This is a genomic window from Actinomadura litoris (assembly GCF_009733595.1).
Taxonomy (GTDB): domain Bacteria; phylum Actinomycetota; class Actinomycetes; order Streptosporangiales; family Streptosporangiaceae; genus Spirillospora; species Spirillospora litoris.
In genome coordinates this window covers 57,672-115,342 of sequence record NZ_WOFH01000003.1, presented here as the reverse complement: position 1 = coordinate 115,342, position 57,671 = coordinate 57,672, and the positions used below count along the sequence as shown (strand labels likewise).

The 57,671-nt window shown below is 72.1% G+C and carries 47 protein-coding genes (2 of these 47 cut by a window edge); 17 read left to right on the top strand and 30 right to left on the bottom strand.

The features are described from left to right. Together GNZ18_RS08590 and GNZ18_RS08585 are read right to left on the bottom strand one after the other, a co-directional pair. Nucleotides 1-1,534, bottom strand: the 5' end (the start) of a protein-coding gene (locus GNZ18_RS08590) for an NAD-glutamate dehydrogenase (RefSeq protein ID WP_156215739.1). It extends 3,350 nt beyond the left edge of the window; the window shows 1,534 of its 4,884 coding nt (coding positions 1-1,534); its start codon is at nt 1,532-1,534; the stop codon falls past the left edge of the window. Nucleotides 1,535-2,954: 1,420 nt separating this feature from the next. Then, nucleotides 2,955-4,481, bottom strand: a complete 1,527-nt coding sequence (locus tag GNZ18_RS08585; protein WP_156215738.1) for a serine/threonine-protein kinase — start codon at nt 4,479-4,481, stop codon at nt 2,955-2,957. Nucleotides 4,482-4,724: 243 nt separating this feature from the next. Between GNZ18_RS08585 and GNZ18_RS08580 the strand changes: the two genes are divergently transcribed. Then, nucleotides 4,725-5,318, top strand: a complete 594-nt coding sequence (locus GNZ18_RS08580; RefSeq protein ID WP_312874386.1) for a hypothetical protein — start codon at nt 4,725-4,727, stop codon at nt 5,316-5,318. Nucleotides 5,319-5,397: 79 nt separating this feature from the next. Here GNZ18_RS08580 and GNZ18_RS08575 read toward each other — a convergent pair whose 3' ends face one another. The 7 genes from GNZ18_RS08575 to GNZ18_RS08545 all read right to left on the bottom strand — a co-directional run bounded on the left by GNZ18_RS08575 (nt 5,398) and on the right by GNZ18_RS08545 (nt 15,162). Continuing rightward, nucleotides 5,398-7,359, bottom strand: coding sequence for an acetoacetate--CoA ligase (locus GNZ18_RS08575; protein WP_156215737.1), 1,962 nt, complete (start codon nt 7,357-7,359; stop codon nt 5,398-5,400). A gap of 415 nt (nt 7,360-7,774) precedes the next feature. Beyond that, nucleotides 7,775-8,485, bottom strand: a complete 711-nt coding sequence (locus GNZ18_RS08570; RefSeq protein WP_156215736.1) for an HAD family hydrolase — start codon at nt 8,483-8,485, stop codon at nt 7,775-7,777. A gap of 445 nt (nt 8,486-8,930) precedes the next feature. Then, nucleotides 8,931-10,562: an L-glutamate gamma-semialdehyde dehydrogenase gene (pruA, locus tag GNZ18_RS08565; protein WP_156215735.1), complete on the bottom strand. Its 1,632-nt coding sequence runs from the start codon at nt 10,560-10,562 to the stop codon at nt 8,931-8,933. A gap of 1,486 nt (nt 10,563-12,048) precedes the next feature. After that, a complete protein-coding gene (locus tag GNZ18_RS08560) occupies nt 12,049-12,540 on the bottom strand; it encodes a DUF6912 family protein (protein ID WP_156215734.1) in 492 nt (163 codons plus the stop codon). A gap of 17 nt (nt 12,541-12,557) precedes the next feature. Beyond that, the gene (locus GNZ18_RS08555; RefSeq protein ID WP_312874385.1) at nt 12,558-13,193 is read right to left on the bottom strand and encodes an HAD family hydrolase; all 636 of its coding nucleotides are present in this window, start codon (nt 13,191-13,193) and stop codon (nt 12,558-12,560) included. A gap of 113 nt (nt 13,194-13,306) precedes the next feature. After that, nucleotides 13,307-14,203: an N-acetylmuramic acid 6-phosphate etherase gene (locus GNZ18_RS08550; protein WP_214618426.1), complete on the bottom strand. Its 897-nt coding sequence runs from the start codon at nt 14,201-14,203 to the stop codon at nt 13,307-13,309. Beyond that, on the bottom strand, nt 14,200-15,162 hold the full coding sequence (locus GNZ18_RS08545) for a MurR/RpiR family transcriptional regulator (RefSeq protein WP_246249550.1): 963 nt from the start codon (nt 15,160-15,162) through the stop codon (nt 14,200-14,202). The genes GNZ18_RS08550 and GNZ18_RS08545 overlap by 4 nt, the downstream gene beginning before the upstream one ends. 61 nt (nt 15,163-15,223) lie before the next feature. Between GNZ18_RS08545 and GNZ18_RS08540 the strand changes: the two genes are divergently transcribed. The 3 genes from GNZ18_RS08540 to GNZ18_RS08530 all read left to right on the top strand — a co-directional run bounded on the left by GNZ18_RS08540 (nt 15,224) and on the right by GNZ18_RS08530 (nt 18,999). Next, nucleotides 15,224-16,444, top strand: a complete 1,221-nt coding sequence (locus GNZ18_RS08540; RefSeq protein WP_312874384.1) for an N-acetylglucosamine kinase — start codon at nt 15,224-15,226, stop codon at nt 16,442-16,444. 490 nt (nt 16,445-16,934) lie between these two features. Next, nucleotides 16,935-18,395, top strand: a complete 1,461-nt coding sequence (locus tag GNZ18_RS08535; protein WP_246249549.1) for a glycoside hydrolase family 3 protein — start codon at nt 16,935-16,937, stop codon at nt 18,393-18,395. Nucleotides 18,396-18,495: 100 nt separating this feature from the next. Further along, nucleotides 18,496-18,999: a hypothetical protein gene (locus GNZ18_RS08530; RefSeq protein ID WP_156215732.1), complete on the top strand. Its 504-nt coding sequence runs from the start codon at nt 18,496-18,498 to the stop codon at nt 18,997-18,999. On the opposite strand, the gene ptsP is transcribed toward GNZ18_RS08530, so the two are convergent. The 7 genes from ptsP to nagA form a co-directional block, all read right to left on the bottom strand. Next, nucleotides 18,987-20,657 carry a phosphoenolpyruvate--protein phosphotransferase gene (gene ptsP / locus GNZ18_RS08525; protein ID WP_312874383.1) on the bottom strand — a complete coding sequence of 557 codons (1,671 nt, stop codon included), beginning with the start codon at nt 20,655-20,657 and terminating at the stop codon, nt 18,987-18,989. The genes GNZ18_RS08530 and ptsP overlap by 13 nt on opposite strands. Further along, complete coding sequence (locus GNZ18_RS08520; RefSeq protein WP_214618422.1) at nt 20,650-20,922, bottom strand: HPr family phosphocarrier protein; 273 nt, start codon at nt 20,920-20,922, stop codon at nt 20,650-20,652. Before GNZ18_RS08520 ends, ptsP begins: the two co-directional genes overlap by 8 nt. A gap of 137 nt (nt 20,923-21,059) precedes the next feature. Further along, entirely contained in the window at nt 21,060-21,728 is a 669-nt protein-coding gene (locus GNZ18_RS08515) for an HAD family hydrolase (RefSeq protein WP_156215731.1), read from the bottom strand. Continuing rightward, nucleotides 21,719-22,168, bottom strand: a complete 450-nt coding sequence (locus GNZ18_RS08510; protein ID WP_156215730.1) for a PTS sugar transporter subunit IIA — start codon at nt 22,166-22,168, stop codon at nt 21,719-21,721. Before GNZ18_RS08510 ends, GNZ18_RS08515 begins: the two co-directional genes overlap by 10 nt. A 14-nt stretch (nt 22,169-22,182) precedes the next feature. Next, entirely contained in the window at nt 22,183-22,416 is a 234-nt protein-coding gene (locus tag GNZ18_RS08505; RefSeq protein WP_156215729.1) for a PTS sugar transporter subunit IIB, read from the bottom strand. 100 nt (nt 22,417-22,516) lie between these two features. Beyond that, nucleotides 22,517-23,557 (bottom strand): SIS domain-containing protein, encoded by a 1,041-nt coding sequence (locus GNZ18_RS08500; RefSeq protein WP_156215728.1) that lies wholly within the window; start codon nt 23,555-23,557, stop codon nt 22,517-22,519. Continuing rightward, a complete protein-coding gene (nagA, locus tag GNZ18_RS08495) occupies nt 23,554-24,615 on the bottom strand; it encodes an N-acetylglucosamine-6-phosphate deacetylase (protein ID WP_308166112.1) in 1,062 nt (353 codons plus the stop codon). Before nagA ends, GNZ18_RS08500 begins: the two co-directional genes overlap by 4 nt. Before the next feature lie 266 nt (nt 24,616-24,881). Here nagA and GNZ18_RS08490 point away from each other — a divergent pair, with 266 nt between their 5' ends. The 4 genes from GNZ18_RS08490 to GNZ18_RS43585 all read left to right on the top strand — a co-directional run bounded on the left by GNZ18_RS08490 (nt 24,882) and on the right by GNZ18_RS43585 (nt 29,929). After that, nucleotides 24,882-26,198, top strand: coding sequence for a PTS transporter subunit EIIC (locus tag GNZ18_RS08490; protein WP_156215726.1), 1,317 nt, complete (start codon nt 24,882-24,884; stop codon nt 26,196-26,198). 510 nt (nt 26,199-26,708) lie between these two features. Further along, nucleotides 26,709-27,449 (top strand): GntR family transcriptional regulator, encoded by a 741-nt coding sequence (locus GNZ18_RS08485; protein WP_214618420.1) that lies wholly within the window; start codon nt 26,709-26,711, stop codon nt 27,447-27,449. Nucleotides 27,450-27,470: 21 nt separating this feature from the next. Continuing rightward, nucleotides 27,471-28,844: a PTS transporter subunit EIIC gene (locus GNZ18_RS08480; RefSeq protein WP_156215725.1), complete on the top strand. Its 1,374-nt coding sequence runs from the start codon at nt 27,471-27,473 to the stop codon at nt 28,842-28,844. Between the two features lie 515 nt (nt 28,845-29,359). After that, a complete protein-coding gene (locus tag GNZ18_RS43585) occupies nt 29,360-29,929 on the top strand; it encodes an Rv3235 family protein (protein WP_156215724.1) in 570 nt (189 codons plus the stop codon). 68 nt (nt 29,930-29,997) lie between these two features. On the opposite strand, the gene secA is transcribed toward GNZ18_RS43585, so the two are convergent. Further along, nucleotides 29,998-32,913 (bottom strand): preprotein translocase subunit SecA, encoded by a 2,916-nt coding sequence (gene secA / locus GNZ18_RS08470; protein WP_312874382.1) that lies wholly within the window; start codon nt 32,911-32,913, stop codon nt 29,998-30,000. Nucleotides 32,914-33,095: 182 nt separating this feature from the next. Between secA and GNZ18_RS41935 the strand changes: the two genes are divergently transcribed. After that, on the top strand, nt 33,096-33,554 hold the full coding sequence (locus GNZ18_RS41935) for an HGxxPAAW family protein (RefSeq protein ID WP_246249547.1): 459 nt from the start codon (nt 33,096-33,098) through the stop codon (nt 33,552-33,554). Nucleotides 33,555-33,717: 163 nt separating this feature from the next. Here the strand turns inward: GNZ18_RS41935 and GNZ18_RS08460 are convergent, their stop codons facing one another. The 6 genes from GNZ18_RS08460 to GNZ18_RS08435 all read right to left on the bottom strand — a co-directional run bounded on the left by GNZ18_RS08460 (nt 33,718) and on the right by GNZ18_RS08435 (nt 39,971). Continuing rightward, nucleotides 33,718-34,914, bottom strand: coding sequence for a winged helix-turn-helix domain-containing protein (locus tag GNZ18_RS08460; protein WP_308166111.1), 1,197 nt, complete (start codon nt 34,912-34,914; stop codon nt 33,718-33,720). A 63-nt stretch (nt 34,915-34,977) separates the two neighbouring features. Then, on the bottom strand, nt 34,978-36,006 hold the full coding sequence (locus GNZ18_RS08455; RefSeq protein WP_156215723.1) for a maleylpyruvate isomerase family mycothiol-dependent enzyme: 1,029 nt from the start codon (nt 36,004-36,006) through the stop codon (nt 34,978-34,980). A gap of 267 nt (nt 36,007-36,273) precedes the next feature. After that, a complete protein-coding gene (locus GNZ18_RS08450; protein ID WP_443611957.1) occupies nt 36,274-37,041 on the bottom strand; it encodes a response regulator in 768 nt (255 codons plus the stop codon). 913 nt (nt 37,042-37,954) lie between these two features. Next, complete coding sequence (locus GNZ18_RS08445) at nt 37,955-38,452, bottom strand: nuclear transport factor 2 family protein (protein ID WP_156215722.1); 498 nt, start codon at nt 38,450-38,452, stop codon at nt 37,955-37,957. A gap of 187 nt (nt 38,453-38,639) precedes the next feature. Beyond that, nucleotides 38,640-39,254 (bottom strand): class I SAM-dependent methyltransferase, encoded by a 615-nt coding sequence (locus tag GNZ18_RS08440; protein ID WP_308166110.1) that lies wholly within the window; start codon nt 39,252-39,254, stop codon nt 38,640-38,642. A 156-nt stretch (nt 39,255-39,410) separates the two neighbouring features. Next, nucleotides 39,411-39,971, bottom strand: coding sequence for a TetR/AcrR family transcriptional regulator (locus GNZ18_RS08435; protein WP_216651207.1), 561 nt, complete (start codon nt 39,969-39,971; stop codon nt 39,411-39,413). 123 nt (nt 39,972-40,094) lie between these two features. Between GNZ18_RS08435 and GNZ18_RS08430 the strand changes: the two genes are divergently transcribed. Together GNZ18_RS08430 and GNZ18_RS08425 are read left to right on the top strand one after the other, a co-directional pair. Next, nucleotides 40,095-40,502 (top strand): nuclear transport factor 2 family protein, encoded by a 408-nt coding sequence (locus tag GNZ18_RS08430; protein ID WP_156215720.1) that lies wholly within the window; start codon nt 40,095-40,097, stop codon nt 40,500-40,502. A 236-nt stretch (nt 40,503-40,738) separates the two neighbouring features. After that, complete coding sequence (locus GNZ18_RS08425) at nt 40,739-41,335, top strand: hypothetical protein (protein WP_216651206.1); 597 nt, start codon at nt 40,739-40,741, stop codon at nt 41,333-41,335. A gap of 398 nt (nt 41,336-41,733) precedes the next feature. Here the strand turns inward: GNZ18_RS08425 and hpf are convergent, their stop codons facing one another. From hpf to mtrA, 5 genes are all read right to left on the bottom strand, one after another. Further along, on the bottom strand, nt 41,734-42,369 hold the full coding sequence (gene hpf, locus GNZ18_RS08420) for a ribosome hibernation-promoting factor, HPF/YfiA family (protein ID WP_312874381.1): 636 nt from the start codon (nt 42,367-42,369) through the stop codon (nt 41,734-41,736). 1,034 nt (nt 42,370-43,403) lie between these two features. Further along, the gene (locus tag GNZ18_RS08415; RefSeq protein WP_156215718.1) at nt 43,404-44,072 is read right to left on the bottom strand and encodes a ComF family protein; all 669 of its coding nucleotides are present in this window, start codon (nt 44,070-44,072) and stop codon (nt 43,404-43,406) included. Nucleotides 44,073-44,167: 95 nt separating this feature from the next. Beyond that, on the bottom strand, nt 44,168-45,940 hold the full coding sequence (locus GNZ18_RS08410) for an LpqB family beta-propeller domain-containing protein (protein WP_308166128.1): 1,773 nt from the start codon (nt 45,938-45,940) through the stop codon (nt 44,168-44,170). Between the two features lie 2 nt (nt 45,941-45,942). After that, a complete protein-coding gene (gene mtrB, locus GNZ18_RS08405) occupies nt 45,943-47,676 on the bottom strand; it encodes an MtrAB system histidine kinase MtrB (RefSeq protein ID WP_312874380.1) in 1,734 nt (577 codons plus the stop codon). Nucleotides 47,677-47,822: 146 nt separating this feature from the next. Continuing rightward, nucleotides 47,823-48,500, bottom strand: coding sequence for an MtrAB system response regulator MtrA (gene mtrA / locus GNZ18_RS08400; protein WP_021598338.1), 678 nt, complete (start codon nt 48,498-48,500; stop codon nt 47,823-47,825). A gap of 401 nt (nt 48,501-48,901) precedes the next feature. Here mtrA and GNZ18_RS08395 point away from each other — a divergent pair, with 401 nt between their 5' ends. The 5 genes from GNZ18_RS08395 to GNZ18_RS08375 all read left to right on the top strand — a co-directional run bounded on the left by GNZ18_RS08395 (nt 48,902) and on the right by GNZ18_RS08375 (nt 54,444). Continuing rightward, complete coding sequence (locus tag GNZ18_RS08395; protein ID WP_216651205.1) at nt 48,902-50,209, top strand: hypothetical protein; 1,308 nt, start codon at nt 48,902-48,904, stop codon at nt 50,207-50,209. Continuing rightward, the gene (locus GNZ18_RS08390; protein WP_214618408.1) at nt 50,206-50,898 is read left to right on the top strand and encodes a DUF4129 domain-containing protein; all 693 of its coding nucleotides are present in this window, start codon (nt 50,206-50,208) and stop codon (nt 50,896-50,898) included. Before GNZ18_RS08395 ends, GNZ18_RS08390 begins: the two co-directional genes overlap by 4 nt. Continuing rightward, a complete protein-coding gene (locus GNZ18_RS08385; RefSeq protein ID WP_156215717.1) occupies nt 50,892-52,079 on the top strand; it encodes a DUF4350 domain-containing protein in 1,188 nt (395 codons plus the stop codon). The genes GNZ18_RS08390 and GNZ18_RS08385 overlap by 7 nt, the downstream gene beginning before the upstream one ends. 104 nt (nt 52,080-52,183) lie before the next feature. Continuing rightward, the gene (locus GNZ18_RS08380) at nt 52,184-53,152 is read left to right on the top strand and encodes an AAA family ATPase (protein ID WP_156216184.1); all 969 of its coding nucleotides are present in this window, start codon (nt 52,184-52,186) and stop codon (nt 53,150-53,152) included. Continuing rightward, nucleotides 53,152-54,444, top strand: a complete 1,293-nt coding sequence (locus GNZ18_RS08375) for a DUF58 domain-containing protein (RefSeq protein ID WP_156215716.1) — start codon at nt 53,152-53,154, stop codon at nt 54,442-54,444. The genes GNZ18_RS08380 and GNZ18_RS08375 overlap by 1 nt, the downstream gene beginning before the upstream one ends. 8 nt (nt 54,445-54,452) lie before the next feature. Here GNZ18_RS08375 and GNZ18_RS08370 read toward each other — a convergent pair whose 3' ends face one another. Beyond that, entirely contained in the window at nt 54,453-55,448 is a 996-nt protein-coding gene (locus tag GNZ18_RS08370) for a stage II sporulation protein M (protein ID WP_214618406.1), read from the bottom strand. Between the two features lie 70 nt (nt 55,449-55,518). Between GNZ18_RS08370 and GNZ18_RS08365 the strand changes: the two genes are divergently transcribed. Next, on the top strand, nt 55,519-56,571 hold the full coding sequence (locus GNZ18_RS08365; RefSeq protein ID WP_156215715.1) for an RDD family protein: 1,053 nt from the start codon (nt 55,519-55,521) through the stop codon (nt 56,569-56,571). 316 nt (nt 56,572-56,887) lie between these two features. Here GNZ18_RS08365 and GNZ18_RS08360 read toward each other — a convergent pair whose 3' ends face one another. Next, nucleotides 56,888-57,671: the 3' portion of a M14 family metallopeptidase gene (locus GNZ18_RS08360; protein WP_308166108.1), read on the bottom strand. The gene runs 440 nt beyond the window's last position; 784 of the gene's 1,224 nt are visible here — the last part of the coding sequence; its start codon lies off the right edge, out of view; the stop codon is at nt 56,888-56,890.

Here is a 57,671-nt window from a genome sequence, read left to right as displayed (position 1 = left end):
CGACGATCGCGTCGGCCAGGTCGTCGCCCCACGAGCGGGTCGCGTTCGCCAGCCGCGCCTCCAGGTCGTCCACGTCCACGTCGGGCAGCGGACGTCCGCGCTCGCCCCGCACCACCACGTGCAGCCGCGCGAGCATCGACTCGGTCACGTTCGCGCTGTAGTCGACGCTGACGCCCTCGAACGCGTCCCGCAGTATCTGCTGGATGCGCAGCCGGACCTGCGTGGTGTACCGGTCGCGCGGCAGGTAGACCATGCACGACATGTAGCGCCCGTACAGGTCCTTGCGCAGGAACAGCTTCAGTTGCCTGCGCTCGCGCAGCCGCAGCACGCCCAGCGAGATCGACAGCAGGTCGTCGACGGAGATCTGGAACAGCTCGTCGCGCGGGTAGCTCTCCAGTATCTCGATGAGGTCCTGGCCGTCGTAGCTGTCGGCGGTGAAGTCGGCCTCTTCCAGCACCTCTTCGAGCTTGCGCTTGAGGACGGGCACGTGCGCGATCGACTCGCTGTAGGCGACGTGCGTGAACAGCCCAAGGAACCGGCGCTCGCCGATGACCTCCCCGGACTCGTCGAACTTCTTCACCCCGATGTAGTCGAGGTACAGCGGCCGGTGGACGGTCGAGCGCGAGTTCGCCTTGGTCAGCACCAGCAGGTGCTTCTCGGTGGCCTTCTCGCGGACCTCCGGGGGCAGCGAGGCGAAGCTGTCGGACTCGCGCTTGTCGTTGCGCAGGATGCCGAGCCCGGTGCCCGGCTCGGGGCGGAGCCCGAGCGTCCCGCGCCCCTCAGCGGTGTCCCCGCCCTCGGTCAGCGTGTAGTCGCGGTACCCCAGGAAGGTGAAGTGCCCGTCGGCCAGCCAGTCGAGCAGCTCGACGCCCTCGGCGAGCTCCTTGGCGGGCAGCGGCGGCGCGGCCTCCCGGATCGCGGCGGCGATCTCCCCGGCGCGGGCGCGCATCTTCGGCTCGTCCTCGACGGCGACCCGCACGTCCTGCAGGACGCGGAGCAGATCCTTTTCGAGAGCGGCCAGTCGCTCACGGTCACTGGTGCGGTCCACTTCGATGTGGATCCACGACTCGTCGATGTCGGTGGCGCTGTCGAGCTTGCCGCGGAACGCCCGCATCTGGCCCGCGACGTCGCGGTCCACGCCGAGCAGGGGGTGGACGATCAGATGGGTGGCGAGCTGGTGGCGGTTCAGCTCCATCGTCACCGAGTCGACCAGGAACGGCATGTCGTCGGTCACGACCTGGACGACCGTGTGCCCCGGGTCCCAGCCGTACTCCTCCAGCGACGGCGTGAACACCCGCACCTTCGCGCGCCCCTGCGGCCGCTCCTCACCGAGCAGCCGGTGCGCCATCGCCGGGCCGCAGATGTCGGCGGGGTCCCGCGACAGCAGGTCCTCGGGCGCCACGTGCCGGTAGTAGAGGCGGAGGTAGGCGAGGGCCTCCTCCACGTCCTCGCCCTTACCGCCGGGACGCTGGGCACAAGTCTCCGCGGCCCTCCTGAGCAGGTCGTCCTTCGCTTGGTCGAGCTTGCCGCCCATCAACAACTCCCCTAGAGAATGCGCCACCTCGTTGTGGCGCCGCTCACTGCGCCAGCGTAGCCAGGAAATCCCCCAAAGCCGACCTGCTCGGCACCGAGGTGGACGTGGCCTTGCCCACCCTGCCAGGCCCTCCAGCACCCCTGCCCGAAGATCGCCGAAGTGCCCGTCCGCCCACCCCGCCCGCACACACGACGGCGGCCGAAACCCACCCCAACCGCCACTTCCCCCGTCCGCGCACCGCCTCGCCCTCCCTCAGCCACAAGGCCCAGAACCGCCAGCTCACCCAGCCATGGCCCTCCACTCCCCACAACACCCCATCGCAACCACCCAGCCCCCCAACCACAGCCCTGAACCCCTCAGTCCCCATGCCCGAAAACCAGGCCGGAGGCTCACAACCCGCGCAACCCGGCATCCGCCCACACACCCGCGCCCAAATACGGCAGGGCAGCGACCGCGCGGGATGCGAACCACCGAGGGCTTGGTCCCCCGCCCCGCGTGAGCACGGCCACCCCGCAACAACGTCGCCGCCCAAGCGACGTCGCGATCGCAGCGGAACACTCAGAGCAATCTGCGCTACGAACCCGGAAGGAGTCCGGGCTGATCGGCTCCGCCAGGAGACCCTGAGTAGGTCTCCGCGCCGCGAACCCCGGAAGGAGGCGACCTGACCAGGCATCCACAGATGACCACACGCGCGAGACGCGCACGCACCCGACCGCGCCCTGCGCCTGACCACCGGAGACCCGCCCGAGCTGGGAGGGGCACCGTCAGCAGGGAGAGGCCCCCACGACCGCGCGCGCCCCTGCGCCTGACCACCACTGGAAGCCCGCCCGAGCTGGTAGGAGCGGCGTCAGCAGCGAGAGGCCCCCGCCGCCGCGCCCTGCGCGCTGACCACTAGAAGCCCGCCCAAGCTGGGAGGGGCGGCGTCAGCAGGGAGAGACGCCCCACGACCGCGCCCTGCGCCTGACCACTGGAGACCCGCCCTTGCTGCGAGGGGCACCGTCAGCAGGGAGAGGCGCCCTACCGCCGCGCCCTGCGCGCTGACCGCTGGAGACCCGCCCGAGCTGGGAGGGGCGGCGTCAGCGGGGAGGGGCGCCTCACGATCGCGCGCGCCCCTGCGCTTGACCACTGGAAGCCCGCCCGAGCTGGTAGAAGCGCCGCCAGCAGGGAGAGGCCCCCGCCGCACCCTGCGCGCCTGACCACTGGAGACCCGCCCGAGCTGGTAGGAGCGGCGTCAGCAGGGAGAGGCTCCCTTTCCCCGCCGCGCTCTGCGCGCTGACCGCTGGAAGGCCGTCCTAGCTGGTAGGAGTGGCGTCAGCGGGGAGGGGCCGCGTTGAGCGGGGCAGGGCGCCTCGTGACCGCGTTCTGCGCCCTGACCGCTGGAAACCCCTAGCGAGGAGGGTGGTATCAGCGGGGGGCGGTGTTAGCTGGGAGGGGCTGCGTTCTTGCCCGCGGGAGCGGTGGGCGTGGTCGTGGGGGCGGTGGGCGTGGTCGTGGGCGTCGGGTCCGGGCTCTCGGTGGTGTGCGTCGGCGTGGGGTCCGTCGGTGTATCGCTCGGCGTCGGGGTGTCGGACGGGGGCGGCGTATCGCTGGGCGACGGGCTCGCCGACGGCGGCGGGCCGGACGGGCTCTCGGGCGTCTCCTCGACGGGAGCATGGGTTCTCGGGGCGGTCGAGCTGGGCGCGACCTCGCTCGACTTGGCCGGGGCGCTGGGGTCGCTCACCTTCTGCCCCGCCTTGCCCTTGTCGCCCGAGCTCAGCGCGAGCACCGACGAGACCACCACGATCGCCAAGACCAGCGCGGCGGCTCCGGCGAGCACGGCCGAACGTCCCGAACCCACGAGCGTCTTGCGAAGGCCGCGCTTCTCCGGCGCGAAGTGGGGCGGCAGGGTGTTGCCGGCGGCCCATTCGGCGGGGGTGGGCAGCCTTCCGGCGGCGCCCTGGGTCTGATCCGGGACGTCATGTCCGGCGGGACCGAACGCTGCGGCATCGGCCTGCGCGGCGGGCGCGTGGTCGGCGGGCGGTAGGCCAGCGGCCGCCTGCTGGTAGTCGTCGGCCGCCTCCGAGGCCAGCACGCTGCCCGCGGCGAGCATCGCCGTCTCGTCGGTGTCGCTCGGCGGAGGGGCGATGTCGGACACCGGGGCGTCCTCGTGGCCGAGCAGGCGCATCAGGACCTGCCGTGCGGGCGGACGCCCCGCCGGGTCCTTCCGCAGGCAGGCGAGGACGAGATCGCGCAGCGGGCCGGTGAGGTCACCGAGCTCCGGTTCCTCGTGCAGGATGCGGTTGATCACCGCGGGGATCGTGTCCTGGCCGAACGGCGGCTCGCCGGTGGCCGCGAACACCAGCGTGGCCGCCCAGCAGAAGACGTCGGCGGCGGTGCCGACATCCTCTCCCTGGATCTGCTCGGGCGCCATGTAGGAGGGCGTGCCGATGACCCGGCTGGTCAGCGTCGTCGAGCCACTGATGGCACGTGCCACCCCGAAGTCGATGACGCGGGGGCCGTCCGGGCCGATCAGGACGTTGTGGGGCTTGAAGTCGCGATGGATGATCTTCGCTTGGTGGATCGCGGCGAGCGCCGTGGCCGTGGCGATCGCGAGCCGGTCAAGGGCCGCGCCAACGAGCGGACCGTCCTGCGTGACGTACTGGTTGAGGGACGGGCCCGGGACGTACTCGCTGACGATGTAAGGCCGCTCGCCCGTCGCGTCCGCGTCGATGACCTGCGCCGTGCAGAACGGCGCCACCTGCTTGGCGACCTCAAGTTCACGCAGGAAACGGGCGCGTGCCTTGTCGTCGGACGTCAGTTCGGCGTGCAGCAGCTTGACGGCCACCTGCCGCCCGTTCTCGTCCTCGCCGAGGAAGACGGTGCCCTGGCCGCCCTCGCCGACCCGGCCGGTCAGGGCGTACGAACCAAGCCGCTCCGGGTCACCGGATCGCAGCGCCCCAACCTCCATGCGTGAAACCGTCCCTCTCCATCTCGACGGACCGAAACGGGCCAGAGACCTATTTCCGCAGGTCGCCGCTCCGCTTGTATGACGCCCCAAACCCCGGGAAAGTTCACTCGCCCCTGCGACCTTACGGCGCGTTCTGACGCCCCGCACCCGATCGGACACATTTGGGCTCGGGGACCACCCTAATGCTGCCGACCCGGCGGCGATACCGCGCAAACCCCGGTTCGCATAGGTGAGACTGTGCCGGTGACCACACTCGACGGACGCCGTGTCTATACCCGCGCCGACTTGATGGACGCGCACGGGCTGGGACGCAGCACGCTGGAGAAGTGGTTCCGCGAGCGCGACCGCAACGGCCATCCGGAGCCGGCCGGGACGGTCGGATCACAACTCGTGTGGGACGCGGACGCATGGGACCGCTGGCATGCCTCGCGCGGCTCCGCCTCCGTCCCGCCGGGGCTTGCCGGCCGCGACGAACTCGCCGCACGCCACGGCGTCAGCCGCCACCGGCTCAAGCAGTTGTGGGCGGACCGCGAGTCGAACGGCCATCCCGACGCCGCCCATCGCGCGGGCAAAGCCCTGTACTGGAACGAGAAGGAGTGGGCCGCTTGGTACGCGGCCCACACCGAACGTCCGCGCGAGAACGGACCTGACGATCTGGTCACCCTCGCCGAGGCCGCCCGGATCCTCGGGCTCGCGCAGACGAGCGTCACCGTCTATCCGAAACGCCCACCGGCGGGATGGCCCGAACCGGCCCGCGTGGAACGGTTGGGGGGCGGACGAGTCCGGCGTCTCTACCGCCGCCGCGACATCCAGTCCTACGCGGAAAAACGCAACTGACCCCGCAATCCGGCCTTATCGCAACCCCACATCCGGATTCCAAGAGGCGAGATTCGGACCAGCACCATAAGTCCAGTCTTCACTTAGTGAAGTGTTCGAGAACCTCCGGATTGGCCATGGAGTCGCGGTTCGCGGCCTTGTCGACCGGGGTGCCCTGCAATATCTTCCGGACGGGAACCTCCAGCTTCTTACCCGACAGCGTGCGCGGAATACCGGGGACCTCGTGGATCTCGTCCGGGACGTGGCGAGGTGACAGCGCGGACCGGATCCGCCGCTTGAGGCTGTTCACGAGGTCGTCGCCAAGAGAGGCATCAGGGGCGAGCTGGACGTAGAGCAGAAGGCGGCCCTCCTGCCCCAGGCGTCCGGTGTCGATGACGAGGCTGTCGGCGATCTCGTCGAAAGCCTCGACCACGCGGTAGAAGTCGGAGGTGCCCATCCGCACACCACCCCGATTGAGGGTGGAGTCGGAGCGGCCGTAAATGACGCAGCCGCCGTCCGGCAGGATCTTGATCCAGTCGCCATGGCGCCAGATGCCGGGGTACATCCCGAAATAGGATTCGCGGTACCGCTCGCCGTCCGCGTCGTTCCAGAAGCCGACGGGCATGGACGGCATGGGCTCGGTGATGACCAGCTCTCCGACCTCGTCCACGACCGGTTTGCCCTCGTCGCCGAACGCCTCGATCTTGGCGCCCAGGCAACGGCACTGGATGACGCCCGCGCGCAGCGGCAGCAGAGGCGACGGCCCCACGAAGGCGGTGCAGAGGTCGGTGCCGCCGGACATCGATCCCAGGAGCAGATCCTCGCCGACGGCGTCGTATATCCAGGCGAAACCCTCGGGGGGCAGCGGCGAGCCGGTGGAGCCGATACCGCGCAAGCGGGAGAGGTCGTGATCCCGTCCGGGACGCCGCCCTTCCTTCGCCGAGGCGGTGATATAGGGCGCGCCCACTCCCATATACGTGACGCCATTGTCGGCGGCGAGGGACCAGAGGTCGAGCGGAGCGCCGTCGTACATGACGATGGTGGATCCCACGAGCAGGCCGCCGATGAGGTAGTTCCACATCATCCAGCCGGTCGTGGTGTACCAGAAGAAGACGTCCTCGGGGCCGAGGTCCTGGTGGAAGGAAAGCGCCTTGAGGTGCTCCAGGACGACCCCGCCGTGCCCATGGACGATCGGCTTGGGCAGCCCCGTCGTCCCGGACGAATAGACGACCCACAGCGGATGGTCGAAGGGAACGTCCTCGAACTCCAACGTGTCGTGGCCGGGGCGAGGCAGGTCGCGGTAGTGCATACCGACTCGCAGTCCGTCCGGGACGGCGGCCGGGTCGAGGTAGGGGATCAGGACGGTGGCGGCGAGGCTCGGCAGCTCCGCCTCGATCTCGGCGAGCGTGTCCCGCCGGTCGAACCGCTTGCCGTTGTAGGCGTAGCCGTCCACGGCGATGAGCACCTTCGGCTCGATCTGCGCGAACCTGTCGATCACCGAGGAGGCCCCGAAGTCCGGAGAGCAGGACGACCAGACCGCTCCCAGCGACGCCGTCGCCAGGAAGCAGACCAGAGCCTCGGGGATGTTCGGGATGTAGGCGGCGACCCGGTCTCCCCTGCCGACGCCCAGCTCCGCGAGGCCCGCGCGGACCTCGGCCACGTGAAGGGCCAACTCGCGATGGGTGAGGACACGGTGACCACCCGCCTCAGAGCGGAAGATGACCGCAGCCTTGTCCGGGTTCTCCGAGGTATTGCGCAGGGCATTGGCCGCATAGTTGAGCGTCGCGCCGGGGAACCATGTCAACCCGTCCACGGGCATCGTGCCGCCCGCGCGCACCGGACCGTCGCCCCGCCGGCCGACGACCTCGAAGTACGACCACACCGCGTCCCAGAACGCGTCGACCTCCGTGACCGACCAGCGCCAGAGGTCGTCGTAGGACTCCGTTGAGACGCCCCGATCCCCCAGCCAGCGGACGAAGTGGGTCACCCGCGCATTCGCGACGACCTCCTCCGACGGCTCCCACAACGGCGAGCCCTCGGAGACCTCATGGTCACGGGACATCTCTCTCCCTTCCATCGCCACGCCCCATCGCGCGGCACCCCCAATATCGGCCCCGCCGGACGCCCCGCGCAACCTCCCTGATCTCGGGCCGTCCGCCGGTCTCCCCCGCACGTCACACCCGCCGCGCGGCACACCTGCGCGCCCCGATCGTCGGGCCCTCCGAGCCGGGTTTTTCCACAGAATCGCATTCCAGTTCCGCTGCCCGTCGAGGCGCCCGAGACTCAAGACATGAAGTCGGTTGAGCCGCGAAGGTCCGGGCAGCCACCAGCGCCTCTCCCTGAATCGATGGAAGGAGCACCGACCATGCCGACCACCGCACACGAAGAGATCCACATGCGGTCACGAAGGAGGACGGGCCCCGCCCCGACGAGCGGTGAACATCGCCCCGCCGGGCTCCGGTCGATCAGCCTGCCGGTCAGAGCCGCGTCAGGTCGGCGACCGCGCTCACGACCGCGTGGGTGTCGGCGAGGGTCGCCAGAACACGGTCGGCCCCCGCCGCGCGCAGCTCGGCCTCGGTGGCGCTCCCGGTGGCGACGGCGATGATCGGCGACCCGGCGATGTGGGCGGCCTGGACGTCCCGGGGGGAGTCGGCGATGTAGACGGTCGCGGACTCGGGATAGCGCGCCTCGTGGCGCTCCCCCGCGCGGCTGCGCGCCAGTTCGAGCAGCGCCGCCTTGCTGTAGACCCCGTTCTCGTAACCCCCGGAGTCGAGGTCGAGGTGGTCGGCGAGCCCCAGCTCGGTCACCTTCAGCACGGCGTTCGGCTGGACGGCGCCGGTCAGGACGGACTGCACCACGCCCGGAACATGGGCCAGCGCGGCGACGGCCTCCTGGGCGCCCGCGAGCACGCGGCCGTGACCGCGCAGGTCGGCGCGTCGCGTCGCGAACGCCTCGACGAGCGCGGCCATGAAGGTGGGCAGGTGGTCATCGGTGGTGACGACGTCGTTGAACGCCAGCGTCTCGAAGATGATCTCCGATTCCGTCCGGCCCGGGGTGGGGGCGAGCCGGACGAGGGGCCGTCCGATCGTCCGCTGGAAAGCCTCGGCGTAGGCCTCCCGAGTGACCCGCCCGACGTCGACCAGAGTGTGATCGATGTTCCACAGCACCAGACGGTTCAGCGTCGACATCCCGTTCCCATGACCGGTCGGAGGAGCATCCGTGAGCACCCTCAGGCGCCCGCGGCGTGCGGCGAGCTTATCGTCGGCCCTCACGCCCCCCGAGTGCAACCAGCCCCCAGCAGACCAACGACGCCCCTACCTCCAACGAACACCCCCCCTCCAGACACCACAGGCTCGGCAGCGCCACGGCGGGGACGTTGGAGACGGCGGGGACCGCGACGAGCCTCACCCAGAAATGAACGGCCTCGACGGCGATGCCCGACCGGAGGTGCCGCGCCCAGCCGGATCATGCCGGGCCGCGTGCGTTCGAGCTGGGCGGCGGCATGGCCGCCGCGTACAAGACGACAGTGTGGCCACTCGCACTCGGACGAGCGTTCGCGTCCCTTTGCGCGGACGAACTACGGCCCAGACCGACCAGTCGCATCCCGGGGCATGGCCACCTGCCGGGAACGGGCTAGCGACCCATATAGGGGTAGCGGTAATCGGTCGGCGGGACGAAGGTCTCCTTGATGGAGCGGACGCTCGTCCAGCGAAGGAGGTTGAAGACAGAACCGGCCTTGTCGTTGGTGCCGGACGCCCGGGCACCGCCGAAGGGCTGCTGGCTGACGACCGCGCCGGTCGGCTTGTCGTTGATGTAGAAGTTGCCCGCCGCGAAGCGCAGGGTCTCGGTGGCGGCGGCGATCGCGGCGCGGTCCTGGGCGATGACCGCACCGGTCAGACCGTACTCCGAGACGCTCTCCATCTGCGTGAGCACGGAGTCGTAGTCGTTGTCGTCGTAGACGTGGACGCCGAGGATCGGGCCGAAGTACTCGGTGGTGAAGATCTCGTCGGTCGGGTCGGACGACTCCAGAACGGTGGGCCTGACGAAGTAGCCGCGCGAGTCGTCCAGTTCGCCGCCCGCGAGGATCCGCACCGTGTCGATGTCGCGCGCCCGCTCGATCGCGCGGCGATGCTTGGCGAACGCGCGCTCGTCGATGACCGCGCCCATGAAGACCGAGAGGTCGTCGGCCACGTTGCCCACGGTGAGCGCGTCGACCTCGTCGCAGAAGTCATCGCGCATCCCGTCCCAGATGGAGCGGGGGATGTACGCGCGGGAGGCGGCGGAGCACTTCTGGCCCTGGTATTCGAAGGCGCCGCGGATCAGGGCGGTCCTCAGCACCGCGGGATCCGCGGACGGGTGCGCGACGATGAAGTCCTTGCCGCCGGTCTCGCCCACGATGCGCGGATAGTGCTTGTACCCCGCGATGTTCTCGCCGATCGTCCGCCAGAGGGCCTGGAAGGTGGGCGGCGACCCGGTGAAGTGGAGTCCGGTGAGATCGGGGTGCCGGAGGGCCACGTTGGAGACGGCCTGCCCGTCACCGGTGACCAGGTTGATCACTCCGGGCGGGAGCCCGGCGGCCTCCAGCAGCCGCATCGTGTGGTGCGCGGCGAGTTGCTGGGTCGGGGACGGCTTCCAGACGACGGCGTTGCCCATCAGGGCGGGCGAGGTCGGCAGGTTTCCGGCGATCGCGCTGAAGTTGAACGGGGTGATGGCGAGGACGAACCCCTCCAGCGGACGGTACTCCATCCGGTTCCAGACACCCGGCGAGGAGTTCGGCTGCTTCTCGCGGATCTCCCGCGCGTAGGCCACGTTGAACCGCAGGAAGTCGATCAGCTCGCAGGCCGAGTCGATCTCCGCCTGCTGCACGGTTTTGGACTGGCCGAGCATCGTCGCGGCGTTCAGGGTGGACCGCCACGGCCCCGCGAGCAGGTCCGCCGCGCGCAGGAAGATCGCCGCGCGGTCGTCCGGATGCATCTCCCGCCAACCCACCGCCGCCGTGCGCGCCGCCGCGATCGCCTCGGCGACGTCAGCGTCGGTGGCGTTGCCCATCCGCCCAAGGATGTGACCGTGGTTGTGGGGCTCGACGACGTCGATCGGCGGCCCGGCACCCATGCGCCGCTCGCCCCCGAGCGTCATCGTCAGCTCGACCTGTTCGCCGCCGAGCTCCTTGATCTTGGCTTCGAGTGCGGCCCGCTCGGCGCTGCCCGGCGCATAGCCCTTGATCGGCTCGTTCACCGGTTCCGGCATATTGGTGACGGCGTCCATCTGGTCGCTCCCTACGAATCCGACAGCGTTGTCAACGTGCGGTGCCCTACCCGCCCGTCCGCAGCCGAATACCGATGCCGCAGTCCCGTGGCCCCTGCCCGACCACACAAATCAGGGCGCCGCAGACATGCGCCCCCACCTGCTCCGCCCCTCCAACCGTCCAACCTCGAAGGGCGACACCCAACCACCCCTCACTCACCCGCCACCGGCCGAACCTCGACGCCCATGGGCACCCCACCAACCCCAGCCCTGCCCCCTCCTGCCCCGCCGCCCCTCCCGCTGCCCCGCTCCCCACCGCAACCCTTCTCTCGAATCCCCACGCCCCACCGCCCACGCCCCGCTCTGCACGCCGCCTACTCCCTACTCACCGCCACCCACTACCCGCGCCCCACTCCCGCCGCCCTTCTCTCGAATCCCTACGCCCCACCGCCCACGACCGGTCGCCCCCGACCCGCTCTGCACGCCGCCTACTCCCTCTCCCGGCCACCCGCCGTCCGTTCCCCGCTCCGCGCTCCCCTCCTGCTGCCCCCTACACGCTTCCCGCTCCCCGCCGCCTGCTGCGGGGCCAGAAGCTGCGCGCTTCCCGCTCCCCTCCACCTGCTGCAGGTTCCAGAAGCTGCGTCCGTGCCGCTCCCCATCGTCTGCCGCCGACGCCCGGCCCCCCTGATCGCCCGCAGCAGGGGCGTCCTGCTACCTGCGGAGGGTTCCGAACTTGCGCGCTGCCCCTTTTCCACCGCCCGCTCCCCGCTTCCGCCGTCCGCTCCGCCCTTCCCTCCTGCTGCCCCCCACACGCTTCCCGCTCCCCGCCACCTGCTGCGGATCCAGAAGCTGCGCGCTTGCCGCTTCCCGCCACTTGCTGGGGGTTCCAGAAACCGCGTCCTTGCCGCTCCCCATCGTCTGCCGCCGACGCCCGGCCCCCCTGATCGCCCGCAGCAGGGGCGTCCTGCTGCCTGCGGAGGGTTTCGGAACTTGCGCGCTGCCCCTTTTCCACTGCCCGCTCCCCGCCACCCGCCGTCCGTTCCCCGCTCCGCGCTCCCCTCCTGCTGCCCCCACACGCTTCCCGCTCCTCGCCGCCTGCTGCGAGTTCCAGAAACCGCGTCCTTGCCGCTCCCCGCCGCTTGCTGCGAGTTCCAGAAACTGCGCGCTTCCCGCTCCCCGCTCTCCGCCGCCTCCTGCGGGTCTCAGAAGCCGCATCCTTGCCGTTCTCCGCCGTCTGCTGGCGGTTCCAGAAGCTGTGCGCTTTTCGCTCCCCGTCGTCCGCTGCCGACGGCCGCACCCCAGATCGCCCGCGGCAGGGGTGTCCTGCTGCCTGGGGAGGGTTGAACTTGCGCGCTTCCTGATTTTCGCCGTCTGCTCTCTGGTGCCCGCGGCCCGAATTCCCCTTCGCCGTGTCGGCCTCGCCGGCACCGGTTGTCTGGTTGTGGCGCGTCGTGCAGGCACGTTCGGCGCCGAGGGTTGAACGCGGACGTCGGGCGGTGACGTCCGGTCAGAGGAGGTGGGGGAGTTCCTGGGTGGCGTACCAGAGGAGTTCGTGGCCCTCGGCGCCCTCGACCGTGAAGAGGGCGTCATCGTCGCCGTTGTCGGCGGCGGGCAGTGCCTCGCAGGCCGCGGTGACGTCGGCGACGGCCGACAGGTCGTCCACGTGGGCGGAGGCGATCTTCTTCCACGGGACGATGGCGGTGAGCTCGACCAGGGAGCGGTCGGAGGCGTCATGGGACCGGCGCACCGCCTGGTCGGCGACCTCGGCGGCGAGCACGAGGCGGCGCCGGGGGGCGGACGGGTCGGCGGCGAGCATGCGCAGGGAGGCGCGGGCGGCGGCGGTCATCGCCGCGTACTCCATCTCCTCCTGGTCCCCTTCCGCGTACCACTCGCGGAGGGCCGGGGTGACGGCGTGGGCGGTGAGCGGCGCGGGGCCGATCTCCCTGGCGGCCTGGACGGCGGCGAGGAGGGTGAGCGTGGAAGGCAGGTAGACGCGCATGACGATCGATCAGTCTGTCACGGGTGGAGACCGAGATCGCGCAGTTCGGCGACCGTGGCGTCCGTGGAGGTGTGGTGGATCCCGAGCATGCCGAGGGTCGTGGCCGCGCGGATGTTGTGGTCGATGTCGTCGATGAAGACGCATTCGGCGGGGTCCAGGCCGAGCAGTTCGAGGGCGTGCCGGAAGATCTGCTCGTCGGGCTTGCGCATGCCGACCTCGGAGGAGATGACGACCGCGTCGAAGAGGTCGGCGAAGAGGTCGCGCGGGTAGTCGTTGCCCCAGGAGTTGGACAGCAGCGCCACCCGGGCTCCGGCGGCGCGGACCGTGCGGAGGGCCGCGTACATGGGCTCGACGGGGGCGAACGCGCCGAACATGCGGGCGATCAGGCCGGTGGCGGTGACCGGGCCGCCGTCCACGGTGTGCAGTTCGGCGGCGAGGAGCCGCTCGAACTCCTCGGGGGCGAGCGAGCCGTCCTCAAGCCCGTGGATCGGGTTCTGGCCGGAGCCCTCGTAGGCCTGGCTCACCCACTCCCGCATCACCACGCCGTAGCGCTCGGCGTCGATGCGGTCGGCCGCCAGCCAGGTGGCGACCGCCTCGTTCAGCGGGGAGGTGAGGACACCGCCCCAGTCGGTGATCACAGCTTTGACGGCCACGGCCCGATGGTAAACGATCCCGAACCGGTGACCGAATCCAGTTCGACAAGGCCCCGAGGGGCGGCCGTGATCATGCGATCGGTGCGGGGGCGATCGCATGATCACGGGGCGCCTCAGGCCGATCTCAGTCTCTGCAGCGCCTCCCTGACGCCGCCGTCGGTCTCTTCCAGGACGATCGTCGCTCGGGCGGCCGGGACCTCGCCGAGCAGGGAGACCAGGGCGACCCGGGTGTTGCCGTGCGCCTCGGTCAGTGCGTTCTCGCAGGTGCGGGCGTCCATGCCCGTCGCCTCGGTGAGGATGCGGACCAGGCGGGCGCGCAGTTTGGCGTTCAGCGCGTTCACGCTGACCATCAGGTTGGAGTAGGTGCGGCCGAGCCTGACCATGAGGGTGGTGGAGAAGGAGTTGAGGACGAGTTTGGTCGCCGTCCCCGCCTTCATCCGGGTCGATCCGGTGATCACCTCGGGGCCGGTGGCGAGGCCGATGTGCACCTCCACTTCGTCGCCGTACGGTGTGTGCGGGTTGCAGCTGATCAGGGCGGTGCGCGCGCCGACCGCGGCGGACGCGCGCAGGGCGCCCACGACGTAGGGCGTGCGGCCGGACGCGGCGATGCCGATGGCGATGTCGCCCGGCTGGACGTCGCGGGCGTCGCGGGCGCCCAGCTCGACGTCGTCCTCGACGTCGGATATCGCCTGGGACAGCGCGCCGGGCCCGCCGGCGTGATGGGCGACGACGCGGCCCCAGATGCCGAACGTCGGGGGCAGCTCGGCGGCGTCGATCACCGCGAGCCGGCCGGACGTCCCGGCGCCGAAGTAGTGCACGCGCCCGCCGGCGCGCAGGGACTCCACGGCGAGGTCGACCAGCCGGGCGACCTCGGGCAGGACGGACGCGACGACCATCGGAACCGTCGCGTCCTCAGTGTTGATCAGGCGCAGCACCTCCAGGGTCGGCAGCGTGTCGACGTCGAGGGTTCGGGGGTTCCTGCCCTCGGTGGGGAGCTCGCAATCGATCACCGACGCCTCCGGTCGGGTCGCACGGTCCGGCCGCGGACCGCCTCGAACGTGGCTTCCAGGGCCTTGCGGGTAGACCCGTAGGTGCGCTGTGCCACACCGACGAAGACGCAGTCGACCACGGTCAGCTGCGCCAGCCGGCTGGCGGTGGCGCCGGAGCGGAAGGTGGTCTCCCGCGCCGCCGTCGTCAGGATCAGATCCGCCACCTCCGCTATGGGGGACTTCGGGAAATTGGTCAGCGCCACGGTCCTCACTCCGTTGCTCCTGGCGACCTCCAGCGCGTCGATGGTCTCCACCGTCGAGCCCGTGTGGGAGATCCCGATCGCGACGTCCCCGGCGCCGAGGACCGCGGCGCTGGTGAGCATGATGTGGGCGTCCGACCACGCCGAGCAGACCCGGCCTATGCGGTGCAGTTTCTGCTGGAAGTCGGCCGCGACGAAGGCGCTCGCCCCGACGCCGTAGACGTCGACCCGGTCGGCGGCGACGACGGCGTCGACGACCTGTTCGAGCATCTTGATGTCGAGCTGCGAGGCGGTCTCCTCCACGGCTCGCGCGTCGGCGAAGGTCACCTTCTCCACGATCTGTTCGAGGGAGTCGTCGGGACTGATGTCGCTGCCGATGACCCGGCCCCCGCTGGCGCTCTGCGCCCGGCCCGCCTCGGTGGCGAGGGTCAGTCGGAGCTCTGGATAACCATGGAACCCGATCGCCCGGCAGAACCTGATGACCGTGGTCTCCGAGGTGCCGCAGGTCTGGGCGAGTTCGGTGATGGTGGAGTTGGCGACCCCCTCGGGGTCGTCGATGACGCGTTGAGCGACACGTCGCTCCGCGGGGGGCAGTGAGGGCAGCAGCGAGCGCACCCGCACCACGGTGCTCAGCGGCGTCTGCTCCTTGGGCGCCGCGTCTTCCCTGGACGTACCGGCCTCCCCTGTGCCCCCGCTCTCGGGGCCGTTGGGTTTCCTCATGTAAGGAATTTTCTTACTGCCAGGATGTCACGTCAACGGTAGAAAAGGCTACGGTCGCCATGTGTTGACCCATTTGGCCGGTCCTTACGTGGTCGGTATAGACGCGGGTGGCACGAAGACCCGCTGTGTCGTACTGACGCTCGGGGGAGCCCTGGCCGGTTCCGGCACCGGCCCAGGGGCCAACCCCAACTCCGGAGGCGACACCGCGGGGGCGCTGACCACCGCTCTGCGGGAGGCGCTCGGCGACCTCGACCGGACCCGCATCCTCACCGGTGTCTTCGGGATCGCCGGCGCGGGCTCGGCAGGCCGTCCCGCCGCCGTCGCGGCGGCGCGGCAGGCGTGGCAGGCCGTCGGGCTGCGCGGCTCGCCCGCAGTGGTGACCGACATCGCCGTGGCGTTCGCCGCGGGGACCAGCGAGCCCAAGGGCATCGTGGTGTTCTCCGGCACCGGCGCCGGGGCGGCGGTGATCAGTGACGGGTCGATCGTGCAGCGCGCGGACGGCTACGGCTGGCTCGTCGGGGACGAGGGTTCGGCGGTGTGGCTCGGGAAGGAGGCGGTCAGGGCCGCGCTCGCGGCCTACGACGGCCGCGGCTCCCCGACGCTGCTCACCGACTCGGTCCCGCGGGCGCTGCTCGGTCCGACGGTGGTCGCGGAGATCGACTCGGCGCGGCGGCGGCCCCGGGCGCGGCGGGAGCTGGCGATGGCCGGCGCCGTCCCGGCCCCGCCCGGCGCCGCTTCGGCGCTGCCGCAGACGGTCCCGCTCGCCTCCGCGTTCCCCTCCCCCGCCGGGGGCGGCACGAGCACCGCCGTGCTGATCCCCGGATCGCCCCTCCCACGACCGGACGTCAACGGTCCGGGGCCGCCCGGACGCTCCGGCGATCCGGACGGCCCGCACCATCCGGAGATGTCGGGGACGCCGCCCAATCCGCAGCTCGCCCAGGCGATCATCAAGGAGGTCTACGGTCGTCCGCCCGCGGCCCTCGGCCGGCTCGGCCCGGTGGTCGCGGCGGCCGCGGCCGCGGGCGATCCCGTGGCCAGGCGCATCACCGAGGAGGCGGCCGAATGGCTCCTCCGCGACGTCGACGCGGTGCGCCCGGCCCTCTCCGACCCCTGCGCCCCGGTCGTGATGCACGGCTCGGTGCTGCGCGAGGGCCCGGTCGCCGAGGCCGTCCGGACCGGGCTGCGCGACCGGTTCGCCGAAGCTCCCCGAAGCGCGGGAGACGGGGCCGTGGGCGCCGCGGGGCTGGCGTTGCGCCGCCTCGGCCACCCGCTCCCCGGCTGAGCCGCCCCTGGCCGGCGACCCTGTAGGGCCCGCCCGAGGCGAGGACGGCGCCACGGCCGTCCGGACTCCCATCACGATGGACCCCCCGAAGACCCGCGATGGATCGCGATCCGGGGTCCATCGTGATCGGGGGTGTGGTCAGGGGGACGTGGGTTCTCCCAGCGCTGTCCTGATGGCGCCGTGCCCGCTGGGGCCGCTCGACGTCGGGGCGGGGTCGTGGACACGAAGGTGGTGGCGGGTCGACAGGGAGTCGGGGAGGCGTTAGCGTCGCGGGCGTCCGAAGGCGAGCTGTCGACCGTGGCGGAGGGCCTGGTCAGTGCGTGTTTCACGGCGGTTTGCGCTCGTCGCGGTGGCGGCGCTGGCCGTGCCTGCGGCGGGTTGCGGGGGCGGCGGCACCAAGGACGGTGAGAAGGGCGCGCGGCCCCGGACGTCCGCGAGCCCGTCCGTGAGCCCGGCGCCGGACGCGTGGGTGCCCGGTCACGTCGCGAGGATGAGCCTGGCGGAGAAGGTCGGGCAGCTCTTCGTGACCCGGTTCTCCAGCCGCGCGGACGGGATCTCGATCGTCAGGCGGTACCACGTCGGCGGGCTGATCTACTTCCCGGAGAACATGGGCACGCCGAGCCGGGCGGCGGCGCAGTCGAACGCGTTGCAGAAGGCGTCGAAGGTGCCGCTCCTGCTGGGGGTGGACGAGGAGCAGGGCATCGTGTCCCGGACTCCGTTCATCACGCGCTTCCCCGGGAACATGGCGCTGGGCGCGACGGGCCGCCCCGCCGACGCCCGGACCCAGGCCCGCGTCACGGGCACCGAGCTGCGCGCGATCGGGATCAACCAGGACTACGCGCCCGACGCCGACGTGAACGTCGACCCGCGCAACCCCGTGATCGGGCTGCGCTCGTTCGGGTCCGACCCGGCGAGGGTGTCGGCGATGCTGACCGAGGCGATCGGCGGCTACCAGGAGGCGGGCGTCGCCGCGACGGCCAAGCACTTCCCCGGGCACGGCGACACCGCGACCGACAGCCACACCGGGCTGCCCGTCATCACCCACTCGCGGCGGACCTGGGAGCGCCTGGACGCGCCGCCGTTCAAGGCCGCGATCGCGTCCGGCGTGGACGCGATCATGACGGCGCACATCGTGGTGCCGAAGCTCGACCGGTCCGGCGACCCGTCCACGCTGTCGCGGACGGTCCTGACCGGGCTGCTGCGCGGGACGCTCGGCTACCAGGGCGTGATCGTGACCGACTCGCTGGAGATGGCGGGCGCGCGCCGCGCGTACGGCGACGCGGCCGTGCCGGTGCGGGCCGTCGCGGCGGGCGCCGACCAGCTCCTCATGCCGCCGGACCTGCCGCGCGCCTACAACGCGGTGCTCGGCGCGGTGCGCTCGGGGAAGATCCCCGAGCGGCGCCTGGACGAGTCGGTCGCGCGCATCCTCCGGCTCAAGCAGAAGCGCGGCCTGTTCCAGGGGACGCGCGCCGACCCCGCCAAGGCGGACGCGACGATCGGCACGTCCGCGCACCGGGCCGCCGCGCGGACGGTCGCCGAGCACGCGGTGACGCTCGTCCGCAACGAGGGGCGGCTGCTGCCGCTCAAGAAGAGGACGGTCGGGGTGTCCGGACCGGACGGCGCCGCGCTGAGCGCCGCGCTCCGGCGCCAGGGCGTCCGGACGGCCGCGCCCGGGTCGGCGGACGTCACCGTCCTGACCACGCTCAACGCCGGAGCGGCGACGGCGGCCCGGGTCAGGGCGCTCGGGCCGAAGCCGGTCGTGGTGGCCGCGCTCGGCCGCCCCTACGACCTGGACGCGGCGCGCGGCGCGGCGGCGGCGCTGGCCACCTACTCCTCGCAGGCGGTCGCGATCGAGGCGCTGGCGAAGGTGCTGGCGGGCACGGTGAAGCCGGTGGGCCGCCTCCCGGTGCCCGCGGGCGGCAAGCCCGTCGGCCACGGCCTCGGCTACTGACCCCCGCGCATGCCGTCCGCGGGGTCGGTCTGGTGGGAGTTGTGGACGGCGGGTGGCGGGAGCTGGGAAGATCGGGCGCCCCCGTCCCCAGGAGGTCGCCGTGTGGGTCCGGCCTTCCCTCGCCGTTCTGGCCCTGTTGCCCGCGCTGGCCGCGTGCGGTGGGGGCGGCGAGGTCACGATGCCGCCGTTGACGCCCGAGCCCGCCGACTCCCGGCTGACCGACACGGGCGGAGACGAGCGGCGGACGCTTCCGGCGCGGCTCGTCCTGTACCGGTTCCTGCGCGGTGTGGCCAAGGGGAACGTCGCGGTGTGCGCCTACCTGGCGCCCGCCTACGAGCGCACCGCCTTCGGCAGGCCGGGCGGCTGCCGCGCCGGGTTAGGGCGAGAGCGCGCGAAGCTCGGTCCGCGGGATCTGGCCGCGCTCCGCGGGGTCACGGTGCCGACCGGTGAGGCGGGCCCCGGGGCGGGCGAGGTCACCGTCCGCTTCGAGGATCTGAAGTGGCGCGGCGAGCCCGCCGGCCAGGGTGGGCTGCTCGCTTCGAGCTTCACCCTCCGCAGGACCGGCGGACGCTGGCTCATCGCCGAGCAGGGTCAGCCCTCCTGACCCAGCACCGCCAGGGCCGCGGCGCGGGCCTCGGCCGGTGTCCGCGCGGCGCGGGCCGCGCGGGCCGCCTCGCGGCATTCGTCCAGCGTGTGCTGGGCGAGGGTGGCGCGCACCAGCGGCAGGGACGGCGCGCTCATCGACAGCGACGTCACGCCGAGGCCGACGAGGACGCACGCGAGGGCCGGGTCGGCGGCCGCCTCGCCGCAGACGCCGCAGGGGACGCCGGCGCCCGCCGCCGGGGCGACCAGGTCGAGGACGGCCGGGTGCCACGGGTCCTGGAGGTGCGCGAGGCCGCCGATCTGGCGGTCGGCGGCGCAGGCGTACTGCGTGAGGTCGTTGGTTCCGATGCTGAAGAACTCGACCTCCGGCGCCAGGTCGCGGGCGCGCAGCGCGGCGGCGGGGACCTCGATCATGATGCCGGGACGTTCGACGCCCGCCTCGCGGCACGCGGCGGCGAACGACTCCGCCTCCTCCACACCGGTCACCATCGGGGCCATGACCTGGAGTTTCACGGTCAGCCCCGCGGCCGCGCGGGCGAGGGCCGACAGCTGGGCGGTGAGCACGTCGGGGTGGCGGCGCATCATCCGCAGGCCGCGCTCGCCGAGCGCGGGGTTCGGCTCGTCGCCGGGAGGCGGGAGGAAGGCGAGGGGCTTGTCGGCTCCGGCGTCCAGGGTCCGCACGACGACGCGGCCCTCGGGGAACGCCTCCAGCACCTTCCGGTACGCCTCTTCCTGCTCGGCGTCGGACGGCGGTTTGGACCGATCCAAGAACAGGAACTCGGTGCGGTAGAGCCCGACGCCCTCCGCACCGGCCGCCAGCGCGGCCGCGACGTCCTGCGGGCCGCCGATGTTGGCCAGCAGCGGGACGGCGTGCCCGTCCTTGGTGGCCCCGGGACCGGTGGACTCGGCCAGCGCGGACGCGCGGGCGGCGGACGCGGCGCGCGCCGCCTCGACCTCGGTGTCGGACGGGTCGACCACGACGGTCCCGGCGGCGCCGTCCACGAGCACGCGGGTGCCGTCGGTCAGCGCGGTCGCGCCCGGCAGCGCCACGACGGCGGGCACGCCCATCGTGCGGGCGATGATCGCGGTGTGGCTGGTCGGGCCGCCCTCCTCGGTCACGAACGCGACCACCTGGGCGGGGTCGAGCACGGCGGTGTCGGCGGGCGCGAGGTCGCGCGCGACCAGCACGAACGGCTCGGCGGACTCGGGGACGCCCGGTACCGGCAGGCCGAGCAGCCGGGCGATCGCGCGGTCCCGGATGTCGTCGAGGTCGGTGACGCGCGCCGCCATGTACTCGCCGGCCCCGGCGAGCAGCTCCCGATAGACGCCGAACGCCTCGAACACCGCGCGCGCGGCGGCGACACCCTCCTCGACCTTGGCGCCGACGCCGTCGGCGAGGCCCGGGTCGCGGGCCATCAGCGCCTGCGCGTTCAGCACGTCGCGCCCGTCGGTGTTGCCGGCCTGTGCGGCACGGGCGCCGCGGTCCTCCAGGTCGGCGGCCACGGCCTCCAGCGCGGCGAGCGCGGCGTCGCGTTCGGCGCCCGCGTCGCCGCCGTGCCGGGAGCCGGCGGGCGGCTCGGGGACGGCGCCCGCGATGGTCAGCACGGGACCCGCCCCGGCCCCCGGGCTCACCCCGACACCGCGCAGCGGCTCAGACACCTTCGGGCTCCGGGGTCGACAGCAGGCCCTCCAGGGTGTCGAGCAGCGCGTCCGCGCCCTCGCCGTCGGCGGCGATGACGATCTCCTCGCCGTGCCGCGCGTCCAGGCCGAGCACCGCGAGGATGCTCTTGGCGTTGACGGGCCCCGCGCCGCGCTTGGCCACGGTGACCTGGCCGGGCGCCTTGGCGGCGGTCTGGACGAACAGCGCGGCCGGCCGCGCGTGCAGGCCCACCCTGGACATGATCTTGATAGTGCGTTCAGTCACGGAATGCTCCTCGAAGGGCCGTCTGTCACGGCCGTCGCCGGGCCGTCGGTCACGGCCCTCACTGTCGGCCTTCGCGCCCGGGGGACCCGCCCCCGAACGCTTCGCCCGGGAGGCCCGGGCCGCCGCTGCCACGGACGTCACCGGCCGCGCACCCGCAGCGCGGGGCCCGGCGCGACGTCCAGTTCCTTCAGGTCGGCCACCAGATGGTCGGCCTCGGCCAGCGCCTCCACCGGCTGCGAGGTGGTGACGCCGACGCAGGTCATGCCCGCGGCCTTCACGGCCGCGACGCCCGCCGGGGCGTCCTCGAACCCGATCGCCTCCTCCGGCGGGACGCCGAGGTCGCGCGCGGCGGCCAGGTATCCCTCCGGGTGGGGCTTGCCGTTGACGACGTCGCCGGCGGTCACCACGAGGTCGAGCAGGTCGCGGACGCCGAGACCCTCCAGCAGCCCTTCGGCGTAGCCGCGCCGTCCGGAGGTGACGACGGCGAGCGGGACGCCCGCCGTGGCCAGCGCCCGGATCAGGTCGACGGCGCCCGGGACGGGCACGTCGACGGGCATGTCCGGCAGCTTCCCGTAGGAGAGCGCCTCCTTGAGCAGTTCCTCGGCGGTCGCCCCGGAGAACCTGTGCTCAAGCTCCTGGAGCACCTCCAGCCCGCGGCGGCCCGCGAACGAGGTGATCAGGTCGTCGTCGTAGGGGACGCCGTGCGCGTCGAACAGCAGCCCCCACATGACGCGGTTGCGGGGCTCGGTGTCGATGAGGGTGCCGTCGAGGTCGAACACGGCGGCACGCAGGGGGATCAGCTCCATGTGAACAGTTCGGCCCCCTTCGTGACCTCGCCCGACTCGACGACGTCGGTGAGCGCGCCGTCGCCCGCGTCCAGCGCCACGACCGCGCAGATCGGCGACCGGCCGCCCGCCTCGATGACGGCCGGGTCCCAGCGGACCAGCGGCTGCCCCGCGGTGACCGCCTCACCCTGGGTCGTGAGCAGCTCGAACCCGGCGCCCTTGAGCTGGACGGTGTCGATGCCGAGGTGGACCAGCACGCCGTGGTTCTCGGAGTCCACGACGACGTAGGCGTGCGGATGCAACTTGACGATCTTGCCGGTGACCGGCGCGATCGCGTAGCCGGGGCCGCGCTCGGGGTCGACGGCGGTGCCCGGGCCCACCATGGCCTGCGCGAACACCTGGTCGGGCACGCCCGCGAGGCCGACGGCGCGGCCGGCGACGGGCGACAGCACTCGGGTCATCGTGAGCGCTCCTCTCATTCCAGGATGTCCTCGATGTCGCTGGCGATGGTGTCGGCCTCGGGGCCGACCACGACCTGGACGACGGTGCCGCTGCGCATCACGCCGAACGCGCCCGCCCGCTTCAGGCCGGCCTCGTCGACCCGTCCCGCGTCGCTCACCTCGGTGCGCAGCCGGGTCGCGCACGGCTCGATCTCCACGATGTTGTCGGCGCCGCCCAGCGCGGCGACGATGGCCTCGGCCTTGTCCATTGCTCTCTCATTCCGTTCGGGGTGGGTGGCTCGTTCCAACCTGCCAGGCGGGCGGCCCGGACGGCGACCCCGGGCGCCGGTCCGGGGCCGCCGGTACGGCTCAGTCCGTCTGCGTGACCTTGTTCAGCCCGCGCGGGACGTCGGGGTCGACGCCGAGCCGGCGGGCCAGGTTCTCGACCAGGATCTGGCCGGGGACGATCAGCCCGAGCGGCGCGACCCACTCGGGCAGCGCCGGGCCGGGCAGCGCCGCCGTGCACGCCTCGGCGAGCCCCTCGCCGCCGCCGACGCCGAACGCGTGGGCGCCCGCGCCCTCGACCCGGCGGGCCAGCGCGACCGTCCCGGGCAGCGTCGGCCCGGAGTCGGCGGCGACCAGCAGCGCGGGCGTCTGCTCGTCGACGACGGCGATGGGGCCGTGCAGCAGGTCGGCGTAGGACAGGCCCATCGCGTGCAGGTAGCAGGCCTCCTTGATCTTCAGCGCCAGCTCCAGCGCGGTGCCGAACGCGATGCCGCGCCCGGACACGACCGCGCCCGGGACCTGCGCCAGCGCCTCGACGATCTGCTCCAGCGCCGGGGACGCCTCGGTCAGCGCGATCAGCCGCGCCACCTCGTCCGGGACGCGGCGCAGGTCGTCGACCGCGACGTCGGCGCCGAGCCCGAGGGCCAGCACCGACAGCGCGGCGAGCTGCGTGGTGTAGGTCTTGGTGGCCGGGACGGCGATCTCGGCCCCCGCGTCGGTGATCAGCGCGACCTCCGCGGCCTCGGCCAGCGGGGACCCGGCGCCGTTGGTGACGGCGACGGTCCGGGCGCCGCCCGCGGCGGCCCAGTCGAGCGTCTCGACGATCTCCTCGGTCTTGCCGGACTGGCTGATCGCCACGGCGAGCACGCCGCTCAGGTCCACCCGCCGCTTGTAGGCCGTCGCGATCGAGGGCGCCGCCAGCGTGGAGAGCCGCCCGGTGTGCGCCTCGACCAGGTAGCGCCCGTACACGGCGGCGTTGTCGGACGACCCGCGCGCGATGAACAGCACCTGCCGGGTGTCGCGGGCCAGCTCCGCGACCTCGGGCAGCCGCGGCAGCAGCGCGCCCACCGTCCGGCCGAGCGCGTCCGGCTGCTCACCGATCTCGGCGCGCATCTGACTGGTCATGATCCCCCTCCGAAGACTTTCTGCCCGTTGATCCAGGTCGCATGCGCGCGGTGGTCCGGGCCGAGCCAGACCAGGTCGGCCGACGCGCCCGGCGCGATGCGGCCGATGTCGGGACGGCCGATCAGGTCGGCGGGGACGCGGGTCGCCGCGTCCACCGCCACCGCGGTGTCGATGCCGAGGGCGGCGGCGTTGCCGAGCGCCTCGTCCAGCCGGAGGCCGGACCCGGCGAGGGTGCCGTCCGCGCGCAACGGCGGCCCCTGCTCGGGCATCGTGATCGGCTCGCCGCCGAGTTCGTAGGTGCCGGGCGGCATCCCGGCGGAGGAGGCGGCGTCGGTGACGAGCAGTACCCGCCCGTCCGCCGCCTGGAAGACCAGCTTCGCCGCCTCCGGGGACACGTGGTGCAGGTCGAGGATCAGCCCGGGGTGCAGCCGCCGGTCGATCAGCGCCTGCGTCGCCACGCCGGGGTCGCGGTGCCCGACGCCGCTCTGCGCGTTGAAGATGTGGGTGACCATGCGGGCGCCCGCGTCGGCGGCGGCCGCGGTCTGGGCGGCGGTCGCGTCACTGTGCCCGACGCTGACCAGCACCCCGGCCGCGTCCAGCTCGCGGATCGCCGCCAGCGCGCCCTCCCGCTCGGGCGCGAGCGTGACGAGCTTGACCAGGCCGGTCTCCAGCAGCGCCGCGATCGCCTCGGGCGTCGGGTCGGTCAGGTACGCGGCGTTGTGCGCGCCCTTCCGCCGCTCCGACAGGAACGGCCCTTCGAGGTGGACGCCGAGGACCTTCGTACCGGAGGCGAGGTCGGGCAGCAGGTCGCGGGTGCGCAGCAGCGCCTCGGCCTGCACCTGGACGGGGGCGGTGATGAACGTCGGCATGAACGCGGTCACGCCGGTCTCGGGGAGGCGGGAGACGACCGTGCGCCACTGGTCCACGTCGGCGTCGACCATGTCGTAGCCGAAGAACCCGTTCACCTGGAGGTCGACGAGGCCGGGGGCGAGCAGGCCCTCACCGAGGTCGGCGTCGGGGACGCCGGGCGGGCGGCCCTCCCCCACCTCGGTGATCACACCGTTCTCCGCTCGGACGAATCCCGGGGAGAGTACGCGGGTAGGACCACCCCCGGGGGTAGTGATCATGTGCTCAGCGCTGATCAGTAGTGATGCCATTGGAGCGCGCTCTCTGTGACGCGACGATCGCGGAACGTCGCCGCCGGGGCGTACAGGTCTAGTCCGGACTAGACCAGTACGCACCTTATCCCACCAATCGGAGCCAGCTGAAGACGTCGGCCCGAACTCGTCCGGGTTCGGGTCGTCTCGGGGGAGGTCATCCGCCCATGAGCACCACGGCCGAGGCCGGAGGGATGCGCGGGGCGTGGTCCGCCACGTTCGGGGTGCTGCAGCGGATCGGCCGCAGCCTCATGCTCCCCATCGCCGTCCTGCCCGCGGCGGGCATCCTGCTGCGCCTCGGCCAGGACGACCTGCTCGGCGTCGACGGCCTCGGCTGGGACCGGATCGCCGAGGTCTTCGCGGCCGCGGGCGGCGCCCTGCTCGACAACCTCCCCCTGCTGTTCGCGGTCGGCGTGGCGATCGGGTTCGCCAAGAAGTCCGACGGGTCCACCGCGCTCGCCGCCGTCGCCGCCTACCTCGTGTTCGACCGCGTCTCCAAGGTGATGTTCTCCCACAGCGGCGAGCTCAAGGGCACCGTGGTGGAGATGGTCCGCCAGGAGGACGGCTCGCTCAAGGAGACCATCGGCTACGGGCTGAAGAACCCGACCCAGGTGCTCGGCGGCATCGTCGTCGGCCTGATGGTCGCACTGCTCTACCAGCGCTTCTACCGGGTGAAGCTGGTGTCGTGGCTGGCGTTCTTCGGCGGCCGCCGGTTCGTCCCGATCGTCTCGGCCGGGGCGGCGCTGGTGCTCGGCGTCGTCTTCGGCGTCGTGTGGCCGACGCTCGGCGGCTGGATCGACGACTTCGGCGACTGGCTCACCGGCCTCGGCGCGCTCGGCGCCGGGATCTACGGCGTCTCGAACCGGCTGCTGCTCCCCTTCGGCCTGCACCACATCCTGAACTCGCTGATCTGGTTCGTGTTCGGCACCTACAAGGGGCCGGACGGCGTCGTCCACGGCGAGATCAACCGCTACCTCGCGGGCGACCCGCACGCGGGCACGTTCCTCGCCGGGTTCTTCCCGGTGCTGATGTTCGGCCTGCCCGGCGCCGCGATGGCGATCTGGCGCTCGGCGGCGCCGCACCGGCGCGGCGCGGTCGGCGGCCTGATGATCTCGGCGGCGCTCACCGCGTTCGTCTGCGGGGTGACCGAGCCGATCGAGTTCTCGTTCATGTTCGTCGCGCCGCTGCTGTATGTGATCCACGTGCTGCTCACGGGTATCTCGATGTACGTTCTGGCGGCGGCGGACGCGCAGCTCGGGTTCAGTTTCTCCGCCGGGCTGATCGACATGCTGTTGAACGCCACCAAGGACAACACGCGGCATTTGTGGCTGGTCGTGGCGCTGGGAGTGGTCTACTTCTTCCTCTACTACGCGGTGTTCATGTTCGTGATCAAGAGGTTCGACCTGCCCACACCGGGCCGCGAGCGGGAGGAGGACGCACCGTCCGAAAGCGACGCCGGGCAGGCCCCCGGACCGGCCACCTGACCTGCGCATTCATTCGATCTTGAGAGGATGGAGCCGTGACCTGCTCGTTACGGATCTGTGCATTGACATGTCTTTCCCCAATGTGGTCTAGTCCGGCCTAGACCAGTACGAACCAAACTGAATCACAACCGAAACCCCCATCCCATCCCTAGCATTACGCACCGGACGACGTCCGGCCTGGTCACATCCGTTTGTGCGCCCGGTCCGGCAACCCCTGCCGGTCGCACCGACCCGGTCGCGTTCGGGCCCGGCCACCGCCGGGCCGCTCACGCGTCCGCGCCGCCACCCGCGCGCGCGTCCCGGTTTCCCTGACGTTTCAGGGATGTGCGCAGGCGTTGGAACGGTTCAGGACGTTCGGGGGACGCGTTCGGGGGGACGTACCCCGGGCTCGGACCAGCCCGAGCCGCCCGGGGCGCTCCCGGGCCGTCCGCCCGTCGAGCCGCCGCCCGTCCGACCGACCATCCGTCCGCCGACCCCGTCGCTCCGGCCCCGGCCATCGAGGACTCCCCCGTGACAGCCATCGATCCGCACAGCCCGGTACCGAAGTACTTCCAGCTCCGCGCCATCCTGCTGGACCTGATCGAGAGCGCCGAGCTGCCCGTCGACGCGCCGATCCCGTCCGAGCGCGAGCTGTGCGTCCGGTACGAGCTGTCGCGCATGACCGTCCGCCAAGGCGTCGACCAGCTCGTCTCCGAGGGGCGGCTCTACCGCGTCCCCGGCAAGGGCACGTTCGTCGCCCGTCCCAAGATCGAGATGCCGCTCCGGCTCGTCTCCTTCACCGAGGACATGCTCAGCCGCGGGCTGCGGCCCGGCGCCGTCGACCTCGACCGCCGCACGGTCCCCGCCGACGCCCGCCTCGCCCGCATGTTCGAGGTCGAGCCCGGCACCGAGATCCACGTCATCGAGCGGCTGCGGACCGCCGACGGCGAGCCGATGGCTCTGGAACGTGCCCATATCCTCGCCTCGCTCGCCCCCGACCTGCTCGACCGCCGGCTCGCCGACCGCTCCCTCTACGGCGTGCTGGAGGCGGTGTACGGGCTGGTCTTCGACGCGGGAGACCAGACCATCGACGCCAGCCTCGCCGACGCCGCCGACGCCCGGCACCTCCAGATCGCCCGCGGCAGCGCCGTCCTGCTGCTGCAACGCCGCTCCTACACCGGTGGCATCTGCGCCGAACTCGGCGTCTCGACCTACAGGGCGGACCGCTACCAGATCCACACGGCCCTCGGAAACCCCCCGCCGCACTCCTAACCCCCTGAGGAGGAACCCCCGATGACTTCGACAACCGTGGACGCGGGCGCGCCGCGCCGAGGGTCGAGCATCCTCGCGGTGCTCCAGCGGATCGGCCGCAGCCTCATGCTGCCGATCGCGGTCCTGCCCGCCGCGGCCCTGCTGTTCCGGCTCGGCCAGAAGGACATGCTGGGCGCGGACGGGCTCGGCTGGACGCGCGTCGCCGAGGTCGTCGGCGGCGCGGGGCAGACGCTCTTCGAGCACCTGCCGATGCTGTTCGCGGTCGGCGTCGCCATCGGGTTCGCCAAGAAGTCCGACGGCTCCACGGCGCTCGCCGCGCTCGTCGGGTACCTCGTCTTCGACCAGGTCACCAAGATCATGTTCTCGCACTCCGCCGACCTCAAGAGCAGCGTGCTGATCACCAAGGTCGACGAGGGCACGACCAAGCAGGTCATCGACTTCGGCGCGACCAACCCCACCGACGTCCTCGGCGGCATCCTCATCGGCGTCGTCGCGGCACTGCTCTACCAGCGCTTCAACCGCGTGAAGCTGCCCACCTACCTGGCCTTCTTCGGCGGCCGCCGGTTCGTCCCGATCATCACCGCGGTCGCCGCCCTCGGCATCGGCGTCGCGATCGGCTTCATCTGGCCCGTCTTCGGCACCTGGCTGACCGACTTCGGCGACTGGATCACCGGCGCGGGTGCGCTCGGCGCGGGCGTCTACGGCGTCGTCAACCGGCTCCTGCTCCCCTTCGGCCTGCACCACATCCCGAACTCCCTGATCTGGTACGTGTTCGGCGACTACAAGGGGCCGGACGGCGTCGTGCACGGCGAGATCAACCGCTACCTGGCCGGCGACCCGCACGCGGGCGGCTTCACCGCCGGGTTCTTCCCCGTCCTCATGTTCGGCCTGCCCGGCGCCGCCCTCGCCATCTGGCGCGCGGCGCCCCCGCACCGCCGCCCCGCCGTCGGCGGCATCATGATCTCCGCCGCGCTCACCGCCTTCGTCACCGGCGTCACCGAGCCGATCGAGTTCGCGTTCATGTTCGTCGCGCCTGTCCTGTACGCGGTGCACGTCGTGCTGACCGGCATCTCCATGGCCCTGATGGAGGCGGCGGGCGCCCAGATGGGCTTCGGCTTCTCGGCGGGCGGCATCGACATGCTGCTGAACGCGTCCAAGGACAACACCAAGGGCCTGCCGCTGATCATCGGGCTGGGCGTCCTGTACTTCTTCGTCTACTACTTCGTGTTCAAGTTCCTCATCGTGAGGTTCGACTTCGCCACGCCGGGACGCGAACCCGAGGGCGAGGAGTCGGTGGCCGCCGATCCGACCACCAACCCCGAACTGGCCGCCGGCGCCAAGCCCGCGCGCGACCCCGACCGCAGATCGCCCCAGGACTCCCCCGCCTCCGGCTGACCCCGAGAGCCCCGGACCTCCCACGACCCCTCCGGGACTCTCCCTCCACGCGGCGGCGGGGCGCTCCACCGCCCCGCCGCCGCCCTTTCCGCACGAATATCCGGTGATATTTAGGGATGCGGAACTGGCCGTATGTGGCCAGCATGTATTTTCTCGGCCGCTCAGGACTCCTTTTCTCGAACCGATTCGAGGAGGTAGCCGTGGGCCGACGCCCCGTCCAGCCGGTGTCCGCCGTTCGCATCGTCCGCTACACGCCCGTCCTGTCGTCCGCCCGGTGGCGGGACGGCGGCGGATCGGCGTCCAGCACGGCCTCAACCGGGCGGAGCGGACCCGGCGCGGCGCGGCCCGTATCCGAGGTGCCTTCGGGGCCTTCTACGGCGGAACGTGTATCTGGCGCGCCTTCCGAGTGGAGGCCCTCCCAGGCCCCGAGTACGGACGGGGCGCTGGCGCTCAACCGGGCGCCGCTGCATGCGCGGACGCCGCGTCCGCTGCGCCTCGTCCAGCCGGGTGAGAGCGTGGAGACGGAACTGCGCGCACGCGCGGAGGCGACCGTGCGCATCGTGCTGGACGTCCTGGCCGGAGCACGCCCGGCACACCGGCTCTCCCAGGTGGCGGTCCCGGCGGTCTGCCAGGAACTGGAACGCCTCTATCCGCCCACCGCAGGCCGCACCGCCCCGCCGGGTGCCCGCCGGGAGGGCCGCGCCGCGCCACCGCGCGACGCTTCTCCGGGGCGCGCCGACCCGCCGGGGACCATGCGGCCCGGACGCGCCGCCGGACCGCGCGCCACCGCTCTGAGGCGCGCCGTCCCACCGGGGGCCGCCTCACCCGGACGCACCGACCCGCCGGGCGCCGGGCTGCCGAGGCGGGCCTTGCCGGGAGGGGGTGCCGTGCCGACGGGGAGGGTTCCCGCGGGGCGGGTTGTTCCGGCTCGGGTGTTGTCGAGTTGGTTGCAGCGGCCCGCGCCGGGGGTCGCCGAGGTGGGGGCGGTGGCCGTCGTGGCGGGCCGGGTGCGGGCGCTCGCGCTCCGGCTCGAACTGCACCGGGGGCGCTGGCGCTGCACCGCCGTGGAGACCACCGGGCCGTGACGCGGCGTCCCCCTGAATGCGAGAACGGCCTCCCGGACCAGGTCCGGGAGGCCGCTCGCGATCACGTGCTACTTGTTGCGCGGGTCTCCGTGGCAGCGCTTGAACTTCTTCTTCGAGCCGCAGGGACACGGGTCGTTGCGGCCGACGCCCGCGTAGGGGTCGTCGGTCTCCTCGCTGTGGTGCTCGACACCGCCCTCACCGTCGACCGTCGGGGCCGAGTACTCCAGCTTGGACGGACGGTTCGGCTTGTCCAGCCCCTTGGCCTTGATCGCCGGGGCCTCGTCGACGGCGAGCTGGTCCACCGGGACGTCGTCGGCCTCCTCGGCCTCCTCCACGTCCTCGTCGGCGGCGACGTCCTCGTCCACGGCGAGCTTGCCCTCGGGCGCGGACTTGGCGACGGAGACGGGCGCGGCGCCGACCGCGGGGGCCTCGGGCTGCTCCTCGATCTCGACCTCAAGGTTGAACAGGTAGCCGACCGACTCCTCCTTGATGCCGTCCAGCATCGCGTTGAACATGTCGTAGCCCTCGCGCTGGTACTCCACCAGCGGGTCGCGCTGCGCCATGGCCCGCAGGCCGATGCCTTCCTGGAGGTAGTCCATCTCGTAGAGGTGCTCGCGCCACTTGCGGTCCAGGACCGACAGCACGACGCGGCGCTCCAGCTCCCGCATGACGTTGGAGCCGAGCTCCTCCTCGCGCTTCTCGTAGGCGTCCTGCGCGTCGTCGCGGATCTTGGCGGCGAGGGTCTCGGCGTCCAGGCCGGAGATGTCGCCGTCGGCCGCGTCCTCGACCAGCTCGTCCACCGTGATGGAGATCGGGTAGAGCTGCTTGAACGCCTTCCAGAGCTTGTCGAGGTCCCAGTCCTCGGCGAAGCCCTCGCCGGTGGCGCCCGCGACGTAGCCGTGCACGACCTCGTCGATCATCCGGCGGACCTGGACCTGAAGGTCCTCGCCCTCCAGCACCTTGCGGCGCTCGGCGTAGATGACCTTGCGCTGCCGGTTGAGGACCTCGTCGTACTTCAAGACGTTCTTGCGCATCTCGAAGTTCTGCTGCTCGACCTGGGTCTGCGCCGACCTGATCGCGTTGGAGACGATCTTGGACTCGATCGGCGTGTCGTCCGGGATGTTCAGCCGGGTCATGATCGATTCGACGCGGGCCGAGTTGAACAGCCGCATCAGGTCGTCTTCGAGCGAGAGGTAGAACCGCGACTCGCCCGGGTCGCCCTGGCGGCCGGACCGTCCGCGCAGCTGGTTGTCGATGCGCCGCGACTCGTGCCGCTCGGTGGCGAGGACGTAGAGCCCGCCGGCGTCGACGACCTCCTCGTGCTCGCCCTTGACGGCCTCCTTGGCCTTCTCCAGCGCCTCGGGCCAGGCCTCCTCGTACTCCTCGGGCGTCTCCAGCGGGGACAGCCCGCGCTGGTGCAGTTCGAGGTCGGCGCGGAAGTCGGGGTTGCCGCCGAGCATGATGTCGGTGCCGCGGCCGGCCATGTTCGTCGCGACCGTGACGCCGCCCTTGCGGCCCGCCTCGGCGACGATCGCCGACTCCTGCTCGTGGTGCTTGGCGTTCAGCACCTGGTGCGGGATGCCGCGCCGCTTGAGCATCTTGCTCAGCTTCTCGGACTTCTCGACCGAGGTGGTGCCGACCAGGACCGGCTGGCCCTTCTCGTGCCGCTCGGCGATGTCGTCGACGACCGCCTCGAACTTGGCCTGCTCGGTCTTGTAGACGACGTCGGCGACGTCCTGGCGGACCATCGGCTTGTTCGTCGGGATCGGCACGACGCCGATCTTGTAGGTCTTGTTGAACTCGGCCGCCTCGGTGTCGGCCGTACCGGTCATGCCGGACAGCTTGTTGTAGAGGCGGAAGTAGTTCTGGAGGGTGATCGTGGCGAGCGTCTGGTTCTCGTCCTTGATCGACACGCCCTCCTTGGCCTCGATGGCCTGGTGCATGCCCTCGTTGTAGCGGCGGCCGTGCAGGATGCGCCCGGTGAACTCGTCGACGATCAGGACCTCGCCGTTCATGACGACGTAGTCCTTGTCGCGCTTGTACAGCTCCTTGGCCTTCAGCGCGTTGTTGAGGAAGCTCACCAGCGGCGTGTTGACCGAGTCGTAGAGGTTGTCGATGCCGAGGTAGTCCTCGACCTTCTCGACCCCGGCCTCGGTGATGCCGACCGTGCGCTTCTTCTCGTTGACCTCGTAGTCGCCGGGGCCGTACTCGTCGACCTGGCCCGCGGTGCTGATCAGCTCGGCCCGCTTCAGCCGCGGGACGATCTTCGCGAACTCCGAGTACCACTTGGAGTTCTGCTCGGCCGGACCCGAGATGATCAGCGGGGTCCTGGCCTCGTCGATCAGGATGGAGTCGACCTCGTCCACGATCGCGAAGTTGTGGCCGCGCTGGACGCACTCCTCCAGGCTCCAGGCCATGTTGTCGCGCAGGTAGTCGAAGCCGAACTCGTTGTTGGTGCCGTAGGTGATGTCGGCGTTGTAGGCCGTGCGGCGCTCGTCCGGGGTCATCTGCGGGAGGATGACGCCGACCTCAAGGCCGAGGAACTGGTGGATGCGGCCCATCCACTCGGCGTCGCGCTTGGCCAGGTAGTCGTTCACCGTGACCACGTGCACGCCGTCGCCCTCAAGGGCGTTCAGGTACGCCGGGAGGACGCAGGTCAGGGTCTTGCCCTCACCCGTCTTCATCTCCGCGATGTTGCCCAGGTGCAGCGCGGCACCGCCCATGATCTGGACGTCGTAGTGGCGCTGCCCGAGCACGCGCTTGGCGGCCTCACGGGCGGTCGCGAACGCCTCGGGGAGCAGGTCGTCGAGGGTCTCGCCGTCGGCGAGGCGCTCTCGGTACTTGTCGGTCAGCTCGCGCAACTCGGCGTCGCTCATCTCGAGGAAGTCGTCCTCGATCGAGTTGACCTGATCCGCGAGCTTCTTGAGCTTGCGCAGGGTTTTTCCCTCGCCCGCACGAAGGATCTTGTCGATGACTGGCGGCACTCTCGAAGACTCCTTGCAGATCGTGGGTCACCGCTCCTGGCGGCGCGCACACCACACGTACGATGCCCATCGTAGGCGAGATCCAGAATGGTCTAGGTCACTCCGCAACGCAATCCACAGAACGTTCCGTTTGACCGTTCGGGTACCGGATAGGTCTCCGACGGCACGGAAGGGGAGGCCTGGTGTCCGAAGAACCGCAGACAGGAGAGCCGTACGGCTCTGAGGGATCCGACTCGCGCGGGGCGCGCCGTCCAGGTGGCGGAGGGTCACGAGCGTCGCACACCGGGGAGTCGAACGGCGCGGCGCGAGCGGAGTCGCACGGCTCCCACGCCGGGCGGCCGGGTTCGTGGGTCGCCGTCACGATCATCTTCGCGGGGTTCGTCGTCGGCGGCGTCGCGATCTGCCTGGGACCGGCCTGGATCATGTTCTACGTCGGTGTCGGGATCATCGTCGTCGGCATGATCGTCAGTGGCCTCGTCCACCTCTTCTCAGACGTGGTGGTGGACGCGCCCCGCGTCATCCCCGAGATCGTCGACTACTCGCTGTTCGGCTCGCGCTCGGACAAGCGGCGCGGCGGCGAGCAGGGCGAGGCCATCGACCGTCCCATCGCCACGGACCCGCAGCAGACACCGCACGGCTGACCTGGCCGTACATCGGACCGCCGGAGCGGGTGGCGCACGCCGCGCCACCCGCTCCGGCGGTCCGGCCGGCGGGCCGGGCGTCTTCGGCGTGTTCCGGCCAGCGGCGGCCGCACGCCGATGGCGCCTTCCGGCCAGTGGCGGAGGTTCTGGCCGGTGGCGGCCCCTAGCCGGTGGCGGCGGACTTGAGGGCGGCGTCGAGGAGGGCGCGGTCGACGCCGTCCGGGACGATCCGCTCGACGCGCACGTCGTCGCATCCGACCCAGGAGGCCGCGCGCCAGAGCGCCGTGGCGAGGGAGGCCGCGGCCGTCTCCGCGCGGGGAGCGGTCCTGACCGCCCAGGGCTCGAAGGTCACCTGCCGGGCGATGAGCGTGCCTCCCTCCCTGGCGGGGTCGACGCGGCCCAGGATGCGCCCCCCTGCCAGCAGCGGCATCGCGAAGTAGCCGTGCACGCGCTTGGCCTTGGGGACGTACGCCTCCAGCCGGTGGTCGAAACCGAAGACGCGTGAGGCACGGGCCCTGTCCCACACGAGGGAGTCGAAGGGCGAGAGCAGCGTCGTCATGTGCCTGCCCTTGGGCGGGACCTCCAGCGCCTGGGGGTCGGCCCACGCGGGTTGCGTCCATCCCCGCACCGACGCCCTGACGAGGCCCGTCGCCTCGATCACCCGGTCCACCTGGTCTTGCCGGACGCGGTAGTAGTCGGCGAGGTCCCCCCGCGTCGCCACGCCGAGGGCCCTGCCCGCGCGAGCGACGAGCGCCGTCAGGCAGGCGTCGTCGTCCGGCTCCCGCATGCGGAGCTCCTCCGGGACGGCCCGCTCCGCCAGGTCGTACACCCGCCGCCAGCCCACCCGCTCCACGCAGACGGCCTCGCCGATGTCGAGCAGCCACTCGATAGCGATCTTGTGGTCGCTCCAGTCCCACCATTCGGAGCTGGCCTTGGCGCCGCCCAGCTCCTTCGTGGTGAGCGGCCCGTCCGAGCGGAGCCGTGCCCGGATCTGGTCGCAGACGCCCTCCGGAACCTTGTGCCAGCGCCAACCCCGGCTCCGGTACGCGCGGCGGCGGAACTCGAACAGCGGCCAGTCGGCCATCGGGATTATGGACGCCGCGTGAGCCCAATACTCGAATGCCCCATACGTGCCATTGCCCCAATAGGCGGTCTCGATCGCGTTCCGCCCCACCGGGCCGAGCCGGGCATAGGGAATCAACTCGTGGGACCGTGCCAGAACCGAGATCGTGTCCAGCTGGACGGCCCCCAGCCTTTCCAGCATGGCGGGCACACCGCCCTTGGGCCGGGCCCCCAGGAACCCCTGGGCCCGGAGTTGCAGCCGCCGTGCCTCGTCCGCGCTGAGCTCTACCTCGTCCACGTCCGCGATGCTAGGGCACGACACCGACAAAAGGGGAATGCCGGTCGCGCGACGGGCCCGGTGTCAGGGGCCGGCGAAGGCGGAGGCGGCGGCGAGGATGCGGCGGCCCAGCGGCACGTCCCCGCCCACGTCGACCCGTATCTCGCCCGGTCGCAGCCGTTCCGCGGCGAGAAGGCAGAAGTCCATCGTGTCGAGCGCGAGCGTCACGGTCGGCTTGTCGGGGGCGGACGGGCCGAGCGGCAGATGCCAGGCTCCCCCGCCGGGGCCCCTCAGATCGACGTGGACGCTCTCGCCGGCCGCGGCCCGCCCCTCGCGCAGCGCGAGCGCCCCGGGGAGCGCACGGACGCCCAGGGTCGCGATCGCGTGCAGATGCTCGGGCGGCGGCGGGGGCAGCGAGTGGCCGGTCGCCGTCGCGATGTCGCGGGCGTGGACCCAGGTCTCGAACGCGCGGGCGACCACCGCGCTGTCCGTCCGCATCGGGAACTTGAGGACCACCCGGATGGCGGCCGCCTCCTCGTCCAGGCGCGCGCACAACGCGTCGGCCTGGGCGCGCCAGGACACCCGCGTCTCCTCGTGGCCGCGTCCGCGCTGCTCGTCGATGACGAGGGCCGTGCGCGCGTCCACGTCCCGGGCGTCTGCCCCCTGCGCAGGTTCGGCACGTGCCAAAACGGGGGCGCCGTCCTGCGTGTTCAACTGCTCCGCCAGAAGGGAATCGGTGGCGGACAGGTGGGCGACGACGTCCTGGACGGACCAGTCGTAGATGACGTTGGTGGACCACGCGCGCCGCGACAGCTCCGCCAGCAGCGCGTCCAGCATCGACACCAGCGCCGCGTAGGGCGCCGCATAGGACGGGACGGAGGGCGCCACCGGCCGCCGCCGGGCGCGTGCGCCCGCGAGGGTCCGCTCACGCAGGGACGCGCCGGGCCGGACGCCGTCGAGAAGACCCGCGACGCCACCGAGCAGGAGGCTCTCCTCCATGCAGGCGGGACAGTGCGGGACGTGGCCCATGACGAGCCGCGTCTCCTCGTCCGAGCACGCGCCCAACGCCCAGGAGCCGAGCAGGGACGCGACGTGCTCGTGCACGGGGCTCATGGCGTGATCCCCCTCTCCGCCAGCGTCTCGGCGACGCGGCGCGGGGCCGTCCTGACGCGCGGTCCCGCGGTGCCCTCCGCCGGACCGAACCAGGCTGCCACCCGACCGTACGTGCGCCGGGGGAAATAGGCCAGCACGACCGCCTCCCGCAGGGCGCTCAAAGGGGCCGCCACCGCGACGACCTCCGCTCCTGGGGACGCACAGGTAGCGCGGGCGTAACCTTCAGGACCGTGTTGTCGGACGGTTCCGGTCAGGTGCGCCCAACCTCTAGGTGATCTCCAGAAGCTTCTCCCGGACGGCGTAGACGACCGCCTCCATCCGCGAGTGCAGCTGGAGCTTCTCCAGGATGTTGCGGACGTGGTTCTTCACGGTGTTCTCGGAGATGAACAGCTCCCGGGCGATCTCCCGGTTGCCGAGCCCGCGCGCGACCAGCCGCAGCACCTCCATCTCACGTTCGGTGAGACGCGGCGCCGGCACCTGCTGGGTGCGCTCCTCGCTGCGCTTGGCGAGCGCGGCGAACTCGGTGATCAGCTTGGACGCCATCGACGGGCTGATCAGCGACTGCCCGCCGTGGACGGCGCGGACCGCCTGCGGCACCTCGTCGATCGAGATCTCCTTGAGCAGGTAGCCGCTGGCCCCCGCCTTGATCGCCTCGAAGAGGTCCTCCTCCTCGTCGCTGATGGTCAGCATGACGATCTTCGCGCTGGGCGCCGCGTCCTTGATGGCGGTGCACGCCTCGATACCGCTGCGGCGGGGCATCCTGATGTCCATCAGCACGACGTCCGGCAGCAGGTCGCCGGCCATCTCGACCGCCTCGTGCCCGTCGCCGCCCTCGCCGATGACCTCGATGTCGTCCTCGCCCTGCAGGACCATCTCCAGACCCCTGCGGAACAGCGCGTGGTCGTCGACGATGAGCACCCGGATCGGGTCGGCGGCCCCGGCCGGACCCGCCGCCTCACGGGCGGCGGGCGTCGCACCGGCGCCGGCCTGACGGGGTACGGCCGCGGCGCCGCGAGCCTCGGGTTTCTCGCTCACCTGAGTCGCGGCGTGGAGGAGACGCCGCTTCCCCCCTTCGCTGTCAATGATCTGTACCGGGCCTGGACGAGCCCGGTTCCGGCACCTTACGGCCCTGGGTCGTCCAATTTCTTGCACTTGGGGGTCGCCCGGACCGCCGCGCCCCCGGAATCACTCCCGGGCGACCCACCGGCTCCGGGGTTGCCCCGGCTTGTACGGTTCGCTGGTCCAAGTGTCTTCTACTTGCGGGGCGACCACACCCCCTGACGCGCCCTGGAATCATCCGGATTTCCCTGGACGGCCCTGCCCGCGCGCCCCCGGGGGCGCCGCCCGCGCCTGTCGCCTCCGCAGGATGCCGGGTTCGCACGCTTCGCCCCGACCCTTGCCCGCGCCGGGGCGGCAGGGCACGCTCGGACCAGGAAAGGCTCGACCGATTCGATTCCCGGCGACGCGAAAATCGCCGGCACCCACCTCACCCAAACCGATTCACCTCCCCGGCCACGGCCTAGAGCGGCTCGGCGGTTCTCGCACCCTTCGAAACCTCTGAAATCGGACGAGAACCGGAGCCCTATTCTTCGGAGTTTCCGGGCATCACGCGCAACGCCCGCCAAAGAACCTGATCACGGGCGAACCCCGCGCAACCTCAGGGATCGCGCCCGTCCACGAGTGAACTGCTGCGCCTCCAGAAAGGTTCCAGAGTTGACCGGAACCTTCCGGCACAAGCCGCTGACCAGTGCTCACGCCCGCCCGCAGGAGCCGCCGCAGCGAGGTCCTCCCCCTCAACCGTCAGCGACCACTCCGACACACCGGTGGGCGGCCTTGACCTCCAATGGCGATCATCCGGGAACTCGAAAGCCCCCGAATTCTCCGCGGAAGGCGCTCGACCCGTTCTGACGAAAAACGATGCCAGCACCCGGACGCCGCGACGCGCACCTCACCCGATGGAAACTTCGCCTTCCCCGCTCGGCCCCGTCCAGCCGCACGCCTCAACGATGGCGGCTTGGTCCCAGTAGAAGGGACGGCATTCGAGCATGCGCCCGTCCCGGACCCTGATCTGCTGCAGGATCAGAGTCTCGACCTCCCGGCCGGTGGCCCGGGCCCGGAACCGCACCCGATTGCGCACCACGACGGTGCCGCCGTCGCCCCAGTGCTCCTGCTCCAGGAACTCCATCGATTCCCAGACCTCGCTGAAGCGGGTCAGAAAGCGTTCCAGGCCGTCCCGGCCGCGCCACGTCCCGGTGCCCGTGAACGGCAGGCCCGGAGCCTGGTGCAGCACCACCTCCGGATCCAGACAGGCGGCCGCCGGCCCATAGTCGGCCTTGCCGTACCCGCCTGCCGCCACATACGCCGCCTCGGCCGCGTAGAACTTCTCCATCACCGCCCACGCGTCACCTGACACGTACCGGTCTTCCACCGAAGGCCCCATGCCCATCGTCTGCTCCTCTCACCGCAGTCACGCCCGGAACCCCGTCCACCCCAACGCGGTTGCACCAGCGGCCACACGAGGCCGCGGTGAATCGGAACTCCGACGAACGTTCGGCAGCCGCCGCGATGACGTGACCGCCCATCGCCGCCGAGCACGCCCCACCCCCAGAGGCCACCGCTGTGAGGCGCTGCCATTAGCGGACGGGCTTCTCCCACGTCAGCGAGTATCGATAGAGGATGTGGCGCTGGTAACGCGAGCCCGGCAGCAGCCGCCGCGCCGCGGTCCGCACCTGCCCGTAGCTCATCTGCGGATTGGCGACCGGCATTCCGTCCGGGCCGTGCGCGCGCCGCAGCACCTTGATGACCCGGACGACCGGGGCGACCGCGATCGACGCCGCCCAGTCCGTCGGGCTGCTCTCCCGAGCCAACCCGACCACCACCAGCGTGCCGCCGGGGCGCAGCAGCTCGCGCATCCGGGTCAGGGCCGCCTCGAAGTCCATGTGATGGATCGCGGACACCGAACAGATGAAGTCATAGCCCTCGTCCAGCAGATCGGCGGTGAGGAAGTCGCCCTCGACAAAGGCCAGATCCGGCTCCCCGGCAGCGAGCCGGCGAGCGTGGGCGACCATCCTCGGCGAACTGTCGACACCGGTCACGCGCTTCGCCTTCCCGGCCAGCTTGCGCACGAGCAGCCCGTCGCCGCAACCAACGTCCAGCGCGTCGCCGCACCCCTCCGGAACGGCGCGCAGAATGCCGGGGTGACGGGCGACGTTGGTGTTCCAATACGGTTCCAGATCCGCCTGACGCACCCGCTCACCGTAAAGGGCACACCCCTGCGACCGCGCCCCGCGTAACAAGCACCCGCGCCGTGCGTAACAAGCACCCGCGGCCCCGCCAGCCAGCGCGGCCGCGACAAGACGCCATCCGCCCTGGACCCGCCCGTCCCCCGATCACCGTCCAATGGTTCAGCCGGGCCCGCTGAAGCCGTGGCGAAGGATGTCGAGGAGGCGGCGCGCCCGGCCGACATCGGTCTCCGAAACAGCGACCGCGTTGGCGAGCGCCAGCACCTCGGCCACGGCGAGGTCCCCGCGAACGGCGCCCGCCTCCTGGGCGCGGGAGAGCAACCTCTCCGCGGTCGAGGTCAGCGAGGCGTGCCAGCGCTCGAACAGCGCGGTGCGCCGCTCGCCGTCGACACCGGCGAAGGCCGGCGTCCGCCTGGTGGCCACGTGGACGACGAAGTCTTCCAACCAGGTGAAGAGGGCCTCACCGGGATCCGGTTCGCGTAGGAGAGCGGCGCCTCGGTCGCAAAGCGCGGCGATCTCGTCGGCGTAGACCGCCGTGAGCAGGTCACCGCGCGTCGGGTAGTGCCGGTAGAGGGTCGCGTTGCCGACCCCGGCGCGCCGGGCCACCTCGTCCAGGGCGACGTCCGGTCCGCGCTCGTCGAAGAGCTCCCTGGCCGCCGCCACCAGCAGCCGGGCGTTCCGCTCGGCGTCCGCGCGGCGTGCCCGCCCGGAGGACGGCACCACCCCTGCCTCCCTTGGTTGCTAAACGGGGACTTCCCCGCTTACCTTACTCGTGACACTAAGCGGGGAGCTCCCCACTTCGTTCCCAACGAGGTCGAGGGACGGCCGCCCCGGTCTGGAGGAGCGATGACGTTCACCGCCGACGACCGCACCGCGATCACCGAGCTGATCTCCATGCACGGCCACCTATGCGACAGCGGCGAACTGGACCGACTCGACGAGGTGTTCACTCCCGACGTCGTCTACGACGTCTCGGAGTTCGGTCAGGAGCCCTTGCTGGGCGTCGCGGCCTGCGCCGCCGCCGGACGCGCGCTGGGCGAGCTCAACCCGGTCGGCCACCACGTCACCAACATCGTCCTCAGCGAGATCGCCGACGACCGGGTACAGGCGCGGTCCAAGGGGATCGGCGTCAACGCCGACGGCACCGCCGGGAGCGTGACCTACGAGGACACCGTCCTGCGCACACCCCAAGGCTGGCGGATCGGCCACCGAAAGATCCACCCCCACCGCAAGCCCCTAGGCCGCCAAGCCTGACCCGCAAGACCCATCAAAACAGCGAGACGGTCCTTTGATCGGTGAGATCGTCCGAGGAGGGACCAGGGCTCCGGCGCCGCGGCGCTCGCCCTCGCGGGCGAACTCGACGCGGCCCGGCGGATGCCCGTTGCCGCGTTGGAGGCGGAGGTCGACGCCTCCTGGCTCGCCGCATTGGCGCGGGTCGGCGCCTGCCTCGAACAAGGCCACTCGGTTGAGCGGCCGAAGGGAGCCGCCGCGTGGCCGGCCGCAACGCACACGAACGACCTGCCCCCGACGAGCATCAGCGATTCGCTCAGTACCTGCGGGACCTGGCTATCCTCCGCGCGGCGGAAGAAGCCGACCTGGTAGCCGGCGTCCTACGCGACCCGGACCAGGCGATGGCGCAATCCGCGGTGGTCCGCCACTTGGACCACCGGGCGGCAAGCCTGCTTCCGCTCCCCGACGAGCGGTTCGAGGACTGTGCGCACACCATGGCCGGTCAGATCAGCGAACTGGACTTCCTCACACGCCGCCTGCACGAGTGGACCCTGCTGAGATCGATCACCATGGGCGGACGCTGGGCCGCAGAAGAAGTCACCACCGCATCCGACTGGTTCCAGCGCAATGCCGTCGAGACAGTGACCGCACCCGCCGTCCTCGCCCTGCTCACCGGCACAGGACGAACACGACGCGCCCGCGCTACCGCCCACCGCCGGCGCAATGCCGTCGAGACAATGACCGCACCCGCCGTCCTCGCCCTGCTCACCGGCACAGGACGAACACGACGCGCCCGCGCTACCGCCCACCGCCGGCTACGTCGGCGAGACCGGCCACCCGGCTGGCCTGATCCATAGTTCTTGACGTGCGGCCACAAAAGGAGGGGAGATCTCCGAACCCGCTAGATCGCCACTTCGGACTGACCTGCGGACGGGGCGGGGCGCACAGCCCCGACGCACGGGGGGGGTTCCAGGCGTCCCAGAGGTGCCGTGCGGACCCGCCGGGACCGCGCTGCGACGGCCGCCGCTGGGCCGCCCCCGAGGGCACGGGCTCGCCCTCAACCCACTACCGGGGCGCCGTGGCTCGGCGTTTGTTGAGGTTCCCCGCGGCGGGCCTGGTCCTCGGCTCGGGCGAGGCGCTGGGGTGTTGCCGGCGCGGGTCGGTGGCGGGGTTGAGGATCCGTACCACGCGGCCCGCGCCAGCGTTGATCGATGGGGTGGGGATCGGTTCTTCGGGATCGTTGCGCGGCGGGGTGTTACTCCTCGACGAGCCTGATGACCCCGTAGTCCCAGCCGCGTCTGCGGTAGACGACCGAGGGGTGGCCCGTGGCCTTGTCGCGGTACAGGTAGAAGTCGTGGCCGACGAGTTCCATCTCGAAGAGGGCCTGCTCGATGCCCATCGGCTCGGCCTCGTGGAACTTCTCGCGGACGACGATGGGGCCGTCGCCCTCCATGGGGATCGGGACGATGTGGTCGTCTTCCGAAGGCTTCTGGGCGGCGGGCTCCTTGGCCGGTGCCACGGGTGCCTTTTCGAGCGGGGGCTCGGGAAGCGGTTCCGCCGGGGTGAGCTTGGCGCGGGCCTTGCCGCCGTGGGCCTTGCGCCGCTCGCCGTCGCGGCGCAGCCGCGATTCGAGCTTGTCGAGCGCCAGGTCGAGGGCGCCGTAGCGGTCGTCGGCGGCGGCCTCGGCGCGGATCACCGGGCCTCGGGAGCGGATGGTCAGCTCCACCCGTTCGCGCTGGTCGGCCAGTCGTGGGTTACGTTCCTCGGACACCTCCACGTCCACGCGGATGACCTTCTGGTTCAACCGCTCGATCTTGGCCAGTTTGGTGTCGACGTGCCGGCGGAACCTGTCGTTGATGTCGGTGTGCCGGCCCCTGACGATGATGTCCACGCGGGACCCCCCTTCTCCCGATTGCGTTGCCCACCCGAGCCGGAGCCATGCAGGCTCCGGTCGGGCTCCACAGGACGATGGGTCGCACCCGCCCGGCCGACCTGGTCTTCGTCCCCACATCCGCCTGCTGAGGGGCTCGCGGCGCTCTCGCCACTACTGCCCTTCTCCCGGTTCGAAGGATGTCGGATCCCTCGACGGGGCAGGACTTACCTCTAAGGCGCACCGTGATCGGTCGACGAGAAGTCGCCTTACGTGGGCCGTTTCGCCTGCGCCTGGCATCGGCTAGCCGGATCGTCTGCCGTGCTCCTGATGAGCACTGCGATCCAGCGCAACCACGGACCCGGGCGGGTGCCATGTCAGGAACGCTAACCCCTTCCGCCACGAATGTCAGGGGGGTGAGCCGAGGAAATACTCACTGACCGTCATCGGTGGCCGTCGCAGCGCGGTCCCGGCGGGTCCGCACGGCACCTCTGGGACGCCCGGAACCCCCCGTGCGTCGGGGCTGCGCGCCCCGCCCCGTCCGCAGGTCAGTCCGAAGTGGCGATCCAGCGGGTTCGGAGATCTCCCCTCCTTTTGTGGCCGCATTGTGACGTCTGTTACCTCAAGTTGCAGCTCAGGCGTTGGCAGCGGGGCATGAGACGACTACGAACAGTGATTGACGGTTGCGGTCGGCTTGTCGTTCCGGGGCCCGCAGGGCCAGCGCGACGGTCGCTCTGGACTGGAATCGGTCGCGGTGGGCGGGGGCGAGGCGTCAGCGAACAGCAACCTCACCCCAGGGGCCCTCGACCACCTTCGCGAAAGGGGGGTGCCCTCCTCTTACATACGGTCCCGATCCGACTACTCCCGCGACACCCGGTGGCTCGTGCACGAGGGTGCTCCTCTCTTACAGGTGGTCCCGATGTTGCGTGGCAGCGCCGGGCGGGCTTGTAGGCCGGGTGTGCTCGCGCCGGCCGCCGGCTCTGCCGCGGGAGTCCCTTCGTCGTCTCTTCTTTCGCGTCCCCGTGCGCCCGCCCGCTACGCGTTGCGAGGGGGCCCTACCACCTTGGGCTTCGGCGTGGGGTCGCCGCCAGCGTGGCTGCGGCGGTCACCTCGGCCCCGGCCGCCCGCAGGGCTCTTGCGGACTCGGCCAGGGAGGCGCCGGTGGTGATCACGTCGTCGGCCAGCAGGACGCGGCATCCGGCCATGTCGGTCTTCGGGGTCACCTCCAGGGCTCCGGACAGGTTCGCCGCGCGCTCGGCGGCGCTGAGACCCGCCTGGTCGTTGGTACGGCGGCGCTGACGGAGCGCCGATGCCTTCGTTGCGTTCAGGCCGTTTGCGCGGAGGTGTTGGAGCGCCGCGTCCACCACTCCGCCCAGGGGGTCGTGGCCGCGTCTGCGGTTGGCGCGGCGGCTTGAGGGCACCGGGACCACGATCAGCGGCACGCCGGTCGGGGCGGCGGCCTGGATCGCGTGTGCCAGTGCCCGGCCTAAGGGATCGGCCAGCGGGGTACGGCCTCGTTCCTTGTAGTTGGCCAGAACCATCTGGACGGAGCCCTCGTAGTGCGCCACCGTCCACGTGGACGGGACGCCCGCCGGGGCGCGGACCGGGCGAGGAGCGCCGGAGAGGGGTGCGGCGCAGGCGTCGCACAGGAGGGCCGGGGCCTTGCCGCAGCCCGCGCAGAGGTCGGGGAGAAGCAGGTCGATCAGGTCGCGGAAGAAGTTCATGCCCACGACGATGGCCGCTTGGAGGCCCTGGCCGTAACCCCCTCGCGTGATTGTGGATAACCGGCGATAGCGGGGCTGTGACGTGGGGGGACGGGCTAATTGGGGTAGTTCGGGTCCCGGGCGGCGGTCGGGCAGATCCACTCGCGGAACGACTTGTCCGCCGAGCGTTGGCGGCAGACCTGGTCCTTGCCGTTCGAGCGGGTGCCGATCAGGACGGGTTCGCCCGGCGCGGCGGCGATCGTGCGCGGTTCGCCCAGGGCGCCCACGCCCAGGGGCGTGATGGCGCTGCCGCTGACCGGCATGATGTAGGGCAGCGAGAGGTTGTCGCGCTTGGCGCGTCCGAGGACGGCCAGGTTGCCGTAGTCGCGCCAGGCCAGGTCGATCGCGTCCTGGAGTTCGGAGCTGACGGGCAGGAACGAGCCGACGTCCAGGGATCCGCCCGGGGCGTGGGCGATGCGGCCGATCTGGACCTGCGGGCGGCCGTCGATGCGGACGATGACGGCCGCGCGGACGCCGTCGCGGGCGACGCGGAACGCGAGGACCTCGCGGCCTCCGAGACCCCAGTGGGCGGCGAGGACGGGACGTTCCCCGCGCGCCCGCACCCAGAGCCAGGACTGGTTCGCCTTGCTCTCCACCGCCCAGAGGGTGCCGTCGCTGCTCCACGAGGGAGCGGTGAAGCGTGCGCCGCGATGGGCGGTCAGTAGCAGGCGGGCGGAGGGTGAGCCGGTGACGGGGGCGGCGGCGAGGAGCTGGTCGCCCCTGGTGCTCAGGCCGGCCAGCTCCTGGTAGTCGGGCGCGACGGCGGGGTGGGAGAGGTGCCCGGCGGGGCCGGTGACGACGGGCTGGGCGTGGTCGCGGACCAGGGTGCCGAGGAAACCGGGGGCGCCCGCGACGTAGGCGTTCTGGTGGGTCTGGCCGGTCAGGTGGGGGCCGTCCGGGGAGTTGCCCGCCCAGCCGCTCACGGGCTGTGTCGCGTCGCTGTTCTGGGGGCTGACGGATTCGCCGTCGATCCTGAGCCGGAAGTGCTGGATGCCCGAGAGCTGCCGCAGCGTCCAGGCGAGCTGGGCCGACATGCGGTCGACGCTGGCTCCGGCGGCCTCGCCGCTGAGGTCGACGGTGGCGACGTCCTTCTCGACGCTGAGGCCGCGCAGCTTCGTCCCGGTGGGGAAGGCGCTTTCGACGGCGCCGTTGAGCCAGGACGTGGGGCCCGTCAGGAGCGCCTGGACGAGGCGCGCCGGAAGCGTCTGCCTGGCCACGACCGGGAGGAAGATGCCGTTGGGGACGAGGGTGCGCTTGTCCGGGGCGAAGAAGTAGAGGTTGACGGGGCGCATGGTGCGCTCCACGTCGTTCTTGGTGAGCAGCAGCCCGGACTTCTCCTCGCCGGGGAGGTTGGTGATGCGCCATCTCCCCTGCGCGTTCTTGGCGAGCTGGAAGGTGGCCTCAAGGTTCTTGGGGGCGGCGGTGTACTGGCCGTCGGAGCTGATCGTCCCCAGCTGCTCGGCGGTCACCTTGACGGTCGCCTGCCCACCGGACGCCTTGTCCACGTGCGGGTCGGGGACGCGGCTCTGCAGAACGGTCACGTAGGGGCGCGGGCCCGGTTTCCAGGAGAGCTGGCCGCCGAGGTACTCCTTGGCGACCCGGTGGTCGTCGTCGAACCCGGCGGACGCGGCGAGGAAGCCGGAGACGATCTGCTCCGGGCCCCACTCCGGACGCGGACGGACGGGGATCAGCCGCACGTACGGGTCGTCCACGCGTTCCGCGCGCTCGGCGGGCTTGCCCGTCACCACCTGGCCGCCGCTGGGGACGTTCGCGCATGCGGAGGCCCCCAGAACGAAGGCTGCGACGGCCAGCAGCCTGCACACACGCACGGTCAATCGCCCGCCTCCAGTTCCGCGAAGAGGGGACGCGCGTCACCCGCGCCCGGCGGGACGAGCGGCAGCGGCGAGCCGCGCAGTTCCGCACCGGCGACGCGGGGCAGCGACAGGCGGAACTGGGATCCGGCTCCGGGCTCGCCCCACGCCTGGAGCCAGCCGCCATGGAGTTGGGCGTCCTCGCGGGAGATGGACAGGCCCAGGCCCGTCCCGCCGGTCGTGCGGGCGCGCGCGGGGTCGGCGCGCCAGAAGCGGTCGAAGACCATCTGCCCCTCCCCCGGTTTGAGGCCGACCCCGTGGTCGCGCACGGCGACGGCGACGGCGTCGCGGTCGGCTCCCACGGAGACCACGATGTCCTCGCCCTCGCCGTGTTCGACGGCGTTGACGAGTAGGTTCCGCATGATGCGCTCCACCCTGCGCCGATCCACCTCCGCCATGCAAGGCTCGCCGGGAAGTTGCAGGACGACTTTGCTGCCCTTGCGCTCGGCCAGGCCCTGGATGTCGCCCACGGTGCGCAGGACGAGGTCGCGCATGTCGAGCGACTCCGCGTCGAGGGTCGCGGCGCCCGCGTCGTGACGGCTGATCTCCAGGAGGTCGGCCAGAAGGGACTCGAACCGCTCCAGCTGGCTCTGCAACAGCTCCGCCGAGCGTCCGACGGCGGGATCGTCGAAGGTGTCGCGGTTCTCGTAGAGCATGTCGGCCGCGATCCTGATGGTGGTCAGGGGCGTGCGGAGCTCGTGGGAGACGTCCGAGACGAACTGCCGCTGGACCTGGGACAGGTCCTCCAGTTCGCCGATCTTCTCCTGGAGGTTGGCGGCCATGTCGTTGAAGGAGCGGGCGAGGCGCGCCAGGTCGTCCTCGCCGCGGACCCTCATCCGCTCTTCGAGGCGACCGGCCGCGAGGCGTTGCGCGCCCTGCGCGGCGAGCCGGACGGGGATGACGACCTGCCGGGTGACCAGCGAGGCGATCGCCGCCAGGAGGAGCACCAGGACGATGCCCACTCCCGCCATGGAGCGCCCCACGTTGGTGAGGGTGTGCTGCTCCTGCTCCAGCGGGAACAGGTAGTAAAGCTCGAACTGGCCCGTCCTGCCGCCGACGATGAGCCCGCGCTCGGACGGACGGTGGTCGACGTAGGTGAGCTTGCCGTAGGTGTAGGCGCGTGACCCGGCCGGCGCGTGCTGGAGTTCCTCTTGCAGCCGCCTGGGGATGCTCTCCTCACGCAGGTCGTTGGTCGCGTATCCGCCGACGTACTGCTCCGTCGTGTCGCGTATGTAGACCTCGTAGAGGCCGGACGGACCGCTGCGCGCCTTCAGGCGATCGACCGTGGAACTCAGCCAGTTCCCGTTCTCGGCGGATGCGCCCGCCCTGTCTCGCTGTACCTGGGCCAGGCCCTCGTCCAGTTGGAGGCGGGCCGCCTTGACCTTCCCGTCCATCAGCGCGGACGACACCTGCTGCATCAGGAACACGCCGAGGATCGCCACGACGATCGCCGAGATGAAGAGCGTGGACGTGACGATCCGCACCTGGATGGAGCGGCGCCACCGCATGTAGCCGTGCCGGGCCGTCCCGCGGACGACGCGCCGGGCGGCGCCCAGCCCCCGCCGGACGAACCGCTTGAACCGCCTCCCGAGGCCGCCCGTCCCGCTCGCGCGGCCCTGCCTGCTCGCCCCGCCCTGCGCGGTGGTCTCGCCCTGCGCGCCGTCGGCGCCGCTCGCACCCGCCGGCCCGCTCATGGCCGCCCCCGGACGCTGTCAGCGCGCCGCCCGGAGCCGCGAGCGGCGTCGCTCAGCGGCCCACCGGCGGCTGCGGGTGGGATGTTCGCGGGGCGGAGTCGGGTCGTCATGGGCGTGCCGTTCCGGGGACGGGAGGGTCCGGACGGTCAGGCGGGACCGGCCTTGTAGCCGACGCCGCGGACGGTGACGACGATCTCGGGACGCTCCGGATCCTTCTCGATCTTGGCTCGGAGCCGCTGCACGTGCACGTTGACCAGGCGCGTGTCGGCGGCGTGGCGGTAGCCCCACACCTGCTCAAGCAGGACCTCGCGGGTGAACACCTGACGGGGCTTGCGGGCCAGGGCGACCAGGAGGTCGAACTCCAGGGGCGTGAGTGGGATGTGCCGGTCCCCCCGCTTCACGGAGTGCCCGGCGACGTCGATGGTGATGTCGCCTATCTGGAGGGTCTCGGGCGCGGGTTCGTCGGTGCGTCGCAGGCGCGCGCGCACGCGCGCCACCAGCTCCTTCGGCTTGAACGGCTTGACGATGTAGTCGTCGGCCCCGGATTCGAGCCCGAGCACGACGTCCACGGTGTCGCTCTTGGCGGTCAGCATCACGATCGGGACGCCCGACTCCGCGCGGATCTGGCGGCAGACGTCGATGCCGTCGGCCCCCGGCAGCATCAGGTCGAGCAGCACCAGGTCAGGCCGGGTCTCCCGGAACGCCTCCAGCGCCTTGTCACCGTCGTGGACGAACGAGGGCTCGAAACCCTCGCCTCTCAGCACGATACCGAGCATCTCGGCGAGCGCGAGATCGTCATCGACGACCAGTACACGTCCTCTCATGGCCCTCATCGTCACAAAGTCGGGGTTCGGTGGAGTGGGGTGAGACGCTCCGGCCCCACCTCGCCAGGGAGAGATATGCCTTGGCGTGCAAGGTTACCCGCGTTTGCGTCGTACATGACTCCTCCCGGACCGTGTCCGAGCACGCCCACGCCTTATCCGTCCCCTATTCGAGGGACGGATTGTAAAGGGGACTCCCGAGAGGGACACCCGGTTGACGGGTTGGGCCGTATTGGTCCGGCTCGCCCCGAGTCGTGGCGCCGATCGCCGTCGAGCGGCGTTGACGGCGGCCCGCCCGTGACAGGATGACCTGACCGGCGGCCCCGGCGAGAGCGGGCGGGGCCACCGCCCGGACGGGGACGCGGGCGAGCCGAGACCCCCGCCAGAGATCGCAGGGAGCCAAGATGCCGGGACCGGACGGCTGGGACGACGACGTGGACGGCGCCGTCCCGTTCCGCCCCATGTCCATCTCGGAGATGCTGGACGGCGCCATCGCCGGAATCCGGCGGCGGCCGCGGACGACGCTCGGAATGTCGGTGGCCATCAGTACGGTGGTCCAGGTGGCGGGGTCGGTCGCCGCGTACTTCTTCGTCGGGGACGAGGCGCGCGGCGAGGTCACGCCGGACGTGCTGCTGGACTCGATCGGCGCGCAGGTCACGCTCGGGCTCGCGGGGCTGGTGCTGTCGGCGTACGGGGTCCTGCTGATGGCCGGGATGATGGCGCCCATCCTCGGGCGCGAACTGCTCGGCCTGCCGGTTGAGCAGGGGCGGGCCTGGCGCGACGTCCGCCCGCGGCTGGGCCGGGTCGCCGCCACCGCCGGCGTGGTGATGGTGGTGCCGCTGCTCGCGCTGCTGCTGCCCACGCTGCCGTTTCTCCTGCTGCTGGCGGCGGGCGCGCATCCGGCGCTGGTGCTGCTGGCCGGGATCCTCGGCGTCCCGGTCGGGGTCGGGCTGATGGTGTGGCTGTACATCCTGCTCGTCCAGGCGGTGCCGGCGGTGGTGCTGGAGCGGCAGGGCGTCGGCGGGGCGCTCCGCCGGGCCAGGACGCTGTCCAAGGGCCGCTGGCTGCGCACCTGCGGGACGCTCCTGCTCGCACTGCTGGTGACGGTGTTCATGGGGTTCTTCGCCCTGCGGATCCCGTTCCTGATCGTGGAACTGGTGGCCTTCGGCACCAAGCCGGAGGGCGGCGCCGCCGTGGCGGCGCTGGCCGTCGACACGCTCGGGCGGATCGTGAGCTGGTCCGTGGTCCTGCCCTTCGACGCGGGGGTGATCGCCTTGCTGTACATCGACCGGCGCATGCGCCGCGAGGGCCTCGACCTGGACCTGCGCACCCGCGGACGCTCCGCGGCGGCCCTGGCCGGCGACGACGAGGGAGGCGAGGGCTTCATCGACCTGTGGCGCCCCGCCCCGCCGCCGCCACCCTCCGGGGCGCCCTTCACCCCGCCCCCGGGAACCACGGGGTTCCCGACCGATCCCGCCATGCGAACACAACCTCCCCCACGACCTCCCCACGCCCCGGCGCCCACCGCACCTCCCGCCCCCTGGACAGGTCAGGGCCCCGAGACGAACCCCGCTCCCGGGGCCGGTCACCCGCCCGCGCCCGGCGCGGGGCCCGGGGCCGCGTTCGGTGGCGGGGGCGACTCCGCGCCTGGGGCCGGGTTCGCGGCCGGGGCTCAGGGGTGGCCCGGGTCTGAAGGCGGGGTGGGGTCGTGAGGTTCGATCCGGTCGGGCGGGACGAGGCGCGCGAGATGGCGCGGCGCGAGCTCGACAAGCAGATCTACCAGCGGGACAAGCCGTCCTGGCTGGAGCGGGCCTGGGACAGGTTCACCGACTGGCTGGGCGACCTGTTCCAGCGGGCCGCCGCGCCGAACGCGCAGGGGAACGGGAGCGGGTGGCTGTCGGTCGCGGTCATCATCCTCATCCTGGCGGCGGCGATCGCGCTGGTCGCGTGGCTGATGTGGGGGCGGCGCAACCCGCGCTCGCGGGGGGAGGCGCTGCTGGAGGACGAGCCGTCCACCGCGCTCGACCACCGGGACGCCGCGGACGCGCACGCCGCCGCCGGGCGGTGGGCCGAGGCCATCCGCGAGCGGCTCCGCGCCATCGCCCGCGACCTGGAGGAGCGGGCCGTGCTCTCGCCGCGTCCCGGGCGGACGGCCGACGAGCTGGCCGCCGAGGCGGGCGAGGCCGTGCCGCAGCTCGCCGACGAGCTGCGCGGCGGCGTGCGGATCTTCGACGACGTCTGGTACGGCGACCGCCCCGGCACCTCCGAGGGGTACGCGCGGCTCAAGGACCTGGACGAACGCCTCCGGGAGGCGCGTCCGAAGCCGCTGGAGGCCGATGGTCTCGTCCCGGTCGGAGCCGCCGAGGACGCGGCGGAGGGAGAGGGGGGCCCGCGATGGTGACCCAGGCCCCGCCCCAGGCGCCCGCCGAGCCGTCCGCCGGGCAGGTCGCGCGGCGGCGCTGGCGGTCCTCGCGCGGGATCGTCGGCGTGCTGTTCGCCCTGGCGGTCATCGCGGTCGTGCTCGCGGCGCTTCGCCCTACGGGCTCGAACGAGCAGCTCGACCCGACATCGGCCAAGCGGGACGGCACCCGGGCGATCGCCGAGCTCCTCAAGCAGCGCGGGACGCCGGTGACGGTGGCCAGGCACGCGAGCGAGGCGGCCGCGGCGTCCACGCCCCGGAGCATGCTGGTGGTGAGCCGCAGCGAGCGGCTCACCGACGCCGACATCGAACGGCTCCGCTCCACGCCGGGCGACCTGCTGCTCCTCGCGCCCGGACGCGACGTCCTGGCGGTGCTGGCCCCCGGGGTGACCTCGGCCGGGCCGAGCTTCGAGGAGACCAGCGACCCTGGCTGCGAGATGCCCTTCGCGAAGCTCGCCGGAAGGGTGAAGTTCGGCGACTCCCAGACCTATGACGACCCGGACGAGGGCGTCGGCTGCTACAAGGCGGCGGGCTCCCCCCGGCTGGTCAGCCTCATCGCGGGAAACCGGTCGGTCACGGTGGTCGGCTCGTCCGGCTTCCTCACCAACGAGCACCTGGACGAGGAGGGGAACGCGGCGCTGGCCATGGGAATGATCGGCGTGCCGCCCTCCGTCATCTGGCTGATCCCGGACAAGCCCGCCGCCGGCTCCGGCGCCGGGGACAAGACGATCACCGACATGGTGCCGTTCGGCGTCTGGCTGTTCTTCCTCGAACTGGTGGTCACCGTGCTGCTGGTGGCGGCGTGGCGGGCGCGGCGGCTCGGCCCGGTCGTGGCCGAGGCGCTGCCGGTCGCGGTCCGCTCCGCCGAGACGGTCGAGGGGCGGGCCCGGCTGTACCGCGCGGCCCGCGCCCGCGACCGGGCCTCCGACGCGCTGCGCTCGGGGGCGCGCGAGCGCATCGTCCCGCTGCTCGGCCTCCCGCGCGGCAGCGCGCAGGACCCGGCGTCCATGCACGAGATCGTCGCCGCCGTCGCGGTCCGCACCGGCCGCGAGGAGGCCTACGTGGGTGCGGCGCTGTACGGTCCCGAGCCCGCGGACGACGCCGGGCTGATCGCTCTCACCGACGTCCTCGACGACCTGGAAAGGCAGGTACGACAGTCGTGAACCACCCTCTTGACCTCGGGAAGGGCGACGGGCCGGGCCCGGAGTCCGGCGCACCCGGCCAGGGCCCCGGCGCACCCGTGGACACGCCCCCGGGAGCCGAGCGGTTGCCCGAGGAGGTGCGGCGGCAGTCCGAGACCGCCCGCGCGGCGCTCACGGCGCTGCGCAAGGAGGTGGCCAAGACGGTCGTGGGCCAGGACTCCGTGGTGACCGGTCTCGTCATCGCGCTGCTCTGCCGCGGCCACGTGCTGCTGGAGGGCGTCCCCGGCACGGCCAAGACGCTGCTCATCAAGACGCTCTCGCGCGCCCTCGACCTGGACTTCAAGCGCGTCCAGTTCACCCCCGACCTGATGCCCGGCGACGTGACCGGGTCGCTGGTGTACGACAACCGCACGGCGGAGTTCGAGTTCCGCGAGGGGCCCGTCTTCACCAACCTCCTGCTCGCGGACGAGATCAACCGGACGCCGCCCAAGACGCAGGCGTCGCTGCTGGAGGCGATGGAGGAGCGGCAGATCTCCGTCGAGGGGACGGCGCGTCCGCTGCCCGACCCGTTCGTGGTGTGCGCGACGCAGAACCCGATCGAGTACGAGGGCACCTACCCGCTGCCCGAGGCCCAGCTCGACCGGTTCCTGGTGAAGCTGACCGTGCCCGTCCCCACCCGGGACGAGGAGATCGCCATGCTGCAACGGCACGCCTCGGGGTTCGACCCCCGCGACCTGTCGGCGGTGCGGCCCGTCGCGGGCGCGGCCGAGCTGGCGGCCGGGCGGGCGGCGGTCCGCGCCGTGCTGCTGGACCCGAAGGTCGCCGCCTACGTCGTGGACCTGTGCCGCGCCACCCGCCAGTCCCCGTCGCTGCAACTCGGGGTGTCCCCGCGCGGCGCGACGGCGCTGCTGGCGACCGCGCGCGCGTGGGCCTGGCTGTCCGGCCGCGACTACGTGACGCCGGACGATGTGAAGGCGCTGGCCAGGCCCACCCTCCGGCACCGGGTGCAGCTGCGTCCCGAGGCGGAGCTGGAGGGCGCGACCGCCGACGGCGTGCTGGAGGGCATCCTCGCCCACGTCCCCGCGCCCCGCTGATGGCGCTGACCGGACGCCTGGGGCTGCTGGCGCTGCTCGGCGCGCTCGTCCCGCTGCTGGTGCCGAGCTGGTGGACGCTGCTCGCGCTGTGGGGCGTCCTGCTGCTCGGCGTCGTCGCCGACCTCGCGCTCGCGGGGAACGTGCGGGCGCTGCGCTTCCACCGGACCGGCGACACCAGCGTCAGGCTCGGCCAGAGCGCGACGGTCACGCTGACGGTCGAGAACCTCGGCAGGCGGCGCCTCAAGGCCCGGCTGCGGGACGTGTGGCCGCCGAGCGCGGGCGCCACCCCCCGCACCGCCCGCGTGGACGTGCCCGCCGGGGAGCGCCGCCGCGTCGAGATGTCGCTGACCCCGACGCGGCGCGGCGACCGGCGCGCGATCACGGTCGTGGTGCGGTCGGTGGGCCCGCTCGGGCTCGCCGCGCGGCAGCTCTCGCGTCCCGCGCCGTGGACGGTGCGGGCGCTCCCGGCGTTCCCGTCCCGCCGCCACCTGCCTGCCAAGCTGGCGCGGCTGCGGGAGCTGACCGGCGCGCACGTGGCGCTGATCCGCGGCCAGGGCACCGAGTTCGACTCGCTGCGCGAGTACGTGGACGGCGACGACGTCCGCTCCATCGACTGGCGGGCCACCGCGCGGCGCGGCGACGTCGTCGTGCGGACGTGGCGTCCCGAGCGCGACCGGCGCATCTACCTGGTGCTCGACACCGGCCGCACGTCCGCGGGCCGCGTCGGCGACATCCCCCGGCTGGACTGCTCGATGGACGCGGCGCTGCTGCTCGGCGCCCTGGCCTCCCGCGCCGGCGACCGCGTCGACCTGCTCGCCTACGACCGGCGCGTCCGGACCCGCGTGGAGGGCGCGTCCCGCACCGACCTGCTGCCCGCGATGGTGCACGCGATGGCGCCGCTGGAGCCCGAGCTGCTCGAATGCGACGCGGCGGGGATGGTGTCGACGCTGATGGCGCGCGTCCGGCAGCGCTGCCTGGTCGTCCTGCTGACCGACCTGAACACCGCCGCGATCGAGGAGGGGCTGCTGCCGCTGCTGCCGCAGCTCACCGCCCGGCACCTGGTCATGATCGCCGCCGTGGCGGACCCGCGGCTCGGGGAGATGGCGGCCGGGCGCGGCGACCTCGCGGCCGTCTACGACGCGGCCGCCGCCGAGCGCGCCCGCGCCGACCGCCGCCGCCTCACCGCCGAGCTGCGCGCCCACGGCGTCGAGGTGGTGGACGCCCCGCCCGACGAGATCGCCCCGGCCCTCGCCGACGCCTACCTGGCCCTCAAGGCCGCGGGCCGCCTGTAGGCCCGGGGTCAGCCCGAGACGGGGACGAGGTCGGGGGTGAGGTCGGCGTCGCCGGTCTCGCCCCGGCGGGTCGCGCGGCGGCCCAGGACGATCACATAGCCGAGGAACCCCGCCTCGGCGACCACGCCGATGCCGACGCGGAGCCACGTCACATGGACCCAGCCCGTCACGAACCCCTCGATGAGGCCGGACACCAGCAGCACCACGACCAGGCCCATCGCGACGCTGACCGCCGCCCGGCCCTCCTCGGCGAGGGCCTGGCCGCGGGTGCGGCGGCCGGGGTCGACGACCGTCCAGCCCATCTTCAGGCCGCCCGCGCAGGCGAGGTACACGGCGGTCAGCTCCAGCAGGCCGTGCGGCAGGATCAGCCCGAAGAAGATGGAGCCCTTGCCGGAGGCGAACATCAGCCCGCCCATCACTCCCAGGTTGACCTGGTTCATCAGCAGCACGAACAGGGTGGGGATGCCCAGCATGATGCCGAAGATCAGTGCGACCGCCGACACCCACGCGTTGTTGATCCACACCTTGAAGGCGAACGAGGCCGCCGAGTGCTCGGTGTAGTAGTTCGCGAAGTCGTGGTCGACGATGTCGCGGATCTCGGCGGGCGTCGCGATGCTCGACTGCACCTCGGGGCTGTGCACGATCCAGATCGCGAGGGCCAGCGCGAGCAGGTTGCCGAGGACGGCGTTGCCGAGCCACCACCACCGCATCCGGTAGGCCGCCGCCGGGAACGAGACCGTGGCGAACCGGGAGACGTCCCGCCAGAGCGGCGCCTGCGCCCCCGCCACGGCCGCGCGCCCGCGCGCGACCAGCGACGACAGCCGCCCGACGAGCTGCGGGTCGGGGGAGCTGGAGCGCACCACCGACAGGTGCGTGGCGGTGCGCTGGTAGAGCTCGACGAGCTCGTCGATCTCCGTGCCGGACAGCCGGCGGCCCCGGTTGATCAACCGTTCGAGGCGCAGCCAGTCGGCGTTGTGCGCGGCCACATAGGCGTCGACGTCCACCCCGGGAGACTAACGCCTCACACCGCCGAACCGGCAAAATAGACGTGCCCCGGCATTGGAGGAACAGGACATGGCCGAACTCGTCACCGGCGAGGCCGTCGCGCTCGACATCCGTGTCGCGCGGCTGGCCAGCCGTGGCTGCGCCGTGCTGCTCGACCTGCTGTTCCAGCTAGTGATCATGAACATCCTGATCGTGGGCGTGTCGATGGCGACGGCGGGCGCCGACGACGCGTGGACGACCGGCCTCAGCCTGGCCTGCGTGGTGGCGGTGATCGTCGGCTACCCGTGCGCGTTCGAGACGCTCTCGCGCGGCCGGACGCTCGGCAAGCTCGCGGCCGGGCTGCGCGTCGTCGCCGACGACGGCGGGCCGATCCGGTTCCGGCAGGCGCTCGTGCGGGCGCTCGCCGGGTTCATCGAGTTCTGGACGCTCTACAGCGCGCCCGCGCTGATCGCCTCGCTGTGCAGCAAGCGCGGCAAGCGGCTCGGCGACCTGTTCGCCGGGACGATCGTCATCCAGGAGCGGGTGCCCTCGTCGGTGTTCGGGCCGGTCGCGGTGATGCCGCCGCAGCTCGCCGGGTGGGCGCGGACGCTGGAGCTGTCGATGCTGTCCGACGAGCTGGCGATGACGGCGCGGCAGTACCTCTCGCGCTTCTGGGAGCTGCGTCCGGACGTCCGCGACTCGCTGGGGCAGCGCATCGCCGACCAGGTGGCCGTGGTGGTGAGCCCCCCGCCGCCGGGACGCGTCCGGCCGGAGATCCTGCTGTCGGCGATCCTCGCCGAGCGCCGCCGCCGCGAGGAGTGGCGCCTCGCCCAGCGCCGCGCCGCCCGGCTACGCCGCCTCGGGCAGAGCGAGCAGCCGCCCGGCGCGGCCCCGGCGCCGGTTCCCGCCATGGCGATGGCCGGGGGTCCGCCGGTGGCGCCCGTCCCGCAGGGCCCTCCGATGCCGCCGCCGTTCAGCGCTCCCGGGCCGGGCCAGCCGCGCTTCCTCCCGCCGCCGAACTACGGCGCGGGCCCGTACCAGGGCGTCCTGCCGCAGGGCCCGCCGCCCGGCCCGCCACAGGGCCAGTACCCGACCGGCCAATACCCGACCGGCCAGTACCCCGTACCGCCGCAGCGGCCCTGACACCCGGGACGCGTCAGCGGCGGTACGGGCAGCCCGACCAGAGCCGCCTTCCCCCGGGTCCGCCGGCGCGGCGCCGGGCCGTCCACCACGATCTCCTGCACCACGGGGAACCCTGCCGCGGCGCGGCGGCACCGCACCGAAAGGAGCGGTCCAACCGGGATCGCGTCCCCCGGCACCCGTTACGCCGGCACACCACCCTCACCTCTCACCGGACTCGGAAGGGCCGAACGGGACGCCCGCGCCCCCTGAAACGACCCCTGGAACCGGCTCTGCGACCGGTCCAGGGGCCGTCTGGGGCCACGCGGCAGGCGTCCGATCAGGCCGCGCAGTACTTGTCCTCCTTGCCGATGGCCCGGTAGGGGCAGTCGGCATAGGCGGTCAGGCGCAGCATCGCCTCGCGGCTGCGCCGCACCTCACTGTCGATGGCCGAGGGGGGCGGGTAGAAGCTCCCGCCGCCGAGCTCGAACGTGTAGGAGAAGATGCGGTACTCGCCCCACGTCCAGTCGTCGGTCGTGCCATCGGTGATGTACAGGTCACTGGACTGCTCGGGCGTGAACCCGTTCGTCCCGGCGAGCTCGCGCCCGATCGTGCGGTGGGCGGCCTCGTCGTCGGCGTCCATCGAGCCCGGGACGGTGTTGTTCATCGTGTAGCCGAACGGCCACAGCACGAGCTGCGCCACCGAGTGGACGTCCAGGAACATCTTGAGCTGCTGCTTGCCGCCGACCACGCGGCTGCGCACGAAGTTCGCGATGACCTTGGTCTCCGGGGCCGACTCGGGCCCGGTGCCGCGGTAGGTCTCACTCGACGGGCTGGTGGACGACCCGCCACAGCAGCCCCACTTGTAGGCGAAGTTGCGGTTCAGGTCGGTGCCCGACCCCACCCGGTTCTTGCGCCACATCCGGCCCGGCTGGGTGTCGCTGGTCATGTCGTAGACCTGGCCGTCGGGGTTGACCATCGGCATCACGTAGATCTCGCGCTCGTTCACGAGGTCGGTGATCCGCTTGTCGGTCCCGTAGCCGCCGGTGAGCTGGCCGATGTAGTCCAGGGCCTGCTCGGCGGTGAGCCGCTCGCGGGCGTGGATGTTGGCGATGACGAGCATC

Coding starts and splice junctions, on each gene's coding strand:
- GNZ18_RS08585 (WP_156215738.1), bottom strand. CDS start 4,481: ATGGAGGTTGGGGCGCTGCGATCCGGTGACCCGGAGCGGCTTGGTTCG.
- GNZ18_RS08575 (WP_156215737.1), bottom strand. CDS start 7,359: ATGTCCCGTGACCATGAGGTCTCCGAGGGCTCGCCGTTGTGGGAGCCG.
- GNZ18_RS08570 (WP_156215736.1), bottom strand. CDS start 8,485: ATGTCGACGCTGAACCGTCTGGTGCTGTGGAACATCGATCACACTCTG.
- pruA (WP_156215735.1), bottom strand. CDS start 10,562: ATGGACGCCGTCACCAATATGCCGGAACCGGTGAACGAGCCGATCAAG.
- GNZ18_RS08560 (WP_156215734.1), bottom strand. CDS start 12,540: ATGCGCGTCTACCTGCCTTCCACGCTCACCCTCCTCGCCGCCGTCCAG.
- GNZ18_RS08545 (WP_246249550.1), bottom strand. CDS start 15,162: ATGAGGAAACCCAACGGCCCCGAGAGCGGGGGCACAGGGGAGGCCGGT.
- GNZ18_RS08535 (WP_246249549.1), top strand. CDS start 16,935: ATGAGCCTGGCGGAGAAGGTCGGGCAGCTCTTCGTGACCCGGTTCTCC.
- GNZ18_RS08515 (WP_156215731.1), bottom strand. CDS start 21,728: ATGGAGCTGATCCCCCTGCGTGCCGCCGTGTTCGACCTCGACGGCACC.
- GNZ18_RS08510 (WP_156215730.1), bottom strand. CDS start 22,168: ATGACCCGAGTGCTGTCGCCCGTCGCCGGCCGCGCCGTCGGCCTCGCG.
- GNZ18_RS08505 (WP_156215729.1), bottom strand. CDS start 22,416: ATGGACAAGGCCGAGGCCATCGTCGCCGCGCTGGGCGGCGCCGACAAC.
- GNZ18_RS08500 (WP_156215728.1), bottom strand. CDS start 23,557: ATGACCAGTCAGATGCGCGCCGAGATCGGTGAGCAGCCGGACGCGCTC.
- GNZ18_RS08490 (WP_156215726.1), top strand. CDS start 24,882: ATGAGCACCACGGCCGAGGCCGGAGGGATGCGCGGGGCGTGGTCCGCC.
- GNZ18_RS08480 (WP_156215725.1), top strand. CDS start 27,471: ATGACTTCGACAACCGTGGACGCGGGCGCGCCGCGCCGAGGGTCGAGC.
- GNZ18_RS08455 (WP_156215723.1), bottom strand. CDS start 36,006: ATGAGCCCCGTGCACGAGCACGTCGCGTCCCTGCTCGGCTCCTGGGCG.
- GNZ18_RS08445 (WP_156215722.1), bottom strand. CDS start 38,452: ATGGGCATGGGGCCTTCGGTGGAAGACCGGTACGTGTCAGGTGACGCG.
- GNZ18_RS08430 (WP_156215720.1), top strand. CDS start 40,095: ATGACGTTCACCGCCGACGACCGCACCGCGATCACCGAGCTGATCTCC.
- GNZ18_RS08415 (WP_156215718.1), bottom strand. CDS start 44,072: ATGAACTTCTTCCGCGACCTGATCGACCTGCTTCTCCCCGACCTCTGC.
- mtrB (WP_312874380.1), bottom strand. CDS start 47,676: ATGAGCGGGCCGGCGGGTGCGAGCGGCGCCGACGGCGCGCAGGGCGAG.
- mtrA (WP_021598338.1), bottom strand. CDS start 48,500: ATGAGAGGACGTGTACTGGTCGTCGATGACGATCTCGCGCTCGCCGAG.
- GNZ18_RS08395 (WP_216651205.1), top strand. CDS start 48,902: ATGCCGGGACCGGACGGCTGGGACGACGACGTGGACGGCGCCGTCCCG.
- GNZ18_RS08385 (WP_156215717.1), top strand. CDS start 50,892: ATGGTGACCCAGGCCCCGCCCCAGGCGCCCGCCGAGCCGTCCGCCGGG.
- GNZ18_RS08375 (WP_156215716.1), top strand. CDS start 53,152: ATGGCGCTGACCGGACGCCTGGGGCTGCTGGCGCTGCTCGGCGCGCTC.
- GNZ18_RS08365 (WP_156215715.1), top strand. CDS start 55,519: ATGGCCGAACTCGTCACCGGCGAGGCCGTCGCGCTCGACATCCGTGTC.